Genomic DNA, 57,671 nt, shown 5'->3' with positions numbered 1-57,671 from the left:
AGAGGGAATTCGCAAAGGTGCAATTGTAGATATTGACCAGACCGTACAATCTATCCGTAATGCAGTAGAACACGCGGAACGTATGGTTGGCATTCAAATATCTGAAGTATATGTCGGCATATCAGGGAACCATATTGGACTTCAATCAAGCCACGGGGTCGTGGCAGTATCGAACGAGGACCGAGAAATTGGTGAAGAAGACATTGAAAGAGTGCTAAAAGCCGCTGAAGTTGTTGCTTTACCTCCTGACCGGGAAATTATTGATGTCGTAGCAAAGCAATACGTTGTGGATGGTCTTGAAGGAATTCAAGATCCACGAGGTATGATTGGTGTACGTTTGGAAGTAGAGGCCATTATTATTACGGGTGCCAAAACAGCCATACATAATCTTTTGCGTTGTGTAGAGAAGTCCGGTCTAAAAGTGAAAGACTTGGTTTTAATGTCACTTGGTGCAGGTCAGATGGCTCTATCCAAAGACGAGAAGACTATGGGATCTGTACTTGTTGATATTGGTGCTGGAACAACAAGTATTTCTATTTTTGAAGGCGGAACAATGGTAGCCACTTCTACGTTACCTATCGGTGGAGAGTATGTTACCAATGATATTGCCTATGGATTACGTACATTAACCGATCAAGCTGAAAAGGTTAAGCTGAAATACGGATGTGCACTAGTTGATGCTGCTGCTCCAGATGTTATTTTCAAAGTAACTAGAATTGGAAGCAACGTTGAAAAGGAATTTAGTCAACTAGACTTGGCTGCCATTGTGGAGCCACGGATTCAAGAAATATTCTATCTCCTTCATCAAGAAGTGAAGCGTTTGGGTTACACGGAACTACCTGGAGGGTATATACTAACGGGAGGGACAGTTTCGATGCCTGGTGTTCTACAGGTAGCACAAGCTGAACTTTCTGCTTCTGTGCGGATTGCCGTTCCAGATTATATCGGGGTTAGAGACCCAGGTTTTACTAGCGGTGTGGGGATCATTCATAATGTTCTACGTAACTATCGTGTCCGTAATAATACTACGGTGAACAATAAGAAGCAACCCAATCGTAATAATAAAGTGAATCCTGCAACTAATCAAGGAAAGCCCCAAAAACCGGGGATGATGGAGCGTTTGAAAAACATGTTCAGTGAATTTATATAAGGTGTTCATATAACTGTGGACGAGCCATCCATGCACAATGAGGGGGAGATGGAATAGTATGTTGGAATTTGATTTTGAAATGGAGAGCTTAGCTCAAATTAAAGTGATTGGTGTCGGTGGTGGTGGTAGTAATGCTGTTAACCGAATGATTGAGAACGGTGTGCAAGGTGTAGAATTTATCACTGTTAATACAGATGCTCAAGCACTGCATATGGCTAAATCAGAGCATAAGCTACAGATTGGTGATAAGTTGACAAGAGGTCTTGGCGCGGGTGCCAATCCTGAAGTTGGTAAGAAAGCAGCTGAAGAATCCCGAGATTTGATCTCGAATACACTGAAGGGCGCTGACATGGTGTTTGTCACTGCAGGAATGGGTGGCGGAACGGGTACTGGCGCAGCTCCAGTTATTGCTGAGATTGCTAGAGAATGTGGAGCACTGACAGTAGGGGTTGTTACACGACCTTTTACTTTTGAAGGTAGGAAACGATTCTCACAAGCTGAGCTAGGAATTGAAGCACTGAAAGAAAAAGTAGATACGTTGATTGTTATCCCTAATGATCGGCTATTGGAAATCGTAGATAAAAAGACACCGATGCTAGAAGCGTTTAGAGAGGCAGATAATGTTCTTCGCCAAGCTGTACAAGGGATATCGGATCTTATTGCTGTACCTGGTCTGATCAATCTTGACTTTGCAGACGTGAAGACCATTATGACAGAACGTGGATCAGCATTAATGGGTATTGGTATAGCTAGTGGCGAGAATCGTGCAGCTGAGGCAGCACGTAAGGCTATTATGAGCCCGTTGCTGGAAACTTCTATCGAGGGAGCTCGTGGTGTCATTATGAACATCACTGGGGGTTCAAATCTATCTCTTTATGAAGTGAACGAGGCAGCAGAGATCGTTACTTCTGCATCAGATCCAGATGTGAACATGATATTTGGTGCAATTATTGATGAAGATTTGAAAGACGATATCAAAGTTACTGTGATTGCTACTGGATTTGAGCATAAACAAGTTCTTCCACACTCTCAAATTCGCAAAGTAGGAACACCAGAGAATGAAACTGTTGAGAAAAGTAACAGTAACAACAACAATAACTTGCGTCCATTTGGTAATCAGGCAACTAGTGATCAATTGGATATACCTACATTTTTACGGAATCGTTCACGTCCGAATAACGATTAACTTACACACAGGCTACAATAGAATATGGAAAGTCCGATTTTCTTAAAATATAAGAAAGTATAAGTTTCACTTGATACTCTATTTCTTATATTTAGGCAGAGACGGATACAGTCCTTGAAAAAGGACCGTATAGCCGTTTCTGCTTGTTTAAGAAATCGGGCTTTTTTTGTTTTTTTATGTTGTATTTCGACAAAAATAAAGCCTAAATCACTACCAAGATTAGACAGACTTTGGAAAGAGACTTTTCTATACTAATCTTATCTCCCAAAAAAGAGTAGCTTTAGAAACAGCAGACTTCCTTCCTCTTAGATTACGAGTTCAAAAAGTCAGCTTTTCAGCACTAAAGTGTATGCTTACGATGTTGCGTTTCTTCGAAATGCTTCAGAAGATTGGTAGTAGCAAGGGAATGAGGAGCGGAGCTACACGTTTTCGTAGAAAACGACTTCAGAAGCATATGCTGGCAGTCCCTACGTGAGCAAAAGATGACTTTTTGAACAACCTCTGAGATTAAACGTTCAGGCAGGTGAGGGTAATTGGTTGTCTATATCGATCTTATATTTATCGTGAATCTACTTATTGATGCAACTGTTTTGTGGTTGACGGGTTGGATGCGGAAGCTGAAAGTACCTTGGTGGCGAATCATTCTATCGGCCTTATTAGGTGCTCTATATGTCATCATGATGTTCGTACCAGAACTTACGTTCATGTATACCTTTCTCATAAAGTTCGGACTTTCCTTGATGATGCTGTGGATTGCCTTCGGTTTTGGAAGTCTACAACAATATTTAAGGAATATAGGATCTTTTTATATGATTAATTTTGCTGCAGCTGGTGGAATTATTGGGGTTCATTATCTGCTACAAAACACAGGGGATATTTGGGACGGAATATGGTTTACAACATCGGGAGGGCTTGCCTTCGAATGGAAGATTGGCTTTTGGTTTACTATTATTATGTTTTTCATCGTTATTTACTGGTTTAAAATTGTCCAATCTTCAAAGCGAAAGTTCGATAGTAGACAAGTGTATTTAGCGGAAGTGAGGGTAGTCATCGCTGGTCAACAAGTGAGTTGTACAGGGCTTCTAGACACGGGTAATCAGTTGTGTGATCCTTTAACACGAGTACCTGTTATGGTAATGGAGGCATCTTTGTGGGAAGATCATCTGCCTGAATCATGGAAAGGTAAGCTTGCTGATGGAGAAGCGGACAAACTGATTATGGAGCTCGGGCATGAATCTAACTATATCTGGCAAGACCGTCTGAGGTTAGTTCCATATCGTGGAGTGAACCGTGGTGCAGCGTTCATGTTAGCATTAAAACCGGATTTAGTTGAAGTTAGTATGAATGGGATAGTAAGCAACACCTCAAGAGTGTTGATTGGGCTTGATGGGGGGACTCTTTCTTCTGAAAGAGCATATAGGGCCATTATTCATCCAGATCTTATTCAGGAAGAGAACAAAGCTACGAATCAAGCAGTTGTTCCAAATCATATCCCGCCTGCTATCTAATTTTACTAGGGAGATGAATGAAGGACTTTAGGCCTGTTCTTGCGAAAAAGATACCCTTCCAAAGGCTCAGTCTGTGCTTATGAAGAAAGTTTTCTTACAGAAAACTCAGTTAATGCTTACGAAGAAAGTTTTCTTACAGAAAACTCAGTATACGCTTACGAAGAAAGTTTTCTTACAGAAAACTCTTAGGAGGAAAGAAATGATATTAACAAAGTGGAAATTGGTTGCACAACTTCAATATTATCGCGTTCTTTTTTTATTTGGACTAAAGAGTGGGGAGATATATTACATAGGTGGTAGCGAGGCTCTTCCTCCACCTTTAACGCGTGACGAAGAGGAATATTTACTGCAAAGGCTATCCACAGGTGATGCTGCAATTCGGGCAATGCTAATTGAACGCAATTTGAGATTGGTCGTGTACATTGCTCGCAAATTCGAGAATACAGGCATTAATATTGAGGATTTGGTATCCATTGGAGCGATCGGTCTGATTAAGGCTGTGAATACGTTTGATCCTGAGAAAAAAATAAAACTTGCCACATATGCCTCACGTTGTATTGAGAATGAGATACTAATGTATTTACGGCGAAACAATAAAATACGAAGTGAAGTTTCTTTTGATGAACCGTTGAATATTGATTGGGATGGTAATGAATTATTGTTGTCAGATGTAATGGGTACGGACAATGATATTATCTATCGTAATATTGAGGAGCAAGTGGATCGTAAATTATTGCATAAAGCACTCGAGAAATTGACCGAAAGGGAACGAACCATTATGGAACTTCGATTCGGGTTACAGGATGGTGAAGAAAAGACACAAAAGGATGTAGCGGATATGTTAGGAATTTCTCAGTCCTATATCTCACGATTAGAGAAGAGAATTATTAAAAGATTACGTAAGGAATTTAATAAGATGGTGTAGTTCATTTATAGTTCGTTGTCGAATAAGGTTCTCGGTAACCTTCGTGATCAAAAGATGACTTTTTGAACTGCCTCTTATAAATTAGGAATAAAATGAGCCTCTCGGGAGATAATGTAGAGTAATGTTTCTCCTTGGGAGGTAAATCATCATGACCCGAAACAAAGTTGAAATTTGTGGGGTAGATACAGCGAAGCTTCCAGTTCTAACCAATGTGGAAATGCGGGAGTTGTTTCATGCCTTACAACAAAATAATGAACGTTCAGCTAGGGAAAAGTTGGTCAATGGAAATTTGAGATTAGTACTGAGTGTTATTCAAAGGTTTAATAATCGGGGGGAATTCGTCGACGATTTATTTCAAGTAGGCTGTATTGGACTAATGAAAGCTATTGATAATTTCGATTTGTCGCAAAATGTAAAATTCTCAACGTATGCGGTACCCATGATTATTGGGGAGATTCGACGGTATTTGCGGGATAATAATCCAATAAGAGTATCACGATCATTACGTGATATAGCATATAAGGCACTTCAAGCCCGCGATTCCTTAACGAATCAGAATTGTAGAGAACCTACGATATTTGAAATATCTGTTGCACTCAACGTACCTAAGGAAGATATAGTATTCGCATTGGATGCGATTCAGGATCCTGTTTCGTTGTTCGAACCGATTTATCACGACGGTGGTGATCCGATATATGTGATGGATCAGATTAGTGATGATAAGAACAAAGATGTTTCTTGGATTGAGGAAATTGCCTTGAGAGAAGCTATGCATAGATTAGGGCAACGAGAAAAGATGATCCTCTCGATGCGTTTCTTTGAGGGGAAAACGCAGATGGAGGTTGCAGATGAGATTGGTATTTCTCAAGCACAGGTATCTCGGTTAGAGAAATCGGCTATTCAGCAAATGCAGAAACATGTGAAATCTTAAAGTTGGATGTAATTGACGTAATTATTGTGAGGATATAAGAATACGTAGAGCGGTCCTAAGGGATCGCTTTTTATTTTATTTAGAAAGCATGGATGCTATCTCTAGGGTTTAAATCTCGATTGAAATTTAAACATAGTACAGATGAGTTGGGATTTCATGAGTTTCTACAGATTCCTTAGAGGATGTGAATGCGTTCGAGGAACCGATGCGAGTAGCTCCAAAATATTAAGACATCGCAATGAGTCCATAGAACGTAGATATTAGAACAAGCTAGCATTCCACTTTTGAGGGGTGTCAGCTTGTTTTGTCTGCAGTTGCAAGTGATTGTAGGTTATAGAGACCCAGTCTTCACATATATTAACCATATGTCTCTTTTCGTTAGGTATGAAGTTACGATTCCAGAAAAAGATATGGTGGGATGAAAAATGAAGATCTCCGATTTTCAAACGAAGGATGTTATTAACATTATTGATGGCAAACGATTGGGTCAGATCAGTGATTTGGAACTTGACCTCCGTCAGGGACGAATTGAGGCGATCGTTGTGCCAAGTTACAGTAGGTTTATGGGGCTCTTTGGTGGTCGCAGTGATCTTATTATTCCTTGGCATCAAATTGTGAAAATAGGATCAGATGTCGTATTAGTGAAAATGGATGAAATTAAGGTTATGAAAGAAGAGAAAGACACTGAGCGAATAGAACGCAATGATCGACGCTCTTACTAAGTAGGCTCTTTTGAAAAAAAATATGTTACACTAGAACAGAGGTGAGGCGTATGGAACCGTTTGTATTGAAAAGTCCTAGAGAGGATGACCCTGCGTTGTTTATGTTGGAGTCGTGGAATACGTCCCAAACAATTACTGCTGGATTTACTGGACGACAAGGAGGAGCAAGTCAGGCTCCATACAATAGTCTGAATTGTGCTTTTCATGTTTCTGATGATTCGACAGATGTGATAAATAATAGGCTTACTATGGTTGAATCGCTTGGCTATTCATTGGATGCATGGACTTGTGGTGAACAGGTTCATAGTAATCATATAGAGACAGTTTACGAAAGTGATATGGGCCGCGGGAACAGGGATAGATCGTCTGCATTTCAAAATACAGATGGTTTACTAACAGATGTTCCCGGCTTACTGCTGACTTCTTTTTACGCAGATTGCGTGCCCCTTTATTTCTATGATCATACTAAACAGGTCGTTGGGCTCGCCCATGCAGGTTGGAAGGGAACCGTGTCGGGGATAGCATCAAACATGGTGGATAGGATGAAACAAGAATATGGGAGTGACATTGCTGATATTAGAGCCGCCATTGGACCATCCATTGGTTCTTGTTGTTATGAGGTAGATGACAAGGTAATGTCTCAGGTGTATGAATTAGAAAGGGGAAGTAAGGATAGTAATCTTTATTCCCCCTCTTGGTACCAGAATAAAGATTCTGGAAAAAGTATGTTAAACTTGAAAGAAATGAATCGACACATTATGATGGAAGCAGGAATATTGCCGACTCATATCGAATGTACAACATGGTGTACAAGCTGTCGTAATGATTTATTCTTCTCTTATCGCAAAGATGGAGGAGTTACAGGACGCATGGCGAGCTGGATTGGCATAAAGTGAGGTGAGTTTTTCTTTGACAATGAAAGATCGAATGAACGACGTAGAAACTCGAATTAACGATGCTTGCATAAGAAGTGGAAGATTAAGAGAAGATGTTAATATGATTGCCGTTACCAAGTATGCCTCTTTGGAAGTGACAGCTCAGATTATGAGTCACGGACTTATCCATGTTGGTGAGAATCGTTGGCAGAATGCTGAAGCAAAGTGGAATGCATTAGGTGAAGAAGGAATTTGGCATTTCATTGGACATCTTCAAAGTAATAAAGTAAAGGATATTATCAATAAATTTCAATATATCCATTCGCTGGATAAGTTATCTCTAGCTCAAGAACTAGAGAAGAGAGCAAGTCTCTTGGGTATAGAGGTAATGGCGTTTGTCCAAGTTAATATTTCAGGGGAAGATACGAAATATGGTTTAGCACCTGAGAATGTAGCTCCTTTTCTTGAAGAGATAAAGCAACTTAACCATGTCAAAATCGTTGGATTGATGACTATGGCTCCATTTGAGGGGAATCCTGAAGATACACGGCCAATATTCAGAGGTCTAAGGAAATTGAGAGATGAACTTAACCGTCAATCCCTAACACGCGAACCTATTACTGAATTGTCTATGGGAATGTCGAATGATTTCGAAGTCGCGATTGAGGAAGGTTCTACGTTTGTACGTTTAGGATCTATTCTAATAGGGAAAGAGGAGGGGTAAATATGGGGGTTATGAATCGTTTTATGAGCTTCATGGGCTTACAGGAGGAAGAAGAGGTTATCGAGCGTGAGCCTCTTGCCGTTGATGAAGAAGACTTTGGAACGATGAATGCAGAGCCACGTAAGAACCAAAGAAGTAATGTAGTTAGCATTCACTCACAAAAAAATGTTAAAGTAGTATTATACGAGCCACGTTCATATGATGAAGCTCAGGAGATTGCCGACCATTTACGTTCCCATCGTACCGTTGTTATGAATTTGCAACGTGTACGGAATGATCAAGCATTCCGTATTATTGATTTCGTCAGTGGGACCGTGTATGCATTAAGTGGAAGTATTTCGAAAATTGGCGGTAACATATTTCTATGCACCCCAGATACAGTTGAAATCCAGGGAAACATTTCTGAGATTCTGGCTGAAGAACTAGAACATAACAGAATGAGGTGAATCAGTTTTGTACGAAGTTGATCGAATTATCACTATGTTGTTTCAAATTTACTTTTACATGATTGTGATTTACGTATTAATGTCCTGGCTTCCGAATTTACGTGAGAATTTCATTGGTGAGCTATTGACGAAGTTGGTTGAACCGTATTTATCTCCATTCCGCCGATTCATTCCGCCTATTATGGGGATGATTGATATCTCACCAATAGTTGGGTTATTCGTATTACAATTTGTTCAAGGTGGATTGAAATTTCTTATCCACACGATATTCTTTTAGGTATAACTATGGTGAAGGAAATATTAGATCATTTCCACCAAGACGAGAGAGAGTTTGTCGACAGAGCATGGGAATGGGTAGTTAACGCTGGTGACTATCATGAGCTGAAGCTTACGGATTTCTTAGATCCGAGGCAAGCTTTCATATTGCAAACGTTAGTTAACCGGCATCCTGACGTACATATCCGCCTGGATGGTGGTTACGATGGAGCCGAAAGATGCCGTGCAATCATTGCCCCTGACTATCGTAATCTCGAAGATGAAGGTATGGGTTTAGTTGTGCTCAGTATTTATTCTGGAGATCAGAAGTTTCTAGAGCTTGATCATGGTGATTACATGGGTGCGATTCTAAATTTAGGTATTAAGCGGAGTAAGATTGGTGATATTCATGTCTTGGATGATGGATGTCACTCTGTTGTTGGAGAGGATATTGCATCATATCTTCATATGCAGCTAAATCAAGTACATCGTATTCATGTGCAGAGTGAGATTTTGCCGCTAGAAGCCCTGCGGACAAGCCAGGTCTCACTTGATACCATGGATCTTACGGTGGCTTCCTTGCGTCTCGATGGGATTGCCTCAGATGTATATCGATTAAGTCGCAGCAAAATTCTAGTCCCGATCAAAGCTGGACGATGTCGCGTAAGCTGGAAGGTAGTGGAAGACCCTTCCTTTGCATTGAAAGAAGGGGACGTTGTTTCTTTGCAAGGTTTTGGGCGTTTCAAGGTGTTAGAAGTAGGCGGATTGACAAAAAAGGAACGGTATCGAGTGAGAATTGGAAAATTTGTGTGAATACTTTGCAGGAAGTGGGTACTTCTTGTCGAATTGAGTTATCCAAGAACAATATAAAAGAATAGTATATCTCGCTCTAATTTGCTCTAATTTGAATGCCGAAATTTTCAGGAGGTGCACATCCATGTCGTTAACACCATTGGATATACATAACAAAGAATTTGGCCGCCGTATCCGCGGATATGATGAAGATGAAGTTAATGAATTTTTGGATCAAGTGATTAAGGATTACGAGAGTGTTATTCGGGAGAATAAGGAATTGCACAATCAAATGTTTACACTTCAAGAGAGATTAGATCATTTCGTCAATATTGAGGAGTCTCTATCCAAGACAATCATTGTTGCACAAGAAGCGGCAGATGATGTGAAGAGTAATGCTAAGAAGGAATCCCAATTGATTCTTAAGGAAGCAGAGAAGAATGCGGATCGAATTATAAACGAGGCATTATCCAAATCACGTAAAATTGCGATGGAAATTGAAGAACTGAAGAAGCAGGCTTCCATTTATCGGACCCGCTTCCGGACACTTGTTGAGGCTCAGTTGGAATTACTAAGTATGGACGGTTGGGATACATTAGAGAGTCGTGACGAAATTCGCGAAGCATTATAAGGCCCTTATCGGTTTGACTTTTTTCTTGAAAAAAGCTATAACTAGAGTCATAATATAATTTAACTGAAATCGTTTATAATGATTTGATGATGGGATAAGTACCTTGAGGAACTGTTCAGCAGAGAGTTGGCGAGTGCTGAAAGCCAATGTTCAGACCTTATGTGGAAGATCCTCCCGGAGAAGTGAAGCTGAACCGTCTTTGACGTGTGTAAGTTGAACCGAACTGCCGAACGTTATATCGGCTCCATGCTGTTAAGATCAGCAAGGACTTGAGGTGTCGCTTATTGAGAATTTTTTTGATGAGCGAAATTAGGGTGGTAACGCGAGCTGAAGTCTCGTCCCTTTGGGGATGGGGCTTTTTTTGTGTTTGATCCCCCTAAGTCCCCCTTATGAAGGGGGATTCCAAGGGCCCTGCCCTCTGGACACCCGAAAGTTTGGTGGAGGGAGTTATTAGGCGGACGGAAGTTACGGTAGAGGTGGGAGCGGCTCTTCCTCGACTCCCCTCCGGGATCATCTTCGGTGACCTTTCATGCGAGGGGTGCCTAGCCGCTCCGCGCGTCATGCACTCACTGTCGGTGTAGGGGCAGCGATGCTCCTGAGTTACTTGAGGGTGGTGAAAGTCCCGACCTTGACTCCCCTCCGGGGACGTCCTCGGGGGTCCTTCCACCACGACGAAGTAGTTTTACTTGAGTGCAGGTCAAGGGACGAAGGCGATGGAGAGGTGCTCCTGAGTTACTTGAGGGTGGTGGAAGTCCCGACCTTGACTCCCCTTTGGGGATCGTCCATGGGGTTCTTCCACCACGACGAAGTAGTTCTACTTGAGTACAGGTCAAGGGACGAAGGAGATGGAGAGGTGCTCCTGAGTTACTTGAGGGTGGTGAAAGTCCCAACCTCGACTCCCCCTCTGGGGATCATCCTCGGGGTTCTTCCACTACAGCGAAGTAGTTACTTTGGTGCAGGTCAACAGACGATAGAGGAGCAGCGATGTTCCTGAGTTACTGAAAGCGGGCCTTTTGCTTGCAAAAGGCGGCAAGCGGGGATACGCTCCCCAATAAACTTAAAACAGACGATGTAGGAATCAAGACGAAATTTTGGGTGTCCAGAGGGCTAGCCCTTGGAATCCCCCTTACAAAGGGGGACTTAGGGGGATGGACCCTGGCCATAAATTGAAAGGAATGAGCATTCATGGATAGAGTCGATGTCAAAGAAAAGGCACGTACTAGAGAACAACGTATTTTGCAGAAATGGAATGATGAAGGAACGTTTCGTAAGTCTATAGATCGCCGTGAAGGTAAACCGAATTTTGTATTTTATGAGGGACCACCGACAGCGAACGGGAAGCCGCATATTGGGCATGTCCTAGGACGGGTAATTAAGGATTTCGTCGGTCGTTATCAGACGATGAAAGGGTATCGTGTTGTACGTAAGGCGGGTTGGGATACTCATGGTCTTCCGGTAGAGCTAGGCGTGCAAAAGCAACTTGGAATTACGCATAAGCATGAGATCGAGGAGTATGGCGTAGAAGCTTTTATTAAGAAATGTAAGGAAAGTGTGTTTGTATATGAGGAGCAATGGCGTGAATTGACAGAAGCGATTGGCTACTGGACGGATCTTGATGATCCATATATCACGTTGGATAACAATTACATTGAGAGTGTATGGAATATCCTGGCTACTGTGCATGACAAAGATTTGCTATATCGAGGTCATCGTGTCAGTCCATATTGTCCGGATTGTCAGACATCACTCAGTTCGCATGAGGTTGCGCAAGGTTATAAGGATATAAAAGATCTAAGTGCTACGGCTAAGTTTAAGCTGCATGATAGTGGAGAATTTGTTCTAGCTTGGACGACTACTCCTTGGACATTACCTGCACACGTAGCTCTTGCTGTGAATCCAGATATGGAATATGCGCGTGTGAAGCAGGATGATGGCGTATATATCGTCGCTAAGAAATTAGTGGAAGATGTCATGCATGGTGATCACGAGGTGATCGGCACTTTGAAAGGTTCGGAGTTGGTTGGCAAGACGTATGATCCACCATTTAAGTACACTCAATTAGAGAAAGCGAATGTCATCTTGGGTGCGAAGTTTGTAACAGATGCTAGTGGTACAGGTATCGTTCATTTAGCTCCAGCTCACGGTGAAGATGACTATAGAGTATGTAAAGAAAATGACATTAGTTTTGTGAATGTAGTGAACCTACAAGGTTGCTATGTTGATGAAGTGACGGACTTGGCTGGAAAGTTTGTAAAAGACTGTGATGTGGATATTGTTAAAATGCTCTCTGAACGGGGCTTGCTGTACAGTAAAGAGAAGTATGAGCATAGCTATCCGTTCTGTTGGCGTTGTGATACTCCGTTACTTTATTATGCAATGGATAGTTGGTTCATTAAGACAACGGCGATCAAGGATCAACTGATTGCGAACAATAACGAGGTTGATTGGTATCCAGGTCATGTGCGTGAAGGACGTTTCGGTAAATTTCTAGAAGATCTGGTGGATTGGAATATTAGCCGTGATCGTTATTGGGGTACACCGCTGAATGTGTGGATCTGTGACACATGTGGTGAGGAGCATGCCCCTCATAGTCGTGCAGAGCTGAAAGAGAAGGCAATCGGCGATATCGGTGATGATCTAGAACTGCATAAGCCGTATGTGGATGCAATCAAGCTTCGTTGCAGCTGTGGTGGTGAGATGAGTCGTACACCAGAAGTGATTGATGTGTGGTTTGACAGTGGTTCCATGCCGTTTGCACAGCAACATTATCCATTTGAGAATCAAGAAACATTCGAGCAACAGTATCCTGCTGATATGATCTGTGAAGGGATTGATCAGACACGTGGGTGGTTCTATAGCCTATTGGCGGTATCCACGCTACTAACAGGGAAAGCTCCTTATAAAGCGGTTATGGCGACAGGGCATGTGCTGGATGAACAAGGACAGAAGATGTCTAAGTCAAAAGGGAATGTTATCGACCCATGGGAGATCATTGAAGAGTATGGTACGGATGCATTCCGTTGGGCGCTACTGTCAGATAGTGCACCTTGGAACAGTAAACGGTTCTCTAAAGGAATTGTTGGAGAAGCGAAATCCAAGCTGGTAGATACGCTCGTCAATACGCATGCATTCTTAACCCTATATGCGAGCATTGATGGTTATAAACCGACTGAACATCCGTTCCAACCATCCAATCACAAGCTTGATCGATGGATATTGTCACGTCTGAACAGTTTGATCAAGACAGTGGACAAAGGATTAGCTGTGAATGATTTCTTGAATGCATCAAAAGCTATTGAGGCGTTCGTTGATGAGCTTAGTAACTGGTATATCCGTCGTTCACGTGATCGGTTCTGGGGAAGTGGGCTTACCGAAAACAAGTTGGATGCTTACCGCACGTTGACAGAAGTTATGATCACGACGGCAAAACTGATTGCGCCATTCACACCTATGTTAGCTGAAGACATATACCTTAATCTTAGTGGTGGAGAGAGTGTCCATCTTGATGATTATCCACAAGCGAACGAAGCTCTAATTGATGAGGCACTAGAACGTGATATGGAGACAGCACGTCGTATTGTGGAACTTGCACGTAACGTACGTAATGAGACGGGGCTTAAAACACGTCAGCCGTTGTCCGAATTAATAGTATCGATTGATCGTGGGTTTGATCTTCCTGGCTACGAGGATATTATCAAAGAAGAGATTAATGTGAAAGCAATCCTTACAGAGACTGATGATAGTGGGTTTGTTGATCTCACACTCAAGCTTAACTTAAAAGTTGGCGGTAAAAAATATGGTAAAAACGTTGGTTTCCTGCAAAACCACTTCAAAGGAATGTCATCAGAAGATACGCGTAAAGCTGTAGAAAGTGGCATTCTTCATGTTACTTCACCTGAAGGAGAAGAGTTTCAAATCACTCCAGATGAATTGTTGATTGATAAGCAGGCTAAATCTGGTTTTGCCTCAGCCTCAGGGTATGGGATTACAGTTGCATTGAATACTGAGATAACTCCTGAGTTAGTACAAGAAGGTTGGGTTCGCGAGGTGATTCGAGCAGTTCAAGATTACCGCAAGAAGCTTGATCTACCGATTGAGAAGCGTGTTGTCTTGACGCTGGATGTCGATGATGAGCTGAAAGAAGCGATTACAGCATTCGATCATGTATTACGTGAAAATGTATTGGTAAATGAATTGTTGTTCGGTTCAAAAGAATCGATGGAACAAGTTGAGCTCGCTGGAAAGCCAGTTGGTATCTATATTGCAGATTAATACATTGCCTTTTGGAACATAATAGATTTAATTAAAGAAAACGAGCCTTAAGGCCCAAGATTCGGGAAGATCTATTCCCGAACGGGCTTAAGGCTCGTTTCTTCTTAAAATGAGTTAAGTTCAAAAGGAGCAGAAAAAATGGTGGAAGGAAATAAAGATTCTTCTTTGAAGCAGGATCGTTCAGAAGATACTTATAATCTGATGGTGAAAATGGCGAACCAGTTGGAGAAATCACGTATTGCACAATACACGGAACTCTTACATCGACCATGGCGTTTAATTTGGCTTAATATATTGTCAGGTACTGCGCGTGGCGTAGGAATCGCTATTGGTTTTACTTTTTTTGCAGCGACTATTATTTATTTCCTACAAGTGCTTGGAGCTTTGAACTTGCCGATTATTGGTGATTATATTGCAGATATTGTACGCATTGTGCAACGACAATTGGAATTAGATTATTAATCTCTGCTCCAAGATCTTAATGATCATCTTGGAGGGCGGTATCTTGTTCGCTAAATGAATCAACACCTTCTCCAGTTTCCATATATTTGAGGTAGTGACGATTGCGGATAATACCTATAGGATACCCTTCAATATCTGCTGCTATAAAGCTTTCTAGGGACTCAACACAACCTTCTATTTCGTCATCTGCTTCAATAGCCATTTCATTATAACTTTCGATCTGATTGCCTTCTGCCATTGCCGGTGAATTGGATGTACCCCATTGCTCTACTATTTGCCAAGCATCTTCTCCATCGAACCCGTTCTGATCATCACGTTCATCTAAGCTGGTTCGACCAAAAGGAGGCATAAGGAGCTGTTCTTCAACTGGGCGATCGTTCGAAACATTCTGCCTGGGAGAGTGCTCCTTACAGTACCGCGTTGCTGGGACAGCGACTAGACGATCATAGGCAATAGCTTCGCCACAAATATTACAGCTTCCATATGTTCCTTCATTGATCTGAGTCAGAGCGGCTTCAATTCGTTCCAATTGTAAGTTGTCATGTTCTAGGAGAGAAATATCCATACTTCGATAATAAAGATCTGTAGCCACGTCACCTGGGTGATTGTCAATGCTAGACAGTTCACCGGTCTGAAACCGCAAAGATTGCTCAAGACCATGATGATCATTTTCTTCAATGCGATGAGTAATATCCTTTTTTTCAAGTTCAAGCATTCGACGTAAATGGTTTATTTCTGTGGATGTAAGTGATTGTGTCATTGGAGGCTCCTTTCTAAACTGTTGGGAGAAGGGTAGGTTACTCTCTTGTTATATAGTGTGCGCAATTGCGTAGTTTTACGTGAGGGAAATGTTCTCGGCATTGGTCCTTTATGGACGGGTTTAGACCGCCTGTGCTACAATGAACAAGTCTGTAATTCGTAGTTATTACCATACACTAATGATTAGTGAGAGTGGTGGTAACCATAAGATTGGAGTGACTTGTTCTATGGTATATTACATAATCGCGGTGGTTGCTTTTCTGGTGGATCAAGGAACGAAATATTTGATTGCAAGTCGAATGGAATTGACTGAACAGATACCTGTGATTGGGAACTTTTTTCTGATCACATCGCATCGTAATCGTGGTGCGGCTTTTGGCATCCTTGAGGATCAGCGATGGTTCTTCATCGTCATTACGACTATAGTGGTTGTCGCGATTATTTGGTATTTACAAAAAGTGATGAAAACGAGTAATAAACTGCTACCACTCGCACTTGGTTTAGTGTTAGGTGGGGCGTTAGGTAATTTTATTGACCGTGTCATAGCAGGTGAAGTGGTGGATTTCTTGCAGTTCAACTTCGGAAGCTATACTTTTCCGATTTTTAATGTTGCGGATTCCTGTATTGTTGTTGGTGTGGGATTGATTATCCTGGACTCTTTCCTTGATATGAAAAGACAACCATCCAATCCGAATATGGAAGGAAATGAAGAAGCGTGAATGACAGCAAGATATACGAAGATGAGTTGTTTGAATCTGATTCAGAAACACGAGATTTTACAGTTGAAGAGGGCTCTGCTAAAGAGCGAGTTGATAAATATATTACCGAAATGTGGGGAGAAGAGGTTTCCCGTTCTCAGGTCCAATTATGGATTACGGGTGAACACGTTAAGGTGAATGGAAGTACGGTTAAAGCAAATTATAAGCTTTCCGAAGGAGATCGAATTGAGGTTATCGTTCCCGCACCAATAACAGTGGAGATCGTAGCTCAGGATATTCCTCTGGAAGTTGTTTATGAGGATCATGATCTTATCGTAGTGAACAAGCCAAGAGGGATGGTCGTACATCCAGCACCGGGTCATTCCTCAGGAACACTAGTTAATGCTTTAATGTACCATTGTAAAGATTTATCAGGTATTAATGGTGAATTACGTCCTGGAATTGTACATCGTATTGATAAAGATACCTCAGGGTTGATTATGGCTGCAAAAAATGATAAGTCGCACGCCTCTCTTGCAGGACAGTTGAAGGAGCATACGGTGACTCGGCGCTATATCGCACTCGTTCATGGTAGCGTAGCTCATGATCAAGGAACGGTGGATGCTCCGATTGGACGAGATCCGATGGATCGCAAGATGTATACGGTTAAGGAAAAGAACAGCAAGAATGCTGTGACACATTTTACAGTACAGGGACGTTTAGGTGATTACACATTACTTGAACTTAAATTAGAGACAGGTCGTACTCACCAGATTCGTGTTCATATGAAGTTTATTGGACATCCGTTAGTTGGTGACCCCATCTATGGCCGTGGTAGAGGTGTCAAATTTGCTGGGCAGGCGTTACATGCTGCTGTGTTGGGATTTGTACATCCATCAAGTGGTGAGTATATGGAATTCAATGCCGAAATACCTCCGGATCTACAAGATTTAATTACCAGTTTGCGTAGTCGCTAAAATTATAAATGACAAGAAGATGGGTTCATGGAATGAACTCTTTCACTTGATACTCTATTGCTTATATTTCGGCAGAGACGGATACCTCAAAGTGATACGAAGTATCACTAGCATCGGAAGCATAAACTCCTTGAAAAAGGACGGTGTCGCCGTTTCTGCTTGAGCGTTTGATGTCAAATGATGTTAATTGATGTCGGTTGACATCATTCCGTAGGTCTGTCATAATATTTTTAGATGAATAGCACCTTTAATTCAGTCCCGTGAGACTGGCAAGGTTACGTGAACCGAGGTTCACCGCATAACACTCGTATAGTTATATACGAGTTGTTAATGGGCGTCCTCTTATTCAATCCGATGAATGTCGGTTGAATGACGAAGTAAACTCCTTGCCTTCTAGGCAAGGAGTTTTTTGTATGTCACGGGAGAATTGAAGGAATTCCTGTAGAGGAGCAATGACTAATGGTTAAAGAAGTGCGTGTGATTATGGATGAAACAGCTATACGCCGGGCCTTAACGAGAATTGCACATGAGATTCTGGAGAAGAACAAAGGGATTGAGAATTGTATTCTTATCGGAATTCGGACGCGAGGGATTTATATAGCACAAAGAATCGCTGAACGAATTCAGGAAATTGAAGGAATGCCCATCCATTGTGGTGAGTTGGACGTGACGGCTTATCGGGATGATCGATTAGAAGAACTTGCCCTAGTTCCGCAAGATGGAGATTTCGCGGTGAATCAATTGAAGAAGAGCTTGGGTAATGTGAGTATACAAGATAAGACAATTATATTGTTCGATGATGTTCTTTACACGGGACGTACGATTCGTGCAGCAATGGACGCTTTAATGGATTGTGGGCGTCCTCGGATGATTCAATTGGCGGTGTTGGCAGATCGTGGACATCGGGAACTCCCTATAAGACCAGACTATATTGGCAAGAACGTTCCGACCTCTAATCAGGAAGAAATTGAAGTAACACTGTCTGAAATTGATGGTAAAGATCAGGTTACGATCTTACAGAACAGAGAGGAGCGGCAGTCATGATGACCACGACTAACCTCAAGGATCACAGTTTGCTGGGACTAAAGGATATCAGTCGAAATGAAATCGAGTCGATATTGGATAGAGCAGCGTACTGGGAAGCACAGCAAGAGAAGGTTGTTCCTATCTTAAGTTCACACTTTGTTGCCAATATGTTTTTTGAGAATAGTACAAGAACAAGATTTTCATTTGAAATGGCTGAGAAACGTCTCGGGGCACAGGTACTGAACTTTACAGCAGCAGCTTCTAGTGTGGAAAAGGGCGAATCCATCTATGACACGGTGCGAACGCTCGAATCAATGGGGATCGACGTAGGAGTCATTCGATTGAAACCAGATGGTGTTCTACAGGATTTAGCTGAGACAGTAAAGGTTCCATTGATTAATGCGGGGGACGGAAATAATGAACACCCCACACAAGCGCTGCTTGATTTATACACGATGCGTAAAAAGTTTGGTGAATTAAAAGGTTTAAAGGTGTCTATTATCGGTGATATACGACATAGTCGTGTTGCGCGTTCGAATCTCTGGGCATTACAAAAATTTGGGGCACAGGTTAACTTCTGCGCACCTAAGAGTATGATTGCGAAAGAGTTAGAACAGCATGCACCTTATGTAACGATGGATGAAGCAATGAATTCTGATGTAGTGATGATGCTAAGAGTGCAGTTGGAGCGTCATGCTACAGGGTTGTTAATGTCATCGGAAGATTACAGAGAACGGTATGGTCTGACGGAAGCAAGAGCAGCGAAGCTATCTAAGGATACAATTATTATGCATCCGGCACCGGTGAATCGTAATGTAGAGATTGATGATGCTGTTGTGGAAAGTTCTCAGTCGATGATATTCCCTCAAATGAGCAACGGCGTACCGATTAGAATGGCGGTTATGGAGCGTGCATTAAGATATTAGACTAAAAGACATCATCATTCTTAGTTAATAAATATACACAAACATGAATTTTTATTATACAATAGATTGAAGCCAAAGTGCGCAATCAAGAAGCGGAGGTAGTCATGTTAACGATTATTGCAAATGCGAGTGTTCTTGATAAGCAGGGGAAGTTAGCGAAGAAGCATATTCTACTAGAGGATGGCACCATTAAGTCTTTAGTAGATGCTCAGGTAGACCTTTCAACTATTCAACAAGAGGCGTCGGAAATTGTCGATGCAGAAGGAAAATTAGTGACTCCAGGTTTTATTGACATGCATGTGCATTTACGTGAGCCAGGTTTCGAACATAAAGAAACGATTGAAAGTGGAAGCCGTTCCGCAGCCAAAGGTGGTTTTACTACGATTGCCTGCATGCCGAACACGCGACCTATAACGGATAACCCCGATGTGATTAAGCTGATTCTTGAGAAAGCAAGTCAAGCGGGAATCGTAAAAGTGCTACCATATGCAGCTATTACTATGAATGAACTCGGACGTGAACTAACGGATTTCGCAGCGCTGAAAGAAGCAGGAGCCATCGGTTTCACTGATGATGGAGTCGGTGTGCAGAATGCACAAATGATGAAAGATGCTATGAAAATCGCGGCAGAGCTTCATATGCCTGTGATTGCTCATTGTGAAGATAACTCACTAGTCGTTGGAGCGTGTGTTGCAGAAGGTGAATTTGCGAAAAAACACGGCCTAAAGGGTATTCCGAATGAATCGGAAGCTATTCATGTAGGACGGGATATTCTGCTGGCAGAGGCAACGGGTGTGCATTATCATGTCTGCCATGTGAGTACAGAACAATCTGTTCGATTGATTCGTCAAGCGAAAGCGATTGGAATTCATGTCACCGCCGAAGTATGTCCGCATCATTTGGTTCTTTCGGAAGAAGATATTCCGGGTCTTGATGCGAATTGGAAGATGAATCCTCCCCTTCGTTCGAAACGGGATGTTGAAGCTTGTATTGAAGGTTTACTTGATGGAACACTAGATATGATCGTTACAGATCATGCGCCACATAGTGCTGACGAGAAAGCGAAAGGGATGGAACTTGCTCCTTTCGGCATCGTAGGGTTCGAGACGGCATTTCCACTTCTATACACTAAATTTGTAGAGACAGGGCTTTGGGATCTGTCCTTCCTGGTACAGCGGATGACTGCTGACCCAGCTAAAGTATTCGGTCTGAATTCGGGACAACTTGAAGCAGGAAGACCAGCTGATCTTACGATGATCGATCTAGAAACTGAGAAGAGCGTCGATCCAGAGCAATTCCTATCCAAAGGTCGGAATACGCCATTTACAGGTTGGAAGCTAAAAGGATGGCCAGTTAAGACTTGGGTTGACGGAAGACTAGTCTGGTCGGAATAAGGTTAACGAGAATCACTGGTACACAACATGAATGGATAAAAAGCAGGCGAAATATAGAGTGCAAGAGTAAATGACAGAGGGAGTGGAATGGAATGCAGGCAAGATTATTATTAGAGAATGGCACACTGTTTACGGGATTGGCATTTGGTGCGGAAGGTGAATCAACAGGAGAAGTTGTATTTAACACGGGAATTACAGGGTATCAAGAGGTATTGTCTGATCCGTCTTACTGTGGTCAGATTGTAACGATGACTCAACCTTTGATGGGTAACTACGGTATTACACGTGATGATTTCGAGTCCTATGTACCATTTATTCACGGATTTGTTGTTCGTCGTCATGAGCCAGTTCCAAGTAACTGGCGTGCGGAGTACAGTCTTGATGAACTTCTGAAGGAACATGGCATTGTAGGGATTAGTGAGATTGACACACGTATGTTGACTCGAATGATTCGTAGCCATGGTACGATGAAAGGGATTCTTACGACCTCAGCAGCATCGGTAGAAGAGTTGCAAGAACGATTAACGGGTAGTGAAATTCTGAGAGATCAGGTGGCTCGTACTTCTACGAATAATATTTATACTAGCCCAGGATCGAAGGAACGGATCGTATTGATGGATTTTGGGTCGAAAAATGGGATTCTACGTGAACTTAATGAACGTAACTGCGATGTTGTTATCGTTCCTCATGACACTACAGCTGAGCAAATCCGTCATATGCGTCCTGACGGAATTCTGTTATCCAATGGTCCTGGGGATCCGAAGGATGTTCCAGAAGCCATTCGTACGGTGTCAGAATTGATAGGTGAAATTCCGATCTTCGGAATTTGTCTTGGACACCAACTATTCGCTTTAGCTAGTGGCGCGGATACGGAGAAATTAAAGTTTGGGCATCGTGGAGGTAATCATCCTGTGAAGGATCTGGCGACGAATCGTTGTTATATAACTTCACAGAATCATGGTTATGCTGTAACTGAGAAATCTGTTCAAGGTACAGAGTTAGAAATTACTCATATTAACAATAATGATAAGACTGTTGAAGGGTTGAAGCATAGTATTCACCCAGCATTTTCTGTGCAATATCATCCGGAGGCGGCACCTGGACCACAGGAAAGCAACTATTTATTCGATGAATTTCTACAAATGATCGCGGATCATAAAGTTAAACATCCTGTTAGATCACGTCAAGCCGAATTAGCCGCAAGTGCGAGAGGAGCTCAATAAGATGCCTAAAAATAATGAACTAAAGAAAATACTCGTTATCGGATCAGGTCCGATCGTTATCGGTCAAGCAGCTGAATTTGACTATGCAGGTACGCAAGCCTGTCAGGCTTTGAAAGAAGAAGGTATAGAGGTCATACTCATTAACAGTAACCCCGCTACAATTATGACAGATACTAATATGGCGGATAAAGTATATATTGAACCGATTACTTTGGAATTTGTTACGCAAATTATTCGTCAGGAGCGTCCAGATGGTTTACTACCAACACTTGGTGGTCAGACGGGTCTGAATATGGCTGTAGAACTTGCACGCGCTGGAGTTCTCGAGCAGGAGAATGTAAAGTTACTCGGAACACAGCTTAGTTCTATTGAAAAAGCGGAAGATCGTGATTTGTTCAGAGAATTAATGCGTGAGCTTGAACAGCCTGTACCTGAAAGTGCTATTGTTACTACGCTAGAAGGAGCTCTTGATTTCGCCGGCGAAATTGGATATCCGTTAATCGTACGTCCTGCCTATACCCTTGGTGGAACGGGCGGAGGAATTTGCGCAACAGAAGAGGAACTTCGTGAGACGGTTGTCTCCGGAATTCGTTATAGCCCGATTGGACAATGTCTGATTGAGAAGAGTATTGCAGGAATGAAGGAAATTGAGTACGAAGTTATGCGTGATGCGAACGATAACTGTATTGTTGTATGTAACATGGAAAACTTCGATCCTGTTGGCGTACATACAGGTGATAGCATCGTAGTAGCTCCAAGCCAGACATTATCAGACCGTGAGTATCAAATGCTTAGAACGGCTTCTGTAAGAATTATCCGGGCACTGAATATTGAAGGTGGTTGTAATGTGCAATTTGCACTGGACCCACAAAGTTTTCAATATTATGTTATTGAAGTAAACCCACGTGTGAGTCGTTCATCAGCACTTGCATCCAAAGCGACAGGTTATCCTATTGCCAAAATGGCAGCAAAAATCGCTATGGGTTACACTCTAGATGAAATTATTAACCCTGTAACAGGGCAGACATATGCTTGTTTTGAACCAACATTGGATTACATCGTAAGTAAGATTCCGCGCTGGCCTTTTGATAAGTTCGTTAATGCTAATCGTAAGCTTGGAACTCAAATGAAGGCGACTGGCGAAATCATGGCTATTGGTCGTACCTTTGAAGAGTCTATTCATAAAGCTATTCGTTCGTTAGAGATTGGTGTTCATCGCTTTAATCTCGAAGGGGCAGAACTATTAAGTGAAGAGGTTCTTAACGAACGTCTTGAGAGACCGGATGACGAGCGTATCTTCCTAATCGCTGAAGCTTTCCGTCGCGGTTATACACTGCAACAAATCCAAGACCTAACGCAAGTGGACTGGTGGTTCCTTGACAAGCTCGAGGGGATTATCAAGTTTGAGACGCGTATCCAAGAAGAAGAAACACTTTCTTATGATATGTTGTATCAAGCCAAAAGACTTGGATTTACAGATAAATCCATTGCTGAAATTCGTAAGCTGAACGTATCAACCAACAGCAATACGTCTGAAGCAGAAGTTCGTGAATTCAGACTAAGTCATAATCTTCGTCCAGTGTTCAAAATGGTTGATACATGCGCAGCTGAATTTGAAGCTTCCACACCATACTATTACTCTACTTATGAGACTGAGAATGAAGTTATTCAGTCATCGAAGGAGAAGATCCTTGTCCTAGGTTCAGGTCCAATTCGAATCGGACAAGGGATCGAGTTTGACTACTCGACAGTTCATGCTGTGTGGGCTATTCAGAAGGCAGGCTATGAGGCTGTCATCATCAATAACAATCCTGAGACGGTATCTACGGATTTCAATACATCGGATCGACTGTATTTTGAACCTTTATTCTTCGAAGATGTTATGAACGTGATTGAACAAGAGAATCCAATTGGAGTTATTGTTCAATTTGGAGGTCAGACCGCTATTAACTTAGCAGCACCATTGAGTGCAGCAGGTGTGAAAATATTGGGTACGAGCTTAGAAAGCATTGATGAAGCTGAAGATCGTAAGAAATTTGAAGCTTTGCTAACTCGTTTGAATGTGGCTCAACCGAATGGGAAAACGGTTATTTCTGTAGATGAAGCAGTTGCAACAGCTGAGAAAATTGGTTACCCTGTGCTAGTTCGTCCTTCTTATGTCTTGGGTGGACGTGCGATGGAGATTGTCTACTCTGATGAGGAATTGCTGAGTTACATGGAGCATGCTGTGAAGATCAATCCAGAGCATCCTGTACTTATTGATAGCTATATGCTCGGTAAGGAAGTAGAAGTGGATGCAATCTGTGATGGTGAAACGGTATTAATTCCAGGGATTATGGAGCATATTGAGCGTGCTGGTGTTCACTCAGGGGATTCGATTGCTGTCTATCCACCGCAGCATCTGGAAGCTCATCTTCAAGAGAAGATCGTGAATATTACGATCAAAGTAGCTAAGGAACTGAAGACGATTGGTCTGGTAAATATTCAGTTTGTTATCTATCAAGATGAAGTGTACGTTATCGAAGTGAACCCACGTTCATCTCGTACCGTTCCATTCTTGAGTAAAGTAACAACAATCCCAATGGCGAATCTTGCCATGCAAGCGATTCTAGGTACGAAGTTGAAAGACTTAGGCTACCAAGAGGGACTATGGCCTGAGAGCAAATATATATCAGTGAAAGTACCTGTGTTCTCTTTTGCTAAACTACGTAGAGTAGATACTACGCTTGGACCTGAGATGAAATCAACAGGTGAAGTTATGGGGCGCGATCTTCAATATGCTAAGGCGCTATATAAAGGCTTGATTGGAGCAGGTATGAAAATACCATCTACAGGTTCAATCATTGTAACTGTGGCTGATAAAGATAAAGATGAAGCGGTAGAACTTATGGCTGGATTCAAGAGATTAGGTTATAAAATATATGCAACAGGCGGCACAGCAGACGCTCTAAATAAAGCAGGACTTGATGTGACTACCGTTCATAAGTTGAGCGAAGGAACACCGAACATCCTTGATCTGATCCGTACAGGTGAAGCTCAGTATGTATTTAATACCCTTACTAAGGGTAAATTACCGCAGCGTGACGGATTCAGAATTCGTCGTGAAGCTGTAGAGAATGGTGTCGTATGTATGACGTCACTTGATACAGTAAGAGCATTGCTCATCATGTTAGACACCATTAATTTCTCATCTCAAGCTATGCCATCATTTATTGGGCAATAGGAGGCAGGGAGTTATGAATACGGAATATAAGAATATGGCAGGTCGTCTGATCGTGGCACTGGATTATCCAGATGCCACACAGGCATCCGCCTTAGTGGATCGATTACAAGGAATACCTTGTTATATGAAGGTCGGGATGCAGCTTTTCTATGCTGCAGGCCCGAGCTTTGTGCGCGAACTGAAGGCTAAAGGTTATTCTGTCTTCTTGGATTTGAAAATGCATGATATTCCTAACACCGTTAAGGGTGGTGCTGAGAGCATCACACGGCTTGGTGTGGATATGTTCAATGTTCACGCGGCGGGCGGAATTCAGATGATGCAGGCAGCCTATGAAGGCATGACAACTGCATTAGCAAGTGATGCTTCTTTATCAAAGCCATTGATCATTGCCGTCACACATTTAACAAGCACAAGTCAATTGGTGTTAAATGAACAGATTGGTGTGGAAGGTAACATACAAGACGCTGTTGTAAGATACGCTAAACTTGCGGCTTCAGCGGGTCTGAGTGGTGTCGTGGCGTCTGCCCAGGAGGTACCCTCGATTGGTGAGGCATGTGGTAGAGACTTTATTACAGTAACGCCAGGTATCCGTCCTGCAGGGAGTGACATAGGAGATCAATCCAGAGTATTAACACCTGGGGAAGCGATACGGCAGGGAAGCCACTATATTGTCGTTGGTCGACCTATCACAGCGGCTAACAATCCCCGTGAAGCAGCAGAACTAATTATTGAGGAGATGATGAAGTCGTGAGTAAACTGATTGAAATTCCTGGAACCATTGCAGGTTATTTACTAAATATTGAAGCTGTAGCTTTAAGCCCGAAACAACCTTTCACATGGACATCAGGCATTAAATCTCCGATATATTGTGATAATCGCTTAACGATGTCATATCCTGAGATTCGTGAATATATTGCGGAATCGTTCGCAGCGGTCATTCGTGAGCAGTATCCCGATGCGGAAGTTATCGCAGGGACAGCAACAGCTGGTATCCCACATGCTGCTTGGGTAGCTCAGAAGCTAAATCTTCCGATGGCCTATATTCGTGATAAGGCTAAAGGACATGGTAAACAGAATCAGATCGAAGGATTAATCAAGCCGAACCAGAAAGTGGTTGTCATTGAGGATTTGATCTCTACTGGAGGAAGTTCATTGAAGGCTGCCTTAGCTGTTAAGGAAGCAGGAGCGCTGCCATTGGCGGTTCTTGCGATATTCAGCTATCAGCTGGACCAAGCTGTTAATGCATTCGCAGAGGCTGGCATTCCACTTCAGAGCTTGTCTAACTACGGAGTATTGATGGATGTTGCTCTTGAACAAGGGAAGATTGAAGCGGGAGATGTAGCCGCATTGAAAGCTTGGAGAGAAGATCCCTCAACCTTCGGAGTATAAGAAATATTGATTCATATCATTTTTGTAGAACCGGCTGTGCCATCCTTCAATAAGGACGGTGCAGCCGGTTTTTCTATCAATAATAAAGTGTATCATTTCGGGATTAATACGAAGATAAGGGTTTGACAGAAATACGTGTAGGATCGGGCCCCCGATGTTTTGACGGTATACCTGTTCATAAACCGTTGAAATAGGATGAAGACGTCACTGACTGACTCACAACCAACCAACCAATCAACCAACCAATCAAGTTAGATTGGAGCGAGATTACTGCAAAAGTGAAGGCTTTTCCTTCAAAAAGAATATTAGTGGAGATGGCTACAACGCCTCCTAGGCCCTCAAACCATTGGAATGTACATAGAGATAGAGAGGAGCGGTTACACACACGAAAGGGTGTTAACCCGATGGTGGAGGCGGAAGTGGGTGGAATAGCAACATAAAAGGATAATAAGGATGGAAAAGATGTAGAAAGTGCACTTAATTAGCAGGAAAGGTAGGGTGAGGGAGGATTAGGTGTAAAACATACAGTTAAAAGGGGTGATAATGATGGAAAGTGCATGTTTCGAGAAATCTAGATGTAGTATTTGCAACTAAAGTTAGTGTTAGAGGAAGTCGGCCCAATCTAAGTGTACTTTATACAACTGTTGATCATTCAAGGAACATGACTTTAACAGTGAATGTAGTCCATCATCGGATAGATGATTTTCTTATTCATGGGACATAACTCTGCGAAAGTGCCAGTAATCGTCCACCATAAGGTCATTCTAAATATTGCGAATCGGGTTGTATGTATAGAGAGCAACTAGGCAACAATACGATCGACATCTTATTTTACTCATGATGAGAAAGAGGGAAGAGGTATGCAGTGGGTATATTTCGGTAAACTTTATACAAGCAAATATCAAGCAGATTGTCTTGCCAAAAGACTAGAGCAGGATGGCTGGATTTATGGGTATGATGATCCTTATTCTGTGGAAATATTTCGTTCCCGCAGAGGGCGTTATGGTGTTCGATTTATTCCTTGAATAAAAAAGGCTTGACGTATAGGGTGTTAATGTTGTATATTAATTCTTGTCGCTATTTGAATAACTAACTGACGCGGGGTGGAGCAGCACGGTAGCTCGTCGGGCTCATAACCCGAAGGTCGCAGGTTCAAATCCTGCCCCCGCAACCAATTAAATTGCCATTATTTATTGTGGATTACATATTATTTAGGGCCTTTAGCTCAGTTGGTTAGAGCGGTCGGCTCATAACCGATTGGTCGGGGGTTCGAGTCCCTCAAGGCCCATATCGCGCGAAACCCTTACCTAGTAAGGGTTTTTTTCTTGTTTATAGAGATGTTTAACTTGTTCAAAAGAAGGCATAAATGGGAGGGTGAGTTGGGTTTGCTAATGGCGATCTAGTTATCCACAGTTTCAGGCTGTTTTTTAGTGGATTTATTGAGTTCTGAATTGATCCGACCGATAGCTTCATCTTGCATGGAAACCAATTTTCTTTACGCTAGACTTCCGGATGAAGACGAGGAGACCTTCTGTACCTGCTCAAATCGCTCCTGTAAGTCGTTCGGGATGAACTTGAATAGTTTTGTGCTACGGATCGAATCGTTCGTCTTAGGACGTTGTATTAGCGATTCGGAGCGTGTTCAATTTACCGTTTGGATTACATGTAACTCTTAGAGCTTAAAAACGATATCTCTCCAGAGTAGTCCAAGAACCGAAGCTAATACGTAGAAGTGAACAAGAAGTTAAAGGATTAACTGGATGTGAGATCAAGAGACCCTTTGTCCCCCACAACTATAAGGTTAAGGGAGATTTTTGTGTTCGGGTAAGAAGAAGTTTCAATTAGGAACAAAAATCACCGCAGAGCATGTTCAAGGCTGGATTTTTCTTGCCATTAAATCCAATCCTCAAATAATATTTGCACATATAGTAAGCTGTACTCAGTTGAAAAGGAGGAATTAATATGGGCGAAGTTGTTGGAGGATATGGAGCAGTTGGCGGTGTTGGTGGATTTGATGGAGGTTGCGGTGTTGGTGGAATTGGTGGAATTGGTGGTGCTGGTGGTGTAGGGGCGATATTAGTATTGTTCATTTTGCTTGTTATAATCAGCAAAGCGTTCTGTATATAAACTAATATATATTTCATTGATTCATTTCAAGCCAAACAAAAAGACCACATTGGCTTATGCCTTAGTGGTCTTTTTGTCAAACATATTTATTACCCGCGACAATAGTTCTACATCCTCATAGGGAACCCACACTGGACCATCACACATCCGCTACTCCGTTTACCATTTCGCAGCTATGGAGCTTTAAGGTGGATCACTGATTACTGGATGCAGCTAAATATAATTTTTCTTTGAGTTTATTTTATTTTTTTCCATGTTGCCCCACCAGAGAACCCACTTAGACGAGCCCAATAAGATCCAGAACCATCACTCTTATATGTACCTGGTTCTATGTCTTTACCAACAATGTAGGTCCCATCGGAAAATTCGCTTAATTTTTCAGGATTATAGTCATCAGTGATCATAGTCCAAATTACGCTTCCCATAGATTGAAATCCAATGTCACTCTTTTTTATTTCAACTATTGAGGCTCCCCACGAACATTTCTCCTGGATAAATTAGCTGGGAAGATAAAGCAGAGTAGACAGTATTATCATCCTAGGAGCCTGGGGTAGTTATTAATGTAGCTAGGGATGATGAGGAGTGACAGTAGATTGACTTCAATGATATAATTCTTTAGAAAGCAACGAGGATGGAAGGCCCATTGGCTATTTGCTAACATAAATTTTGAAACAGAGCAAGCGTATTGATGTTAATTCTTTATTTATAGAAGGAATATGAACTCTTAAAAACATGCAAAAACGATTGCACTAGTTCAGTTAGTTATAGCGGTCGGGGGTTCGAGTCCCTCAAGGTCCACTTTCTCAGAAATCCTTGCTTTGTAAGGATTTTTTTATTTGTATTTTTATCTATTAATAAATATAGAAATAGGAGGAGTAAGATATTGACAGCTATACAATTGAACAACTCTACTTGGTTTGGTAATACTCGAAAAGATGTGTTATCCGGTATCACGGTTGCTTTAGCTCTGATTCCAGAAGCAATCGCATTCTCTATTATTGCAGGCGTTAGCCCGATGGTAGGTCTGTATGCTTCGTTCTGTATGGCTGTTGTCATTTCCTTTGTAGGTGGAAGACCTGCGATGATCTCAGCAGCTACGGGAGCTATGGCACTACTTATGGTGACTCTAGTCAAAGAGCACGGGATTGAGTATCTTTTTGCAGCAACGATACTTACAGGTGTCATTCAATACGTCATGGGTAAATTGAAAATTGGCCATTTGGTTAGTTTTGTACCCCATTCGGTTATGAATGGATTCGTGAATGCATTAGCGATTCTGATTTTTATAGCCCAACTGACGCAATTCAAAGGACAGAGCTGGGTCATGTATGCGTTGGTTGCTCTAACACTTGCCATTATTTATATAGTACCTCTTTTCACCAAAGCCATTCCCTCTGCGCTTGTTGCTATTATTGTCGTATCCATTATATCAATAAGTATGGGACTGAATATTAATACGGTCGGTGATATGGGGGCTATTACTAGCACATTACCATTCCTTCATATTCCACAGGTTATTTTTTCACTAGATACTTTACTTATTGTCTTGCCTTATTCCTTCTCATTGGCAATTGTGGGCATTCTTGAGTCACTACTAACAGCGACGATCTTAGATGAGATGACGGACACATCCAGTGATAAGAACAAGGAAGTAAGAGGACAAGGGATAGCTAATGTCGTTACTGGATTCTTCGGAGGAATGGCGGGTTGTGCCATGATTGGACAATCTGTTATTAATGTAAAATCTGGTGGTCGCAAGCGATTATCCACACTCATTGCAGGTGTATTCTTGTTGTTCCTTATTATAGTGTTGGGACCCGTGGTTACCAAAATTCCTATGGCCGCACTTGTGGGTGTGATGATCATGGTCTGTATAGGTACATTCAACTGGAACTCATTGAGAGAATTAAACCGAATTCCACGCACGGATGCATTGGTCATGATCGTTACGGTAGCGATTGTCGTCGTGACTCACAATTTATCTTATGGAGTTATTGCAGGCGTGTTATTGAGTGCTTTATTTTTCGCTTGGAAAATGGGGAAGGTCAGATTGGAACAATCCATCGGTCAGGATGGGCATAAGGAATATAAGGTTCGAGGTCAAATGTTCTTTGGAACGATGACTCAGTTTATTAGCCTTTTTCAATATATAGAGGATCCTGACCATGTTAAAATTGATTTCAGTGGCTCGCATGTATGGGATCAATCTGCTGTTACAGCCATATCGAAAGTCATCTCGAAATATGAGCAGCTTGGTAAGAAGGTTCAAATTGTAGGACTGAATGAGGAAAGTCAGACCTTAATAGATAAGATTGGTGCTCCGTAAATTGCAAACCACTGGTTCTGCAACGTCCACCCGTTATTCTGCCATTTCAAATTATTCTCAACATAACCAAATCGATCAGCATGATACAGTCCGCTTACGCCTTGGAATGCCATTAACTCATAAACCCCATCTCGGTCGAAGTCAACTGGATATAATCCGCTGAGAGGGTCTACCCAACCCTCAATAGGTGCCTTCAACGTTCCGTTAGGATGATAGATTTCATTCAAATAAGCTTTACCGCGAGATGTGATGTCCAGTGTATATACTTGTTCTGTATTGCTATTAATCAATTGCAGTCGATAACCATCTAGATAGGTTACTGTGTATTTCCAATAGTCGTTATACGCTTCAGAGCTGAATATAAGTTGTGTCTTGCCCTGAGTAAAGGTGTACAAATAGTCATACGTTGTCGCCCCTGATCCGCCGCTATCGATCGTTACTAATAGATCTGCAATTCGATCTCCAGTGAAGTCGCCCACAAAGAGACGTGGATTATATCCAGAATTCTGATTGGGCTTGATCCGATAACGTCTTGTGGAGGCACCATCCTGAATGACAATAGAAATGTCGGTTATAAATGGACTTGTAGCATCTTGTTTAACCCCTGTGAGCCATATTTGGTCAGGGACGCGATCTCCTGTTACATCCGCGGATGCATGATCTAGAATTATCTCACTGTTTGCAGTCTGATCTGGCTGTCTTACATCATATTGGGGGATGTCATACATGGGTTGCATCATGATAATTGCTCCTTCATATAGGTAATTACCTACAATCTATGATGGGGAGGGCAAAGATGTGAGGTGTATCATCTCCTCCATAACGAATGTGTTATCTGTCATGTGCAAACAATTAATTTGCGCTGTAAAAAAGTTATTTATGAAATAGCTTGAAATTGTTTAGAATATATCATATAATAAAAAAGTTGAATTCACGCATTACCGTTATAGAAATCAGAGGATTCATACCTGTTTATGCCGGGGTGGCGGAATTGGCAGACGCACAGGACTTAAAATCCTGCGGTAGGTGACTACTGTACCGGTTCGATCCCGGTTCTCGGCATCATGATTGAAGATTTAGATGGAAATGAGTCGGCTCTGAGTTATGGAGTCGGCTTTTTTTTGTAATAAATATGAAAATGAAAGGGGAGATGAGGATGTTCGGTAATGATTGGGATGAACAATTACAAGCTGAAATGGTGAAGCCTTATTTTATAGAGTTACAGCAAAAGATAACGGATGAATACGCGCATAAGACGATACTTCCTCCCAAGGAATATTTATACGAAGCGCTTAAGCTTACATCATACAGCACAACCAAAGCAGTTATATTAGGGCAAGATCCATACCATGGTGTTGGACAAGCTCATGGACTAAGCTTCTCGGTCGTGCCTGGAGTACGAATTCCACCATCGTTAAGAAATATTTATAAGGAACTAGGAACAGATCTATCGGTGGAAGCCCCAAACCACGGCTCTCTTGAGCATTGGGCGAAGGAAGGGGTCCTTATGCTGAATACCGTACTCACGGTGCAGGAGGGACAACCTGCTTCTCATCAAGCGATGGGGTGGGAGAATTTCACGGATACGATCATACAGAAATTAAACGAACGAGATCATCCTTTGGTATTTATTCTTTGGGGGAGTCACGCGCAGAAGAAAACATCGCTAATAGATATGAGTAAACATAAGGTCATTCAATCGAGTCATCCAAGTCCGTTGGCAGCGTACCGTGGATTTTTTGGTAGTAAACCCTTCTCTCAGACGAATGATTTTTTAGAATATGTAGGAGCAGGGCCGATTAACTGGAGCATTCCTAATCTTTAGACATTATTCGGGAGTAGGGAGAAGCTGAAGGATGAATCGCTGAATCACTCCGCTTATTCAATAAAGTCTTCGATTTTATCAGAGAGAAATATTTTATAGATATGAACGAGGATAATCTTAATAATCATGTAAGCTGGTATGGCAAGGATGACACCCATAATCCCGAAAAATTTGGCACCGATTAATAATAGAATAACTGTTGTTAATGGATGAATATCAAGTTGTTTACCATATATAATGGGTGACAATATATTATCTTGAATTTGCTGGGCAATGATAATGATAACTACTGACCAGATGGCCATAGAAGGTGAGACCGTAAGTGCAACAATAACAACTGGAACAGTTGCTAACAGGGCACCGACATATGGAATGAGATTAACAACAGCAGAAATCACAGCTAGAAGTAGAGCATAGGGAAGACCGATAATTAAGAATCCAATATACAACATGACACCCAATATAAGATTGAGCAGCACACGACCCACAATAAATTGACTTAAGGCATTGTCAATCTCCTTAAATATCTCTTTCCCCTCTCTTTGGTAGCGACGTGGAATGAAATGAAGAAGCTTGGAGGGAAGTTTACTACCTTCTTTAAGCATATAGTACAGAATGATAGGTATCGTAGCAAAGATGATGATTACGTTAGATATAACAGCTACAAAGTTTGATGCGGAGTTGGTAATCAAGGATATCAGGCTGTTTAAGGAGTCTGTTAAACGAGAATAAAGCTCCGATTCTGAAGGAATTACTTTGGACCAAACGGGAGTTTGCTGATAATGCTGTAATTGACTTTGCAGATCTGTTACTAAATGTGGAGCATTATCAATGAATGTTAATAGTTGATTGCGAAGTGTTGGCCACACGATAATTGAGAAAAGAACTAGTAGTCCAGAAAATGCTAAATATATAAGGATGACGGATACGCTTCTATTGATTTTCTTCCTTTGTAAATAATTAACGATGGGCCGTAATAAATAGAACATAAAGCCAGAGAGTATAAGAGGAGCAAGTAATAGATTAAAGACGTATAGTAAGGGTAGTAAAATAAAACTTAATTCGAAACCCAAATAAATGATAAGCATTGTAGCTATGATACTCAAACAGGTACGTAAGTATTTACTCAGATTCACTGAAATCCCTCCAACTTATTATTATTCCCAAACCATTTTTCAAAGAGATAGTGAACGTCCGATTTAATGAATGCTCTGAGGACCCTATCTGTATTCACCACGTATGACCCTGCTTGACTCAAAAAGTGGCTAAACTCAATAAAATACATAATTAGTATTTGGGGAATTGGGTTGTTCCCGTAGCAACAAATTTAATAATATGGTATATTTCAAAGTCACACAGAAGCTTTTTTTACATGAGGGGAGTACATAGCTTGAAGAAAACAAAAAAATCTATTGTTCGTCTTATTTTTGCAGTGGTAGTCATGCTAGGGTTGTATTATTTCGATCTTATTGATATACCCGAGAAGAAGATGGTTGTTGAAGTTACTACAGATGCAGACTACTACTTAGAGTTTCCATTGGATCGTTATCCAGCGACAGGAGCACACATTAAGGATGCTATAGAATCTGGATATTCTGCTATATGTACCATTGACCGAGCGGGAGCAGAGAGTAATCGTGCTGACTCATTAAGGGGAATTCCAACAAAGAAAGGATTCGACCGAGATGAGTGGCCCATGGCCATGTGTAAGGAAGGCGGAGCGGGTGCCGATATCGAATACATATCTCCGAGTGATAACAGAGGTGCAGGCAGTTGGGTAGGGAACCAGCTTGAGGGTTATCCGGATGGAAGCCGAGTGGAATTCATATTTCCTTAAGCAACTTTGAAAACGAGGTTTTAAAACAGTCTCAAATCATTTAAATAAATGTATTGAGTTTCTGCTGACGATCTTATATTCACGACGTCGGTCCCCTTAGATTGCTCCTATTGTAGGGGACTGAGTGTCGAATGACAGATGTGTATTTCAAAATTAAGCTTTTATTGTGATTAGATATTCTTTTAATGGATTCATATGATGTTGGTCATGCCATATAAAATCTTTAAGATATTGCGGAATGTTAAATATATTGCCATCCTCATCTATATAATTCCGTTCGATCTCCTCATCTGACAATGCTCTAATATCCTCAATGATCTTCTTTCGATACCATAGCGCTTGTTCAATTAATTCGCATGTTGTTATGGTACTCCCATATATTATTGCCTTGCCATTAAAATCATCAAAATTTAAGTGTTTAAGAGTTACTTGTTTACCAGATGCAATCTTTTCAATGGCCTCTTCATAAAAATACTTATCCCATAACATGATATGACTGATAATGGATCGAATGGTCCACTTTCCTTGTTCAATGCTTGAATCCCAAACCTCTTCATTTAAATCCTTCAAATTACTACTGAATAAAACCCATTCTTCGAATGATCTGATTAAATCTTCCATCTCAATTGACATAGTCTAATCACTCCTTTGTCCTTTTATGGTCTTTCAAACTGCAATTATTTCAGCTCATCACTAGTCCGCGCGCAAAAGTCCCTCTCATACAGCTAGATAAGTGAATTGGTATTAGCTCCCTTCCTTAGGGTTATAAGCTATGCCATTAATCATCATGAGATAATCTGGATCAATAAACTGCGTTGTGATTCGTTTCACCATAGAAACGTCTCCTTAAACATATTAGTTTGCTATTTATAAGAAGAGTATAGAACATGCGTTCCATTTATTCAAGAGATTTACTTAAAGTGGATTATAACCTTGAATTAAAACTGCTTTTCAGTTAACCGCAATCGCTGTGTGTAAGGTTCTTATCGTTGTACGTTTTAAGCATGATCAGGAGGGAAACGGGGATAAAGAGCTTATTCCTCTGACAAATAGAATATGTCGTTAGTATGTTGAATATAGTAGTACAAGTCCTCCGTAGGAAGTGTACTTACTTGCCAAGTTCTACCGTAATCGCTTGTGGTTATTTAAGAACTTGTCAGAAGCGGTCATTATTACTCCTTGGTTGCACGTTGGAATACAACAGGAAATTCTACAACTTTTTGAACATCACTTTTTCTAGCATTCTTTTCTTTATCAAAATAAAAGATTCCTTCTCAGCACATAACACAAAGAGCTTTCATGACTTCCGGTCACAATCTAGTAGGAAAAAGTTTATACTATAGTGAATTATAGTGGGTTAGTAGCTCATCCCGTCAGCCAATACAACTAATACCGCTATTTATTGGTTCGTAACAATTCGAATGATAGGCGGTATTTGTTGTGATCAAGATGAATATGGATGAAAATAGTTTTATCTCAAAGTTAACAATATGCTTTGCTAGATTTAATCTTACCATTACATTTCATAGTTAGAATGAACTCTATGATGTTGTCTAATATCAGATAATTAAGAGGACAGCTACGAGGGGGATATCAGCAAAGTGAAAAAGTATTTACGTCAAATGAATGTAGCCGTTATTGTAGTTCTTCTTATTTCGTTATTCCAACCTGGAGCATTTGTTCATGCATCCATATCTAATCTGCCTTTAACGGACTATGGTTCCGTGATTGATGTGCGTAAGACAGAGCTTGCACCTGGGGCAATGTATACGTGGATGGATTTTCAGAATGATCGTGGTTTACAGAAAATACATACAGTGGAGTTTGACCCGCACAATCCAAATCTAGAGTTGCGGGCTGGTACGAAGGATGGCAAAGTTTACGGTATGAAAAGTGTAACGGAGATGGCTGCTTATACAGACTCGCCAGGAAATCGTGTTATCGCTGGGATTAACGGTGATTTCTATGAGATCTCGGGCTTTGCGACGGGGGTTCCTAGTGGTCTGTTTGTGGATGACGGAGTGATATTGAACAGCTCTATTTCATCTTTTACTTTCGGATTAAAACCCGATGGTAGTTCCATTTATGGTGTGCCGAAGCTGAGCAAAACGGTGACTATTAACGGAAAGACTACCAATTTAACTAGCATCAACCGTTATCGGAATACGGATGAGCTCGTTTTGTACACGACAGATTATAGCACGTCTACTAGGTCGACCGATGAGGGCGATGAGGTTGTACTGGATATCCTCGAAGGTGAAGTGATGAGTGGGCAGACCATCAAAATGAAAGTGTCCGAGATTCGCAACAATCAGGGGGATTCGCCGCTTGTTAAGAGTAAAGTCGTACTCTCTGCTCAGGGTGCATCACGTGCTGTGTTGCAAGGGCTATCGGTGGGAGATGAGGTTACCGCAACCTTTACGCTCGATGGGGAATGGAATGATGTACAGGTTGCCATTGGAGGATCGGGGGCACTTGTAAAGGATGGGGTGGTTCAACAAGGCGTTGGACCTTTAGGGATACACCCACGCACGGCGATTGGCACTAAAGCGGACGGTAGCGTCGTCCTGATTGAAATTGATGGGAGATCACCTGGTTTCAGTGAGGGTGTCGATACGGACGAGTTAGGCAATATTCTGAAGGATATGGACGTTGTTAACGCCATGAACCTCGATGGTGGTGGCTCTTCCACCTTTGTAGCAAGAATGCCAGGAACAACGGGTGTGAAAATGATGAATCAGGGATCGGATGGGTACGAACGGAAAACGGGCAACAGCTTGCTGCTCGTCAACACAGCGCCAGAGAAGTCTGCAGCCTCTAAGTTGGTGGTACAGCCGAATGCGGAACGTATTTTACAAGGATCAAGCTTTACATTCAAGGCTGCAGGGGTGGATGAGAATGGCCATTCAGCTCCGTATTCTGGAACACTGAATTGGCAGGTGGATCCGAATCTCGGAACCCTTGATGCAAACGGAGTCTTCACTGCTGGGACATCTGCTGGGACAGGGAATATTACTGCTGTTGCGGGGGCTGTCAATGGCAGCGGTGAAATTGAAGTGGTCGAACAACTGACTGAACTTAAGTTTCCTGATGAGATCAAAACGTATTCTTCAGGCGCAACTGCACAACTGACGGTGAAGGCACTACGAAGTGGACAGGTCATTCAGGCGGATAACCATAGCTTTGAGTGGCGAGTCGAAGGTGAGATCGGAACGGTAGATAAAAACGGTTTTTTTCAGGCGACAAGCGAAAACGGACAAAATGGTAAGATTTTTGCTAAGTACGGCAATGTGGAAACCTCCTTTGAGGTGAATGTAGGCTTAGTTCCAGTAATTTTGCAGGATTTTGAAAATGGAATTGGTAAATATACAGCATCAAACGCAGCTGCTAACAGTGTCTCGATCATGGAAGTGACGGATCAGGACTTTGTACGTAGTGGGGATAAATCCTTGAAGTTGGAATATGATTTCACTAATAAAACCGGTACATCCGGTGCATATGTGTCCGCTAGTTCGATAGATAATCGTATCCAGATCCCTGGATATCCCGAGAAGATAAGCATGTGGATTTACGGGGATGGCAAAAAGCACTGGCTACGTGGACAGATTCGTGATGGTAACAACGCGGCTGTGGCTGTAGATTTTACAAATCCGGGTGATGGTGTGGACTGGACGGGGTGGAAATACGTCGAAGTATCCGTTCCCAAGGGAAAAGCAACACCTCTGACGATGGATATGCCCGTTCGGTATATGGAGACGAGCAATCTCAATAAAAGTGCAGGTGCGATCTACGTCGATGATATTCGTGCCGTCTACGGTCCTTTAGATGAGGATATAACACCTCCGGTCATTAAGGATGCATATCCTGCGGCCAACGAAATGATCAAAACAGCAACACCGACACTCTCGGTTAATGGAGAAGATGCTGGATACGATCCGGTTGTTCATCCGGGTACAACTTTAATTGATCCGGCGAAAACACGCGTGTATGTAGACGATCAATTAGTAGAGCATGGATTTTATCCTCCAAAGGGGCAGATCACTTATATACCTAAGGTTCCTCTAGCAGAGGGGCGCCATAAGGTGAAAGTTGCGATCAGGGACATGAGTGGCAACCAGACGATAAAAGAATGGTACTTTATAGTGAATTTAGGATCACCTTTCTATAAATATACAACACCTGAAGTACTGTATGCCGGAAATACGTATACATTAGATGTTACTGCGGAGAAGGCAAGTAAGTTGAAGGAAGGACATATCATCTTTACGTTTAATCCAGATGCAGTGAAAGACCTGAAAGTGATTAGAGGAAGTAAGGTATCAGAACAGGAAATGGAATCGGTCATTAATTCGGCTGTGGGAACGGTTCGCCTGAACCTGAGTGATATAAATAAATCTAACTTAAGTGACGATGATATGATCGGTCAAATTCAATATACGGTCCGTAATGATTATGTTGGTCCTTATACGTTGGAACAGGCTGCAGGAGACATAACTAAGACGTTCGTGATTGAGAACTCATCTGGTTCTGTAACTTCAACGGAAGGGACTGGAGTGCCGATTAGCTTCATAGGAGCTCCTACGGAATCTATTGTACAAACACAGTTAGCACTCTCCTGGAATCATTACAATATCGCCAAGGGCTTAGAAGCTTCCTTTACTGTCAAGGAGAGTCTTGGTGGGGGTGCTGTAGAAGATGCGAAGCTGTTGATTGATGGAATTGAGGCAGGGGCTTCTTCCAGTTCGAACGGAATGTTAACAACCGGATCTGCGACTTCGTCAGAAGGAACATTCAAGATTCAAGCGGTGAAGGGCAATAGCTATAGTCCTGTCATGACGTTCAAGGTTGCTCCTTATGACGGTACTGCTGAACCGCGTAATACTAATGTTACGATGGGATTGGAAGCAGCAACATCTCGTCAGTTTACATGGCAAACAGAGCCATTAACGACAGATACAATGGTTGAACTCGTTGAGAAATCGGACTTCACTAGTTTTCAAGACACGAATGTGCTGAGAATTTCCGGAGGAAGTTCGATCTACAACACGAACAATGATGGAACGATGCGAGTCCATAAAGTGGAGGCGGTCGGTCTCACTTCTGGGACTGAATATGTATACCGTGTAGGTGATGGGAAGACGAACGTTAGTGAGCAGGGATCGTTTGTTACGAGTGGGGATCAGAATGACTCCACGAAGTTCCTTTTCATCGGTGATTCCCAGGCAGATTCTAAAGCAGGGTTTAGTTTATGGGGTAACACCATTCAGGCGGCCTTTGATTACATGCCGGATGCAGAAATGCTCGTACACGCAGGGGATATGGTCGACAAAGGATTCGAGCAAGAACAGTGGAACTGGTGGTTCGAAGCTGCGAAGAAACAGTTGGTGAACACAACGCTTGTCCCAATAATAGGGAACCACGAAGTGATGGGTACGAATGGCGATGGTGATTATTTGGCGCAATTCAACAACCCACAGAATGGTGCTGCAAGTGTGAAGGGGAGTAACTATTCTTTTGATATGAAGGATACCCACTTTGTTGTCATGAATACAGAGCATTCTGGTAGCCAGTTTGCAGATCAGACACAGTGGCTAGAGCAGGATCTTTCGGCTACCGATAAGAAATGGAAGGTCGTATTCTTCCACCAGGGACCTTATGGTAGCATCTACTCGAATGAGAAAGTGCAGTCAGCTTGGGTGCCGGTGTTCGATAAGTATAACGTTGATCTTGTTATGAACGGTCATGACCATATTTACTTGCGAACCTTTCCGATGAAGGATGGCAAGCAAGTAGCTGAAGGAGAAGGAACGAGATATGTTATCGGTGGTTCCTCTGGTCCTAAATTCTATGCACTAACTCCTCGGGTATGGCAGGAGAAAATATATGATGAAGATGAACAAATCTACACTGCTGTTGAGATTGAAGGAAATGAGATAACGGTTATCGCAAGAACACTCGATGGCACTGAAATAGATCGGTTGGTAATCGGTAAATATATACCGGATTCTATTACACTAGATCATACCGAGGTAGAACTTGAGCCAGGTCAAAGCATTCAGCTACACGCTCAGGTGGATTCGAGCATTGCTAATAGTACAAAGGTGAATTGGTCAGTCCTTAGTGATGCGGCAAAAGTTGCAGTAACCGTGGATAAGAACGGGTTGGTAACGGCTGTGAACCCTGGTACTGCTAAAGTAAGAGCAACTATCGAAGGCTACCCGAATATGTATGCGGAAAGTACGATTACAGTGGACCTCCTACAATCCATTTCATTACAAGGAACCAGACAGCTTAAACCGGATGATGTTGACCAAACGGTAACAGAAGCTGTATACGCATCAGGAAAACGGGCTACAATCGTTGATGGGCTTCATTATTATAGTTCAAATGAGGATGTAGCTACGATCAATGAACAGGGACTTATTGAAGCTCGGATGGAAGGATCTACAGTTATATCCGTAACTTACAGAGCGCTTTCCGCTGATTACAATCTTATCGTCACGAATGACGAGACTCCTGTTCTAATAGATATAGCGATCAATGGACCAGACTCGTTGGAACGAGGAAGTAAAGGAATAGTTGTCACACAGGCGGTATACAGTGACGGAAGCATGCAGGAGTTGTTCGAAGGTGTTGTATACGACACTTCTGATCATACAATAGCTGTGATAAATGGAGATGGTGAGATTAGTGCTCTTAGTCCAGGGAAAACTACCATTCATGCAGTTTACAATGGATTAAGTACTGAATCCTCGTTGACTGTAACCAATGGCACGTCGGAACCGACACCTGAGCCAACTCCGACACCAGATCCGGTACCAACACCTGGACCAACAACAACCCCGTCACCTTCGCCAGGTGCTATAGTTAAACCGGGTGTTGTGAAGATAACAGCAGCGCAGTTATCCGCAAAACCAAATGCCCAAGGTGAGGTTATTGTTTCTGTTGACGAAGCCCTTACTGAACTGATTATGCAGGGGAATGTTGTTGAACTACTTGGTGGTGCTTCGCTAAGAGTTAATACGACTGATCTGTCCGTTACGATCCCCGCCAAAGTGCTGGCTGAAATAAGTGGTTTGGTACCTGCTGGTGCCGCTGCCAACAGTACGATCTCACTCCGATTGGATGTAATATCTAGAGACATTACATCGGAACTGATAGATCGTGCAAGCAGAGCTACGGGAGCGAAATTGAAGGCATTCAGTGATCTAAGGGATTGGTCGCTTAGCATCACGACAGAACAAGGAGATAATTTCTCGTTAAGACAGTTTGCAGAGCCAATTACGATTTCTTATCATATAGCTTCGAATGCGGATAGAAGTTTACTCGGCATATATTATATTAATGATGCTGGAAAGTTAGAATATATTAAGGGCGAATGGTTGGAGGGCAATCTATCTGCACCGATCAGTCATTTCAGTAAATTCATTGTTTTAGAATATGACAAAGCCTTCAGTGATCTGTTGCCGACTCATTGGGCATATAATGCCGTGAAACAACTGGCGGCGAAACAACTTGTGCAAGGCGTAGCAGCGGATCAGTTTGATCCAAACCGAGCGGTTACGCGTGCAGAATTCACGGCTATGCTGGTGCGTGCACTCGGTCTGAGTGGTCAATCAGTACCCATGTTTACAGATGTAGCATCTGACAAATGGTATGCGGAAGCCGTTGGGTTGGCAAGAGAAGCTGGCATTGTTAATGGTCAGACATCTTCACAATTTGAACCGGATGCAAAAGTTTCACGTCAGGAGATGGCAGCTATGCTTGTTCGTGCTTATGGCTACGAAATGAGTAGTCCATCGACAGTGAGTAAGAAGATTACAGCGTTTACCGACATTGACGTTGCTCCACAGTGGGCGCAAGAGGCCGTTAGCGAGGCGAATGGACTTGAACTCATGCAAGGACGTGCTGAAGGACGGTTTGAACCGAAACAAAACGGCACTCGCGCCGAAAGCGCGCAGATGATCATCAACCTGTTGAGTGTTATGAAGAAATAAATAATGAGGTAACAGACCGCTGTCTTTGGATGGGCGGTCTGTTTTTTGTATTTTAAGTTTAAGAGGAGGGCTAGTTCAGCAGATAAATCCAAGATTGGACTTCACATGAATCAGGGGAAGTTAAACATTATATAGTGGATAGAGACGTTGTAAGATACCCGATATATAGTATGAGAGAAAGTGCGTTGTTTGAGTAGTATCTTAACCGGTGCTATTCATTTTTGTACATAAATGCGATAATCCAATAAGACTATTATTTGGAGGTTGTACAATGGAAACTGAGGAAGAGCAAAGTGAACAAGTAATACCAGTAGAAGATGATGAAGGTAATTTTAAACTATTGATTGCAGAGAAAATACTTTATATTAAAGCCGAAGTTGAAGATGATCTTGATAGTGATGCGATATTCTACTACGAAGATGGCAAGAAATATAAAGGTGTCCATACCGAAAAAGCGGTGGCACAATTTAATGAATGGATTAAGAGTGAAGAAAACAAGAGTTAACATTTCGAGCAATCAGTCGCCACTAGGCGACTTTTTTATTGTGAATACAAAGTTGGAATGCTCACTTACTTGTTCTTCCGAAGTGCGTTGGATAGTTTATCAATTATATTGTTAGTATTCAATATTTCATGTAAGGTTTGGGTAATTGGAAATAAGTGGTAGTAATGAGTGCCTGACAATCATGTTTAAGCCGAGAAAGATTACATGGATGGTCTGAAATATAAAGAGAATTCCGAAAAGTATGGCGTATTCAGTAATACGGTAAAGAGTTGGAAACAACATTATGCGTGGGAATGTAAAAAGGGTGCACCCTTCCGATAATCAAAGTGGTCTACGTGAAGGGGAACTAACCGACAAACAGAAAAGAATACCTGATTGATCACAATACCACACAGACAGTAATCAGGGCTATTATTGAATATATAAAGTAGGATTCATCTATGGAACTAACGGAACACGATAGTGAAAAAGAGAGACCGCAGAGGCATGAGGCCAAAGTGGTCTTTCGCTTAGTGAAACATATCTATTACCCGAGACACCCTTTCTATCTCCCCATATGGTACCCACAATGGACCCTCTAACGTCCTAACCTTGGCACGATCGGCATCGTTTGATACTTCTGCTACTCCAGTTATCTTTTCACCGTTATTGAGCTTTACGGTCACCCTTTGATTACTAGCTGCAGCTATATGTAGTTCTTTTTTGACGTCCATCAAATCCCGCCTTATTTAAACATTTTCTTTACCAACGTGAGGAGTTTCTAATTTCATATCAGATCTTTTGAAAGTACCAAACTCTGTAACAATATTACTGAGTGATTGTTGAAGTTCTATTTTTTCTGAGATAGAAATTATTCTTTCATTTGTAAAATCAGGATTAGGATTGAATTTTTCATTATCAGAAATTTTAGTAGTATACATACCCGCAGATAAAAGCGCTACTCCTAATAATGAAGCTACTACTAATCTAGACTTCTTAAGCAATTAATTCACCCCCCTTCAGAGGTTATTGGACATACCTGTTACCAGCTACATCAGTAACCATATAGTAGACCTCTGCGCCAGCAAATCCAATTACATTCAACCCCGATTGAACTAAAGTTAGAGTTGCAGCTCGTGAGCTAATCAATTCATTTGATTTAATTGGAGTTGCAAAAGTCGCTCTCTTAATTGCTTCCGAAAGATCAGGTGTAATTGCTTTGGGAGCAGTAAAACCTGTGTTAATGTTTTCACTGGTAATAATGGAACTGACCTCTACAGCTTGAGCTCCTACAGAAGGTACTAACGCAGAGAAAATGAAAAGAGAAACTAGTAATACCTTAAATGTCTTTTTCATAGATGAATCTTCCTGAAATATAATTTGAAATTCCTTAGGTGAGATAACAATATATTCTAAAATATGTAAATACATATATTCACATAGTGGTTTAGTGATAGTTAATAATTGTATTTAATATAATAAACACTAGAGAATTATAAAAGTTTGATATTTTTATCATTTATTTTATTTAGTCGTATTCTCTAAGTGTCCATAGAATGAGTTGCGCACTTTTACGATATAAGAATCAGGGTATCGAAATCAGGTTCGCGTCCTTCAGTTTCATACCCAGCATATGTAGATCGACTGCATCCTCTTCACCAAGTATTCAAGAATCTCCGACACCGAAAGGCACGGTCAGTGAAATTACCGTACCAACAGGGAGTGTTACTGACATTATAATAGAGCTACGATTACTTGATCCTTTATTTGATACTAGTCTTGGCGGTACAAACGCTATCTCTGTTTTTACTGTTCAGTCGGGTTATGGTCATGTGAAAGTTTATATAAAAAACAGCGGAACTACAACTAAGACCGCTAGTATGCAGCATAGAAGTACAGGTAAAATATATTTTAGTGAAAGCATAGCTCCAGGTGGTTATTTGGATTGGAGAAGTTTCACTAATACCCCTCAAAGGTGATTTTGGATACTCGATCTAAAGCCACTAGGTCACACGGTTTCTATAAAAAGGTTGGATTTAAGACTTAAATCTTCATTGCCATTAAACCCAATCTTCATTTAATAATTCCCCATATAGTATGGTGTACTCAATTAAAAGGAGGAATTACTATGGGTTATGGAATTGATGGAGTTGGCGGAATTGGTGCGGGTTGTGGTATTGGTGGTATGGGTTCAGCAGGGATATTAGTATTGTTCATTTTGCTTGTTATAATCGCTAAGACGTTCTGTATCTAAATTAATACTTCTTCATAATGTAGACGCTGCATACCATGATAGGGTTATTGTTGCTTTGATGCACCTCATGTTAATCAAAAGTCCACTTTGGCTTATGCCTCAGTGGTCTTTTGATTAAACATATCTATTACTCGTGAGACATGCTTAATATCCACGTAAGGAAGCCAAACAGGACCATCAGCAGTGCGTACCTTCACACGACTGGAATCGTTAGATACTCTTCTGCCACTCCGATTACTTGTTCTATATTCAATTTAAAATTTAGAACGCATTTCCTCAAAAGATTTTTTCATTCCCTCATTTGTTTCTGTTGAGATAAATCCCCATCCGAACTTATCATCCATTATTAGAGCAATAAACTCCTTATCTCCATCACCTTCCACAAGAGTTAATGTCCCTTTCTTTCCAGCGTTTTCAAAGTCTGTTGTTTCGACAACTCTTGGGTTTAAAAACCTTTTATCTTCAGCAGTAACTACCGAGACAGCAAGTTCTAATACCTGTTTGGTTTCAGGGTGAACTTGTTCATCGACAAATTTCTTCTTTGCTTCAATATCGGTTCCATTAAGATACACATTCACATATTGAATAGCTAATTGTTCCTCTAACGAGAGTTTCTTTTCTTTTTTGACTTCGATTTCCGGTTTCACCTCAGGGGTTTCTATCTCTTCAGCTTGTGGGTTCGCAGTAACTTCAGTCGCTGGTGCATCACTTGAGTTATTACTGCATCCTGTCAAAATTACGAACGCTAATATCACGGTAAATATAATAGACCTCTTCAATTAATTTCCTCCTCTGATAATTCTATAGTTAGTCTATCAGAACTAGGTAAATTATACCAATATCCTATAATGGTATTTTATCTACACTTGAATAAAGAACATTCGCTCGCATATTATAAGAACAAATGTTCTGAATGGAGTGAATGTCATGCCAATAAAAAATGTCGGTCAAGTAGTAGAGATTATCTATATGGATCGATCAGGAAAGATCACACAGCGTCGTATTGAGGTGAATGCTATTCGCAATGGTCTGATTAAAGCGATCTGTCTTAAGACTGGATCACCGCGAACATTTCGCTTAGACAATGTGCTGGCATGGCAACCAATCACAAGAACAGCATAGGAGGTTACTTATAATGGGGAAGAAGCTAGAAGGGAACGGTTTGTATGAGTCTTCACGCATGATCATCCCCCAACACAGGGAAGCCATCTTGAGACAAGAGCGCGAGTCGAAAAGGCGAGTAAAGCCGATACTAAACGAGCAGCAATGGGAGATGATAGAACAAGCGCTTAGAGAATCACTCAGGGATCACGCATCTGTTACGCTTCAATTGTTTGGTCCATTCGAATATCGGGAGTTACGAGGTATTGTGAATACGATCAATACATTTCACAAAGAAATCAGACTGTATTTTAGAAATGGTGAATGGGAGTTGATCAAATTCGAGGATATTATAGCGGCTGAAGTGTGAATTTAAGGCACTCCGAAAACATAAGAAAACACCACGCAAACCTTTATTGGTCGGCAGGGTGTTTATTTATCATCGCTAAGGAAACTTATCCTTACCTTGTCAGACGCTCTCATATCCCCTAGGCATCTTTATTCCTAGATGATGGACGATCTGACGCTTGATACTTGTACGAGCTGCTATGCGTTTTTTGAGACTGGGTTTCCGCATTCCAAATTTCATAATATGACCCATAACGACTCAACTTTACTTACCCTAATAGTTTTTTCTTCTGTTCGCCGAACTCTTCATCGGTTATAAGGTTCTGCTCTTTAAGTTTCCCTAGTCTTTCTAGCTGGGACAACACGTCATTGTTGGTTGGAGCCGCTTGATTGGATTCAGGCGTCTTGGCTGAGATAACTTTATTCCTAATAAAGTCAGAGATAACTTGAGCGTGTTTATTATCCATATTGTCTATAACAGCTGTATTTCCAAATCCGAGTATCGTGATTTCTCCTAATTTTAGAAATGACTTCTTTTCATATTGAACCGAAGTGATCTTTTCGTAAGGGAAGTCCTCTATTTTTGAGTTAAATAATATTTTGAATATCAGTATTACTCGTTTGTCAGTCGCTATAATAAGACCAGGCTGTTTGCTGTATCTTCCTTTAGCTATTGCTTCTATGCGTTCGCCTGCAGTTAAAACATTCGGAAGTTCTTTGATTTCTTTATTTTTTAGAAAGTTGGTTCCGCCATCAATTGCTTGTAACTGATTAAATATCTCTTCTAGGTTAGGCATATTATCACCCCTGATATTCCTCATCGGTTGAGGTATTCGCTACTAAAATATGACTTGAATACAGTCTATCAGAGCTAGGGAAATGTTTCCATACTATATTAGGATAAACTTTGTTTTAGCCAAGGTAAGGATTATTAATGTTGTTAATATTTATGTTGTGATGCAAACACACGTTTGTTATACTCCGTTTACTATCACAAAGGAGGCAATAGATTATGAGCTCAATCCTAAACCACCAGGAAAAGCAAAGTATCACGACCTACGAGGGACGAATCCGATTTGCAGGAGTTACATGTGAAATTAGGGCAGTCCATAGAGGACTCCACACAGCTTATGTTCACGATTTGGAAGGCTAGCGAAACAGTAACAGTCATGAAAATGGATACAGCAACGCAGAGAGTACATATACAAACGAGGTATGAGGGACTGCTAAAGATTCCGTTTATCGATATCTTGCAATCGAATCTAAAACGGATGAAATGGTAGATCTCTGTGAAGACCATACAGAAGGTTTATATCTTGAATTGATTGATTATCTTAACATAATAAAAAATACCTCACCGACCCAAAAAGGTCGGCGAGGTATTTTTTTAGCTGTTTTGGCGCTATCGTGCGATAACACTCTTAAAATTTCGTCCCCAATCCGTCCCCAAATTCAAAATAAGGGGTATTTCACCAATATGATTAAGTCCTATAAAAAAGAAAAAAACCTTATAGAATAAGGGTTTAATAAGTGAGATATGGATGATCTGTACTGGATTCGAACCAGTGACCCCTACCCTGTCAAAGTGAGTTTGGTCTTATTCTTGAATAGAATAAAACCTTGTGAAGCCTTATAAATAAAGGGTTTTTATATTATTGTTATGTTCTTCTACAATGATTTATTTTACTTTTACGGCAAATTTAACGGCAGATTAACGGCACATGATGAGACGGTATTCCTTTTGATTATTTAACCAGTTTCAATTGTCGTGGTTCTGGTTGATTCACATGTTCAATGGGAACTGCATCTTTACGAGCAAATTTATCGAACTTCCCAGATGTCCGTTTCTTAACCTTCTTCGTTAAGTGAACATAAATATCAGCAGACGTTGAAAGTCTAGAATGACCTAGCCTTTTCTGAATAGCGATTAGTATATTGTCAATCTGTGATTCGTCTTCATCCTCAATGAGTAGTGTGCCCATACTGTGGCGTAGTCCATGGAACTTGATGTACCTTAAGCTATGACGTTCACAGAAGCGTTCCCACCAACGAGAAGGGTGTTTGTAGTAGTACGGCTTTCCAGTGCCGTTATGAAAGACGAATTGACGATCTTCACCCAACCACTTATCCCTTAGGTTTTCCTTCTCTTCTTCCCACTCCTGATAGAACAACTGCAATTCTGCCATATACCACTCAGGCATATCAACGTTACGGATGGAACTTAATGATTTCGGATCCTTCTCAATGGCTTTACCACCCTTGGTCATTGGGATATTGTTTTCTATAGACATACTATTATCGTTAAAAAATACGAATGGCCATTCAAGAGCTACAAGTTCACCACGACGAAAACCGCCAATCATTGACCCTAGTATGAACAGTCGCCACTTCATAGACTCTTTATAGAGAGCATCCACTACAGCCTGTGCTTCATCTTCATTGTAGTATTGTGGATTAGTCTTCTGTTCCAGTTGTTTTCGTTTCTTTGTTTCGATATCAGGTGTTGGCTTCTTGATCCCGCTCATGGGATTTGATGCGATCATCTTCCATTCCACAGCCCGAGTAAGTATATTTTTAAGCACTCTATATATGTAACCGATAGTACCGAAGTCTAAGGGCTTTTGTTTAGGATCATTAAGATCAATTTCGCTTAGCTGCTGATCTGAATCGTCAGGTGTATCTGAGAGTTCTATTGGTGTTTGCAACCTATGGTTGCCTAATCGGGCTCCAGGCTTCTCTAGGGCTTTCAGGAAGTCGAGTATTAGACCGGGCTTGACCTGTTCGAGGTATAAGTGTCCAAAGGTGGGGATCAGCCGTGATTCAATATGGCTTTCGTAAACATCAAGCGTTGTAGGAGAAAGTTTAGAAGTTGCATAATTATCTCTCCACATAGGAATGAATTCTTCGAATGTCTTCTTCCCAGGTGTAATGTACTCCCCAGTTTCTAACGCCTGTTTAAACTTTGCATATTCAAATTCTAAATGTTCTTGGAGCTTCTTAGGAGTCATCTTTTCGGTGACTTCAATATTTTTGAATTTTCTTATATATTTGTTGTTTGGTCCTCTTCCCATGTTTACACAAAACTCCCATGTGTTTAAACCGCGTTGCCTAATATTAGCCATTCCTTCACACTCCTTTCATTTATGTATACCTACGCATTAAGAAGATTAACGAATTAATTCAAACAAATCCTTATGCATCAATGGTTTACAGTGTTTTCGAATCTACGTGTTAAGTCGAGTGTCACTAATTTATTCTCTATTAGTGAACAGCGCGTCTAAGAAATTGGTAATTAGCTTGCGGTCTTGATCGGTTATTGTGTGCCCTTTATACATAAGTGAATGCGAATTAGCAAGAAGATCATTTAACTCTGGGCTTGACAATTCTCTTTTTAAACCTAATTGATCGAGTTTGTCAAGAATTTCACCGTACGAAAAGCCTTCTATGTTTATCACTGTAGTCCAATCATTATTATTTTCTATTTTTTCTAATTCATCGAATAAATTATCAGTTGTAATTGAAGTTATTTTGTTTGCTTTTAGAAAAGATTCAATATTAATCTTTGCGTCAGGATTGAGTTCTCCATCTTTTGTTAACTGATTCTTAGCTCGGATAAGTATTTCTCTTGCGTCATGTCTCAAATTATCAGATCCCGCGATAACTTTACTAACATGCCCTGCCTTTACTATTAAATTGAGTGGCGATTCCCTTAGTGGCCCGGCTAGCTTAACTAGAATATCAGTAGATGGCTTGAATTTGCCATTTTCTATTTGGGATAGATACGAATTAGAAACACCGGACAGAGTTTCTAATTCCATTAATGTCATTCCCCTTTTTTTTCGCAACATTTTAATGTGGCTTCCTAATTCGTTTAGTTCCATGCGTTTTCACTCCTTTGAATATTATAATATACGCAAATTCTCGATATATCAAATGTTTCTTGACATACCAAGATACCGCATGGTAATCTTTGTTTATCAAGAATACTTGGTGTATCAAGAAAGTGTTCTTTTATATTCTTTTGGAAAGTAAAGCGGAGGTGAACAAAACAATGGACAATCTGCAATACACAACAACTAAGAAACGCATTGAACTAGAAAAGAGGCATTTTCCCAAAGGCGTAGCAATTGAAATGATTTGTTTGCTGGATGAGGTGGAGCTTCTATTAAGTAAGGCATACCAATCAGGTTATCAAGTAGCAGAGCGCATGGTATCACAGGAATGGAATAATAACAGCTGTCTGGGCTATGCCGTGTTAGCTGCTGAAATGATGGGCTTAGATGAGACATTTACCAGTAAGCTAGTCCGCAGCATGAATAACCGGTTCGACTCTAAGACACTGGAAGAAGCTAATCAAGCGTACTGCAATTCAGATTATTAATACTAAGCATGGCAGGTGTGAAGCATGTACTGTGTAATCCAGAAGATTACAAACAAGAAGCCCAATCCATACGGAGCTTACAAAGAATTGATTGTGGACACGTTCTCCTATTCAATGAATGGAAAGCTATCAGATACTAAATACACCTTCCACTATAGAGGTGAACGCTTCTACAGGCCCATCCTAGACGCTTTTAAGATTTCTATACACGAGAGTTATAGAGAAGATGGGAAGGTCAAGAAGAAGCAATGGGTTATCTGTACGATGGGCTATTACAGCTTGATAGATTCGTGGGTTGGAGATCACTATATGTCGAGTGTGCTTCAGGATAAGCTCCAAGCTATGGATATTACAGAAGAACAATTACAAGATATGATCTATGAAAAGTTACAGCCAATCATTGACCAGGTAGCTGCTGAATTTGAATCCACAGAGGAATTCAAGACTGATCAGAAACACAAAGAGATCATTGAGATCTATCACCAAGCTAAGAAAGACTTCGATCAGCTATACGGTAACGATACTTATGAATATTGCTTTGATGTCTTTGGAGAATTGCGGTGTCCTGAATATTTGGAACGGCTAAAGGCACAAAAGAAAGCACAACAGGAATATCAAGAACGTAGTTATCAAAGCAGTAATCAAAGTAACTACAACTATGAAGATTATAGTAGTTACTACGCTAATGTTCCTAGTACCTACGGTGAGGAAGATAAGGCGCGGTTGAAGTTAATCTATCGAACGCTATCTAAGAAGTTTCATCCGGATGTTACAAAGGATGATGGCGAGATAATGAAGCTGATAAACAAACTTAAAGATCAATGGGGAATATGAAAGAGGGGTGAGCAGACAATGGTACATGGTGAAAAAAGGGATGCGGTTCTGTACAGTGTCACGTTCGTTGTCGGTATATTGCTTGGATCGGTGTTTACTAACTGGCTATTGTTATAAATTCATTCACTAGATTGATATAAAGAGAGAATTGATCATTGTACTGAGCCAATCACAGAACATCAATTTCAATTTATGGAGGCGAAAGGATATGTATCAAATAACTTTACGCATGGCAAGGGAAAATTGCCATTTAACAATTGAAGAAGCCGCAGAGAAAGCTGAAATCTCTTCAGGAACGTTAAGACGATGGGAACGTAATAGCGAATGCGCAAAGCTGTCTCCTTCTCTTCGGCTCTTGAAAGTATATGGCGTATCATTGAATCATGTATTTTTCGGTAGGGAAGTAGATGCTTTAGAACGAATCAGGATGATGTTTGATAATGACTTCAAGGAGGTGATATAAATGCAAAAAATAACTCTAACAGTGATCGAGGTTAGTGAGTTGATTTCCGTGTCCACCACAACCATCTATGCTATGGCAAGAGAGGGGCAGATTCCACATATCAGGATTCGAGGACGTATTTTATTTCATAGGGAAGTAATCGAGGATTGGTTACGTGGTGAGAAATCACAAGTAAAACTGGCCTAGGGCGGCGTAGATTAATGATAATTGAAATGATAAGAGAGCGTCCAAAAAAAGTGGAATCGCCTTAACAATACCTTGGCGGGGAGTTAAGGCGAACATAAATCAAATATAGGATTCCTTGCGCACATTATACATAAAGGTATCAATTTGCACAAGGGCTCCTATCGAATAAGGGAGTGCTAGAAATGAAGAGACTATCATCCAAAGTATGGTCTATCAGAAGCTATTTCATACAAAACAAGTACCTTTTTGCATATAAGTTCCACTTGGAAAAATCAATCGAATTAGAGCGTATCAAGGCTACTGAGGCAGAACATAAGGCTGCTATAGCTCTAGACGAACTTAAAGATACCAAGGTCAAGAAGAATGACTTTTTTGAGCATTTGAGAAATGTTAGTTCGCTACAGACTAAGTTTATTGAATCACAAGGATTGTATGAATCATATTTGGAATTTGTTCGATCTAATCAGACAAATGGTGATGCCTGATGAAAAATAGCTGTCGGGATATCAGAGCGAGTGAATTGTGGATCCAGAAGGAGATCGAGTTTTGTCTGGATTTTCGGACGCAGCCTTTGGAAAGTTTACAGAATATTAATAAGTAGGTGGTGAAATGGACGGATGGATAAGTATTCATCGAAAGATCATCGAAAGCGAAATATGGGAAAAGCCTCCTTTATACATCAAGGTGTGGGTTTATCTCCTTGTTTCAGCGCAACATTCGACTTACAAAGGACTTAAACGCGGTCAGGTAAGGACGTCCATTCCAGAAATCATAAACGCTTGTAAATGGCGTGTTGGTGCTAGGATTGAACGTCCAACTAAAGACCAAGTTTATCAAATTTTAGAGTGGCTACGAAAACCCAACGAAGGGGTATACGAAAGCAACGCGAAAGCAACGATGATCACGACGACGAAAGCAACGCAAGGAATGTTGATTAACATCAATAACTACGCTGTTTATCAGGATACCGATAGAGACGAAAGCAACGACGAAGGCAACGACGAAAACCTAACGAACCCTCGCCGAAAGCAACGACGACCCGACAATATAAACAATAATGATAATAATGTTAATAATAACAATAAAAAAGACTATACATCTGATTTTGAATTATTTTGGAATTCATACCCTAGAAAGGTAGCAAAGAAAGAAGCTGCTAAGACATTTGAAAAGGTAATCAAAGCAGGCGAGGACCCAAACGTCATTATTCAATGTGCTACTAACTATCAAACTCAATGCAATCTATTAAAAACGGAATCACAGTTTATCAAGCATCCTAAAACCTTTTTAAATGAAGAAAGATACAAAGATTATTTGGAAAATAGTGAATTTGGTAGTTCGGGGTCTACGGAAGCTCAAGGACGATTAGATTTCATGAATGATATATAGGAGGCAGAATATGAACAGAGATGAGGCAAAACTAATATTTGAGAAATTGGCTTCAAGCTATCCTAACTGGAAGGTCGATAAGGTTGTCGCTAAAAATTGGGTTGATGAACTGGAAGCTGAGAATGCAGAGAACGCATGGGCTAATACCAAGGAGTATATTCGTAAAGAGAAGTATGCCCCAACACTTTCAGACATCGTGAAACCAAACGTTAGGTTGGAAGCTGAGAGAGAAAAGGAACGAACTAGAAGATCCTTTCAGGAGCAGGAAAAATTACGTGAGAACATTCCAAGAGAAGTACCTTGGGTGAGAGAAGGCATCAGTCGTGATGCGTGGATGAAGAAGGTGGTGGAGGAAAGAAGGGTTAAATAATGAGTTACTACAGCATTGAAGCTGAACAAGCCGCTATAGGTTCGGTTATTCTCAACCCTGATTTAATATTCGAAACCACCTTAGTTCCAAATGACTTTTACCACGAGGATAACAGCATTATATTTGAAAGCATGCTCCAACTTAGAGAACAAGGGAAAAAGATAGATGTTGTATCGTTGGCTTCAAGATTGGGACAAGAGATACAGAATGTTGGCGGGACAGCATACCTTCTGGACCTGAGCAGATCCGTTCCGAGTGTTTCGGATTTCGCATCATATGAGCGAATTGTGAAAGAAAAGTTCATCATTCGGCACGGCATGGAATCTATCAAGAAAATATATAGCAGTGGGTATGAGGATCCTAAAGAGTTTGTTGCTGAATTAGTTGGAGTCACCGAAGAGCTTAGTGATCGGGCCCGAATCGAAAATGGCTTTAAGCACATTGGTGACGGTCTAATTACACATTTTGAATTACTGCAAGATAAGAAGTACGGTAACAAACCACTTGGAGCTAGCACGGTCGGTACTGACCTGGACCGTATAACAGGTAAGTGGCAAAAGCAAACGTTCAATGTAGTTGCTGCAAGACCCTCAGTAGGGAAGACAGCGTTCATGCTCAATAATGTATCCAAGAATGCTAAAGAGGGTATGACGGTTGCTATATTCAGCTTAGAACAACCTGAACAGCAATTATATGACCGCATGATCTCAGCAGAGTGCAACATTGATGGAATGCGTATAAAAAACGGTCAGTTGCATGATGATGAATGGGTTAAATATACGATCGGTCTATCAATTTTAACAGAACTTAATATCTTCATTGACGATAGACCCGGTCTCAGCATTCAAGAGATTAGGGCAGCGGTAAGAAAGCTGAAAAAGAAGAATCCCGATCTTATTGTCTATATCGATTATATCCAACTTATCAAAGGTGGGAAAAAATACAGTGACCGTAACAGGAACGAGGAAGTAGGCTACGTAAGCTCCAGCTTGAAGCAGATGGCTCGAGAGAACGATTGCCCTGTTATTGGGTTGGCTCAACTTAGTAGGGGCGTAGAGCAACGTCAGGACAAGCGACCGATGATGGGCGATCTAAGGGAGTCGGGCAACATTGAGCAGGATGCAGATACAATATCATTTCTCTACCGTGATGATTATTACAATGCGGAAACAGATAAGAAAAATATTATTGAGATTATTGTTGCTAAGAATCGCGAAGGACAAACTGGAACAGCGGAAATGGTCAATTTAAGAAATTACGGAAAGTTCATAGATTATGACTACAGACCAACTCGTTAAAATTTATACAAGTTTATGAGAAAATTTTATTTATACAGTACAGATCTTTGAAATCATCTATGAAGGAAGGTTGCTAAGTAATATCAGAATAGGGGTGATCGGCTTGAAAAAGGAAGAGAAACGTTTTGAAATTCATCTTGGTGAGAGCGCAATGACGATTACCACAACTAAGACTAGTGATACAAGGATCAGAATGTTAGAAAAAGTGATTGAGATATTACTTCATGAGTATGAAAGGAAGAAATCAGAAGAGCTTGATGGGTTTATGTCAATGCTGAACCTTCGGCACGAAAACATTAAAGATCAAAGGACGCATTCATTTATTAAATAACTCAATTAGCTTTAATCGGCTCTTTCGGCTTCCTTAAAAAGGGGTGCTCCTTTATACAAAATAACTCAATTAACCTTATCCGGACTAATCGGACACCTAAAAAAGAGTGCATCTTTCACAAAACAAACTCAATCAGTTTTTGTAGTACAACCTAAGAAAACCTAAGGTTGAACCTGTCTAAACTTGTCTTTCAAATAAAAAGGAGTGATATGAATGTCCTTATGGAATGATTCACCACGTCTCAAATCTCCGCCGCAGACGGAAGATATATCTGTAATATTAAATTACGTTAAGAACCTAGCGAACACGGTAGCCATGATGGCCAAGGATTTAGAGTTCATATTAAACGGTAATGTAGCCTTTGATAATATAAGAACAAATGGTATAGAAGCTAAGAATATTAAAGCGGAATCAATCACTACAGATAAGATACAGGCAGGCGCTGTGATCGCTGAGAAGATCGATGTGGGGGAATTATCTGCTATTAGTGCTAACATGGGTAAGCTTACTTCCGGGGAGATCTATGGGGCATATATAGCCACTAAGGAAAATGCGTATCCAAGGGCTGAGATGAGTAACTTGGAGAACCTGTTCGCTGCATTTCTTGATGCTCGTAACTATATTAGCGTAGAAGCTAACTACTCAGGCTCACCTTCATTGAATTTTATTCAAGACGGAGCTATTAAAGGTAGATTGCAGACACTGATGGGGTCACTCGGGATAGATTCGATTGGGTCGCTAGACCTCGGAGCTACAGGTAGCATAAACATTTCCCCAGGTGGAACCAACACCTTAACCATACCCTCATTCGGCAGGGTTATGAGCAGTACTGGGCAGAATTTAGGGTTAGAACTTGATCGTAAGGCAAGCGCATCAGAAAGTGGATACAACTTAGCATTCGATAATGCAACAAGGAATTTAAAAATGTTTAGTAGAACGGGAGATCTATTGGCTCAAGTGAACATTCCGTAAAAAAGGCTGTAAATATTTCCTTGTTTGGACGATAATAGAGTTATAAGAAAACTACCAAAGGAGTGATAGAGTTGAAGAAATTAAAATCAACATCTCTTATACTGTTAGGTGTGATCCTAGGACTCGGATTATCGTTCTCTCCACAAATATACGCAGCAACTAGTGGATTATTAGGATCTACGGTGTCAGGAATATTCACGATTGAACAAAACGGCAAAAAGATAGCTGATAGTGCAATTATAAACGGATCAGCTTATGTTCCAGTGCGGTTAATGGCAGAAGCTACAGGAACACTATTAACAGTAGAGGGGAAGGTGATTACTTTGGGTAAAAGCGGCATGACTCAGCTTACATCAGAGGAATTTGAGATAGAAACAGCTAAAGTGAATAAATTAAATGCGGATAAAAGGACACTGGAAATAAAGATAAAGAATAAAAAAGAAGAGATTGCATCTGCTGAGTATAATATTCAGAATGCACAAAAAAGAATTGATGTTTATAATGAAGTGCCATTACAAAATGGTGAAATAAGAGGAGATGTCCAAACTGAAATTGATCGTTACCAAGCTGAAATTAACTCAGATAATGATAGGCTTGTGATAGCTAACAAGGAACTCGTTGATCTAGAAACTCAATTAGCTGAACTGATTAAAT

General features: G+C 41.1%; 55 protein-coding genes, 3 tRNA genes and 2 pseudogenes (2 of these 60 running past the window's edge). 49 read left to right on the top strand and 11 right to left on the bottom strand.

What is annotated here, in order from left to right:
- The 14 genes from ftsA to ACP8HI_RS13780 form a co-directional block, all read left to right on the top strand.
- On the top strand, positions 1–1,150 hold the 3' portion of the coding sequence (gene ftsA / locus ACP8HI_RS13845; protein ID WP_438351615.1) for a cell division protein FtsA. 116 nt of this gene lie to the left of the window's left edge; only the last 1,150 of its 1,266 coding nucleotides appear in the window; the start codon falls outside the window, past its left edge; its stop codon occupies positions 1,148–1,150.
- A gap of 58 nt (positions 1,151–1,208) precedes the next feature.
- Complete coding sequence (gene ftsZ, locus ACP8HI_RS13840; protein ID WP_438351614.1) at positions 1,209–2,336, top strand: cell division protein FtsZ; 1,128 nt, start codon at positions 1,209–1,211, stop codon at positions 2,334–2,336.
- A gap of 533 nt (positions 2,337–2,869) precedes the next feature.
- Entirely contained in the window at positions 2,870–3,844 is a 975-nt protein-coding gene (gene spoIIGA, locus ACP8HI_RS13835) for a sigma-E processing peptidase SpoIIGA (RefSeq protein WP_438351613.1), read from the top strand.
- Positions 3,845–4,043: 199 nt separating this feature from the next.
- Positions 4,044–4,769, top strand: coding sequence for an RNA polymerase sporulation sigma factor SigE (gene sigE / locus ACP8HI_RS13830; RefSeq protein ID WP_438351612.1), 726 nt, complete (start codon positions 4,044–4,046; stop codon positions 4,767–4,769).
- 148 nt (positions 4,770–4,917) lie between these two features.
- Positions 4,918–5,700, top strand: a complete 783-nt coding sequence (gene sigG / locus ACP8HI_RS13825; RefSeq protein ID WP_438351611.1) for an RNA polymerase sporulation sigma factor SigG — start codon at positions 4,918–4,920, stop codon at positions 5,698–5,700.
- A 425-nt stretch (positions 5,701–6,125) separates the two neighbouring features.
- Positions 6,126–6,422 (top strand): YlmC/YmxH family sporulation protein, encoded by a 297-nt coding sequence (locus ACP8HI_RS13820; RefSeq protein ID WP_438351610.1) that lies wholly within the window; start codon positions 6,126–6,128, stop codon positions 6,420–6,422.
- 50 nt (positions 6,423–6,472) lie between these two features.
- The gene (pgeF, locus tag ACP8HI_RS13815) at positions 6,473–7,318 is read left to right on the top strand and encodes a peptidoglycan editing factor PgeF (RefSeq protein WP_438351609.1); all 846 of its coding nucleotides are present in this window, start codon (positions 6,473–6,475) and stop codon (positions 7,316–7,318) included.
- 19 nt (positions 7,319–7,337) lie between these two features.
- Positions 7,338–8,021, top strand: coding sequence for a YggS family pyridoxal phosphate-dependent enzyme (locus ACP8HI_RS13810; RefSeq protein ID WP_438351831.1), 684 nt, complete (start codon positions 7,338–7,340; stop codon positions 8,019–8,021).
- A 2-nt stretch (positions 8,022–8,023) separates the two neighbouring features.
- The gene (locus ACP8HI_RS13805; RefSeq protein WP_438351608.1) at positions 8,024–8,467 is read left to right on the top strand and encodes a cell division protein SepF; all 444 of its coding nucleotides are present in this window, start codon (positions 8,024–8,026) and stop codon (positions 8,465–8,467) included.
- A 34-nt stretch (positions 8,468–8,501) separates the two neighbouring features.
- A complete protein-coding gene (locus tag ACP8HI_RS13800) occupies positions 8,502–8,744 on the top strand; it encodes a YggT family protein (RefSeq protein WP_438351830.1) in 243 nt (80 codons plus the stop codon).
- A gap of 8 nt (positions 8,745–8,752) precedes the next feature.
- Complete coding sequence (locus tag ACP8HI_RS13795; protein WP_438351607.1) at positions 8,753–9,535, top strand: RNA-binding protein; 783 nt, start codon at positions 8,753–8,755, stop codon at positions 9,533–9,535.
- Between the two features lie 124 nt (positions 9,536–9,659).
- Complete coding sequence (locus ACP8HI_RS13790; protein ID WP_438351606.1) at positions 9,660–10,145, top strand: DivIVA domain-containing protein; 486 nt, start codon at positions 9,660–9,662, stop codon at positions 10,143–10,145.
- Between the two features lie 1,185 nt (positions 10,146–11,330).
- On the top strand, positions 11,331–14,417 hold the full coding sequence (gene ileS, locus ACP8HI_RS13785; protein WP_438351605.1) for an isoleucine--tRNA ligase: 3,087 nt from the start codon (positions 11,331–11,333) through the stop codon (positions 14,415–14,417).
- A gap of 138 nt (positions 14,418–14,555) precedes the next feature.
- Complete coding sequence (locus ACP8HI_RS13780) at positions 14,556–14,879, top strand: DUF5665 domain-containing protein (RefSeq protein ID WP_438351604.1); 324 nt, start codon at positions 14,556–14,558, stop codon at positions 14,877–14,879.
- A gap of 16 nt (positions 14,880–14,895) precedes the next feature.
- On the opposite strand, the gene ACP8HI_RS13775 is transcribed toward ACP8HI_RS13780, so the two are convergent.
- On the bottom strand, positions 14,896–15,639 hold the full coding sequence (locus ACP8HI_RS13775; RefSeq protein ID WP_438351603.1) for a TraR/DksA C4-type zinc finger protein: 744 nt from the start codon (positions 15,637–15,639) through the stop codon (positions 14,896–14,898).
- A gap of 226 nt (positions 15,640–15,865) precedes the next feature.
- Between ACP8HI_RS13775 and lspA the strand changes: the two genes are divergently transcribed.
- The 13 genes from lspA to ACP8HI_RS13710 all read left to right on the top strand — a co-directional run bounded on the left by lspA (position 15,866) and on the right by ACP8HI_RS13710 (position 28,621).
- Positions 15,866–16,357 carry a signal peptidase II gene (lspA, locus tag ACP8HI_RS13770; RefSeq protein ID WP_438351829.1) on the top strand — a complete coding sequence of 164 codons (492 nt, stop codon included), beginning with the start codon at positions 15,866–15,868 and terminating at the stop codon, positions 16,355–16,357.
- Complete coding sequence (locus ACP8HI_RS13765; protein WP_438351602.1) at positions 16,354–17,313, top strand: RluA family pseudouridine synthase; 960 nt, start codon at positions 16,354–16,356, stop codon at positions 17,311–17,313. Before lspA ends, ACP8HI_RS13765 begins: the two co-directional genes overlap by 4 nt.
- A 459-nt stretch (positions 17,314–17,772) precedes the next feature.
- Entirely contained in the window at positions 17,773–18,357 is a 585-nt protein-coding gene (gene pyrR, locus ACP8HI_RS13760) for a bifunctional pyr operon transcriptional regulator/uracil phosphoribosyltransferase PyrR (protein WP_438351601.1), read from the top strand.
- A complete protein-coding gene (locus ACP8HI_RS13755) occupies positions 18,354–19,265 on the top strand; it encodes an aspartate carbamoyltransferase catalytic subunit (RefSeq protein WP_438351600.1) in 912 nt (303 codons plus the stop codon). Before pyrR ends, ACP8HI_RS13755 begins: the two co-directional genes overlap by 4 nt.
- Positions 19,266–19,369: 104 nt before the next feature.
- Positions 19,370–20,659, top strand: coding sequence for a dihydroorotase (locus ACP8HI_RS13750; protein ID WP_438351599.1), 1,290 nt, complete (start codon positions 19,370–19,372; stop codon positions 20,657–20,659).
- A gap of 92 nt (positions 20,660–20,751) precedes the next feature.
- Entirely contained in the window at positions 20,752–21,882 is a 1,131-nt protein-coding gene (gene carA, locus ACP8HI_RS13745; protein ID WP_438351598.1) for a glutamine-hydrolyzing carbamoyl-phosphate synthase small subunit, read from the top strand.
- A 1-nt stretch (position 21,883) separates the two neighbouring features.
- On the top strand, positions 21,884–25,105 hold the full coding sequence (carB, locus tag ACP8HI_RS13740) for a carbamoyl-phosphate synthase large subunit (protein ID WP_438351597.1): 3,222 nt from the start codon (positions 21,884–21,886) through the stop codon (positions 25,103–25,105).
- Positions 25,106–25,118: 13 nt separating this feature from the next.
- Complete coding sequence (gene pyrF, locus ACP8HI_RS13735) at positions 25,119–25,856, top strand: orotidine-5'-phosphate decarboxylase (protein WP_438351596.1); 738 nt, start codon at positions 25,119–25,121, stop codon at positions 25,854–25,856.
- Positions 25,853–26,494 (top strand): orotate phosphoribosyltransferase, encoded by a 642-nt coding sequence (pyrE, locus tag ACP8HI_RS13730; RefSeq protein WP_438351595.1) that lies wholly within the window; start codon positions 25,853–25,855, stop codon positions 26,492–26,494. The genes pyrF and pyrE overlap by 4 nt, the downstream gene beginning before the upstream one ends.
- Positions 26,495–27,354: 860 nt before the next feature.
- Complete coding sequence (locus ACP8HI_RS13725) at positions 27,355–27,519, top strand: hypothetical protein (RefSeq protein WP_438351594.1); 165 nt, start codon at positions 27,355–27,357, stop codon at positions 27,517–27,519.
- Between the two features lie 72 nt (positions 27,520–27,591).
- Positions 27,592–27,668, top strand: a tRNA-Met gene (locus ACP8HI_RS13720).
- 40 nt (positions 27,669–27,708) lie between these two features.
- A tRNA-Ile gene (locus ACP8HI_RS13715) sits at positions 27,709–27,782 on the top strand.
- Between the two features lie 749 nt (positions 27,783–28,531).
- Positions 28,532–28,621, top strand: a complete 90-nt coding sequence (locus tag ACP8HI_RS13710) for a YjcZ family sporulation protein (RefSeq protein ID WP_438351828.1) — start codon at positions 28,532–28,534, stop codon at positions 28,619–28,621.
- Between the two features lie 236 nt (positions 28,622–28,857).
- Here ACP8HI_RS13710 and ACP8HI_RS13705 read toward each other — a convergent pair whose 3' ends face one another.
- Positions 28,858–29,046, bottom strand: coding sequence for a hypothetical protein (locus ACP8HI_RS13705; protein WP_438351593.1), 189 nt, complete (start codon positions 29,044–29,046; stop codon positions 28,858–28,860).
- 458 nt (positions 29,047–29,504) lie between these two features.
- Here ACP8HI_RS13705 and ACP8HI_RS13700 point away from each other — a divergent pair, with 458 nt between their 5' ends.
- Complete coding sequence (locus ACP8HI_RS13700) at positions 29,505–30,947, top strand: SulP family inorganic anion transporter (RefSeq protein ID WP_438351592.1); 1,443 nt, start codon at positions 29,505–29,507, stop codon at positions 30,945–30,947.
- Here ACP8HI_RS13700 and ACP8HI_RS13695 read toward each other — a convergent pair.
- Complete coding sequence (locus ACP8HI_RS13695) at positions 30,914–31,687, bottom strand: VCBS repeat-containing protein (protein ID WP_438351591.1); 774 nt, start codon at positions 31,685–31,687, stop codon at positions 30,914–30,916. The genes ACP8HI_RS13700 and ACP8HI_RS13695 overlap by 34 nt on opposite strands.
- A 236-nt stretch (positions 31,688–31,923) precedes the next feature.
- On the opposite strand from ACP8HI_RS13695, the gene ACP8HI_RS13690 reads away from it, so the two are divergent.
- A tRNA-Leu gene (locus ACP8HI_RS13690) sits at positions 31,924–32,009 on the top strand.
- Positions 32,010–32,103: 94 nt separating this feature from the next.
- Positions 32,104–32,772 (top strand): uracil-DNA glycosylase, encoded by a 669-nt coding sequence (locus ACP8HI_RS13685; RefSeq protein WP_438351827.1) that lies wholly within the window; start codon positions 32,104–32,106, stop codon positions 32,770–32,772.
- A gap of 53 nt (positions 32,773–32,825) precedes the next feature.
- Here ACP8HI_RS13685 and ACP8HI_RS13680 read toward each other — a convergent pair whose 3' ends face one another.
- Entirely contained in the window at positions 32,826–33,908 is a 1,083-nt protein-coding gene (locus tag ACP8HI_RS13680; protein WP_438351590.1) for an AI-2E family transporter, read from the bottom strand.
- Between the two features lie 305 nt (positions 33,909–34,213).
- On the opposite strand from ACP8HI_RS13680, the gene ACP8HI_RS13675 reads away from it, so the two are divergent.
- Positions 34,214–34,609 carry a hypothetical protein gene (locus ACP8HI_RS13675; protein WP_438351826.1) on the top strand — a complete coding sequence of 132 codons (396 nt, stop codon included), beginning with the start codon at positions 34,214–34,216 and terminating at the stop codon, positions 34,607–34,609.
- Positions 34,610–34,762: 153 nt separating this feature from the next.
- Here the strand turns inward: ACP8HI_RS13675 and ACP8HI_RS13670 are convergent, their stop codons facing one another.
- Positions 34,763–35,242 (bottom strand): DinB family protein, encoded by a 480-nt coding sequence (locus ACP8HI_RS13670; RefSeq protein WP_438351589.1) that lies wholly within the window; start codon positions 35,240–35,242, stop codon positions 34,763–34,765.
- A 968-nt stretch (positions 35,243–36,210) separates the two neighbouring features.
- Between ACP8HI_RS13670 and ACP8HI_RS13665 the strand changes: the two genes are divergently transcribed.
- From ACP8HI_RS13665 to ACP8HI_RS13655, 3 genes and pseudogenes are all read left to right on the top strand, one after another.
- A complete protein-coding gene (locus ACP8HI_RS13665; protein ID WP_438351588.1) occupies positions 36,211–42,606 on the top strand; it encodes a phosphodiester glycosidase family protein in 6,396 nt (2,131 codons plus the stop codon).
- A 271-nt stretch (positions 42,607–42,877) separates the two neighbouring features.
- Positions 42,878–43,111 carry a hypothetical protein gene (locus tag ACP8HI_RS13660; protein WP_438351587.1) on the top strand — a complete coding sequence of 78 codons (234 nt, stop codon included), beginning with the start codon at positions 42,878–42,880 and terminating at the stop codon, positions 43,109–43,111.
- Positions 43,112–43,315: 204 nt separating this feature from the next.
- Positions 43,316–43,423: pseudogene (locus ACP8HI_RS13655) on the top strand (phage terminase small subunit); the annotation flags it as partial.
- Between the two features lie 416 nt (positions 43,424–43,839).
- Here ACP8HI_RS13655 and ACP8HI_RS13650 read toward each other — a convergent pair.
- The gene (locus ACP8HI_RS13650; protein ID WP_438351586.1) at positions 43,840–44,094 is read right to left on the bottom strand and encodes a hypothetical protein; all 255 of its coding nucleotides are present in this window, start codon (positions 44,092–44,094) and stop codon (positions 43,840–43,842) included.
- A 22-nt stretch (positions 44,095–44,116) separates the two neighbouring features.
- Positions 44,117–44,446 (bottom strand): hypothetical protein, encoded by a 330-nt coding sequence (locus tag ACP8HI_RS13645; protein ID WP_438351585.1) that lies wholly within the window; start codon positions 44,444–44,446, stop codon positions 44,117–44,119.
- A gap of 772 nt (positions 44,447–45,218) precedes the next feature.
- Here ACP8HI_RS13645 and ACP8HI_RS13640 point away from each other — a divergent pair.
- Positions 45,219–45,344, top strand: coding sequence for a YjcZ family sporulation protein (locus tag ACP8HI_RS13640; RefSeq protein WP_438351584.1), 126 nt, complete (start codon positions 45,219–45,221; stop codon positions 45,342–45,344).
- 254 nt (positions 45,345–45,598) lie between these two features.
- Here the strand turns inward: ACP8HI_RS13640 and ACP8HI_RS13635 are convergent, their stop codons facing one another.
- Positions 45,599–46,123, bottom strand: coding sequence for a hypothetical protein (locus ACP8HI_RS13635; protein WP_438351583.1), 525 nt, complete (start codon positions 46,121–46,123; stop codon positions 45,599–45,601).
- 148 nt (positions 46,124–46,271) lie between these two features.
- Between ACP8HI_RS13635 and ACP8HI_RS13630 the strand changes: the two genes are divergently transcribed.
- Entirely contained in the window at positions 46,272–46,466 is a 195-nt protein-coding gene (locus tag ACP8HI_RS13630) for a hypothetical protein (RefSeq protein ID WP_438351582.1), read from the top strand.
- A 13-nt stretch (positions 46,467–46,479) separates the two neighbouring features.
- Complete coding sequence (locus ACP8HI_RS13625) at positions 46,480–46,815, top strand: YolD-like family protein (RefSeq protein WP_438351581.1); 336 nt, start codon at positions 46,480–46,482, stop codon at positions 46,813–46,815.
- A 247-nt stretch (positions 46,816–47,062) separates the two neighbouring features.
- On the opposite strand, the gene ACP8HI_RS13620 is transcribed toward ACP8HI_RS13625, so the two are convergent.
- A complete protein-coding gene (locus ACP8HI_RS13620; RefSeq protein WP_438351580.1) occupies positions 47,063–47,590 on the bottom strand; it encodes a PH domain-containing protein in 528 nt (175 codons plus the stop codon).
- A gap of 252 nt (positions 47,591–47,842) precedes the next feature.
- Between ACP8HI_RS13620 and ACP8HI_RS13615 the strand changes: the two are divergent.
- Positions 47,843–48,076: pseudogene (locus ACP8HI_RS13615) on the top strand (YolD-like family protein); the annotation flags it as partial.
- Positions 48,077–48,538: 462 nt separating this feature from the next.
- Here the strand turns inward: ACP8HI_RS13615 and ACP8HI_RS13610 are convergent.
- Entirely contained in the window at positions 48,539–49,915 is a 1,377-nt protein-coding gene (locus ACP8HI_RS13610; protein WP_438351579.1) for a site-specific integrase, read from the bottom strand.
- A 129-nt stretch (positions 49,916–50,044) separates the two neighbouring features.
- Positions 50,045–50,674, bottom strand: coding sequence for a helix-turn-helix domain-containing protein (locus tag ACP8HI_RS13605; protein ID WP_438351578.1), 630 nt, complete (start codon positions 50,672–50,674; stop codon positions 50,045–50,047).
- A gap of 170 nt (positions 50,675–50,844) precedes the next feature.
- Between ACP8HI_RS13605 and ACP8HI_RS13600 the strand changes: the two genes are divergently transcribed.
- The 11 genes from ACP8HI_RS13600 to ACP8HI_RS13550 all read left to right on the top strand — a co-directional run.
- Positions 50,845–51,174, top strand: a complete 330-nt coding sequence (locus ACP8HI_RS13600) for a hypothetical protein (protein WP_438351577.1) — start codon at positions 50,845–50,847, stop codon at positions 51,172–51,174.
- Positions 51,175–51,198: 24 nt separating this feature from the next.
- Complete coding sequence (locus tag ACP8HI_RS13595) at positions 51,199–52,008, top strand: hypothetical protein (RefSeq protein WP_438351576.1); 810 nt, start codon at positions 51,199–51,201, stop codon at positions 52,006–52,008.
- 208 nt (positions 52,009–52,216) lie between these two features.
- On the top strand, positions 52,217–52,471 hold the full coding sequence (locus ACP8HI_RS13590; protein ID WP_438351575.1) for a helix-turn-helix transcriptional regulator: 255 nt from the start codon (positions 52,217–52,219) through the stop codon (positions 52,469–52,471).
- Positions 52,472–52,657, top strand: a complete 186-nt coding sequence (locus ACP8HI_RS13585) for a helix-turn-helix domain-containing protein (protein ID WP_438351574.1) — start codon at positions 52,472–52,474, stop codon at positions 52,655–52,657.
- Between the two features lie 182 nt (positions 52,658–52,839).
- Complete coding sequence (locus tag ACP8HI_RS13580) at positions 52,840–53,142, top strand: hypothetical protein (protein ID WP_438351573.1); 303 nt, start codon at positions 52,840–52,842, stop codon at positions 53,140–53,142.
- A gap of 124 nt (positions 53,143–53,266) precedes the next feature.
- Positions 53,267–54,046, top strand: a complete 780-nt coding sequence (locus ACP8HI_RS13575; protein WP_438351572.1) for a hypothetical protein — start codon at positions 53,267–53,269, stop codon at positions 54,044–54,046.
- 10 nt (positions 54,047–54,056) lie between these two features.
- Positions 54,057–54,416: a hypothetical protein gene (locus ACP8HI_RS13570; protein ID WP_438351571.1), complete on the top strand. Its 360-nt coding sequence runs from the start codon at positions 54,057–54,059 to the stop codon at positions 54,414–54,416.
- Positions 54,416–55,714: a replicative DNA helicase gene (gene dnaB / locus ACP8HI_RS13565; RefSeq protein WP_438351570.1), complete on the top strand. Its 1,299-nt coding sequence runs from the start codon at positions 54,416–54,418 to the stop codon at positions 55,712–55,714. The genes ACP8HI_RS13570 and dnaB overlap by 1 nt, the downstream gene beginning before the upstream one ends.
- 103 nt (positions 55,715–55,817) lie before the next feature.
- The gene (locus ACP8HI_RS13560; protein WP_438351569.1) at positions 55,818–56,045 is read left to right on the top strand and encodes a hypothetical protein; all 228 of its coding nucleotides are present in this window, start codon (positions 55,818–55,820) and stop codon (positions 56,043–56,045) included.
- A gap of 213 nt (positions 56,046–56,258) precedes the next feature.
- Positions 56,259–57,017, top strand: coding sequence for a hypothetical protein (locus ACP8HI_RS13555; protein ID WP_438351568.1), 759 nt, complete (start codon positions 56,259–56,261; stop codon positions 57,015–57,017).
- A 71-nt stretch (positions 57,018–57,088) separates the two neighbouring features.
- Positions 57,089–57,671, top strand: the 5' portion of a protein-coding gene (locus tag ACP8HI_RS13550) for a hypothetical protein (protein WP_438351567.1). It continues 2 nt past the right edge of the window; 583 of the gene's 585 nt are visible here — the first part of the coding sequence; it begins with the start codon at positions 57,089–57,091; the stop codon is cut by the window's right edge — 1 of its three bases falls inside, at position 57,671.

It is taken from the genome of Paenibacillus sp. FA6 (assembly GCF_051550225.1).
Taxonomy (GTDB): domain Bacteria; phylum Bacillota; class Bacilli; order Paenibacillales; family Paenibacillaceae; genus Paenibacillus_AQ.
The sequence above is the reverse complement of the archived record's forward strand: the minus strand, read 5'-3'. Positions and strand labels throughout refer to the sequence as shown.

What these genes read in the sequence shown, in the direction of transcription:
- ACP8HI_RS13585 (WP_438351574.1), top strand. Translation starts at nt 52,472, where the DNA reads ATGCAAAAAATAACTCTAACAGTGATCGAGGTTAGTGAGTTGATTTCC.
- ACP8HI_RS13580 (WP_438351573.1), top strand. Translation starts at nt 52,840, where the DNA reads ATGAAGAGACTATCATCCAAAGTATGGTCTATCAGAAGCTATTTCATA.
- ACP8HI_RS13705 (WP_438351593.1), bottom strand. Translation starts at nt 29,046, where the DNA reads ATGGGAAGCGTAATTTGGACTATGATCACTGATGACTATAATCCTGAA.
- ACP8HI_RS13790 (WP_438351606.1), top strand. Translation starts at nt 9,660, where the DNA reads ATGTCGTTAACACCATTGGATATACATAACAAAGAATTTGGCCGCCGT.
- sigE (WP_438351612.1), top strand. Translation starts at nt 4,044, where the DNA reads ATGATATTAACAAAGTGGAAATTGGTTGCACAACTTCAATATTATCGC.
- carB (WP_438351597.1), top strand. Translation starts at nt 21,884, where the DNA reads ATGCCTAAAAATAATGAACTAAAGAAAATACTCGTTATCGGATCAGGT.
- pyrR (WP_438351601.1), top strand. Translation starts at nt 17,773, where the DNA reads ATGGTTAAAGAAGTGCGTGTGATTATGGATGAAACAGCTATACGCCGG.
- ftsZ (WP_438351614.1), top strand. Translation starts at nt 1,209, where the DNA reads ATGTTGGAATTTGATTTTGAAATGGAGAGCTTAGCTCAAATTAAAGTG.
- ileS (WP_438351605.1), top strand. Translation starts at nt 11,331, where the DNA reads ATGGATAGAGTCGATGTCAAAGAAAAGGCACGTACTAGAGAACAACGT.
- ACP8HI_RS13595 (WP_438351576.1), top strand. Translation starts at nt 51,199, where the DNA reads ATGTACTGTGTAATCCAGAAGATTACAAACAAGAAGCCCAATCCATAC.
- ACP8HI_RS13660 (WP_438351587.1), top strand. Translation starts at nt 42,878, where the DNA reads ATGGAAACTGAGGAAGAGCAAAGTGAACAAGTAATACCAGTAGAAGAT.
- ACP8HI_RS13610 (WP_438351579.1), bottom strand. Translation starts at nt 49,915, where the DNA reads ATGGCTAATATTAGGCAACGCGGTTTAAACACATGGGAGTTTTGTGTA.
- ACP8HI_RS13625 (WP_438351581.1), top strand. Translation starts at nt 46,480, where the DNA reads ATGGGGAAGAAGCTAGAAGGGAACGGTTTGTATGAGTCTTCACGCATG.
- ACP8HI_RS13810 (WP_438351831.1), top strand. Translation starts at nt 7,338, where the DNA reads ATGAAAGATCGAATGAACGACGTAGAAACTCGAATTAACGATGCTTGC.
- ACP8HI_RS13675 (WP_438351826.1), top strand. Translation starts at nt 34,214, where the DNA reads ATGCTAGGGTTGTATTATTTCGATCTTATTGATATACCCGAGAAGAAG.
- ACP8HI_RS13755 (WP_438351600.1), top strand. Translation starts at nt 18,354, where the DNA reads ATGATGACCACGACTAACCTCAAGGATCACAGTTTGCTGGGACTAAAG.
- pgeF (WP_438351609.1), top strand. Translation starts at nt 6,473, where the DNA reads ATGGAACCGTTTGTATTGAAAAGTCCTAGAGAGGATGACCCTGCGTTG.
- ACP8HI_RS13640 (WP_438351584.1), top strand. Translation starts at nt 45,219, where the DNA reads ATGGGTTATGGAATTGATGGAGTTGGCGGAATTGGTGCGGGTTGTGGT.
- ACP8HI_RS13575 (WP_438351572.1), top strand. Translation starts at nt 53,267, where the DNA reads ATGGACGGATGGATAAGTATTCATCGAAAGATCATCGAAAGCGAAATA.
- ACP8HI_RS13620 (WP_438351580.1), bottom strand. Translation starts at nt 47,590, where the DNA reads ATGCCTAACCTAGAAGAGATATTTAATCAGTTACAAGCAATTGATGGC.
- ACP8HI_RS13600 (WP_438351577.1), top strand. Translation starts at nt 50,845, where the DNA reads ATGGACAATCTGCAATACACAACAACTAAGAAACGCATTGAACTAGAA.
- ACP8HI_RS13670 (WP_438351589.1), bottom strand. Translation starts at nt 35,242, where the DNA reads ATGTCAATTGAGATGGAAGATTTAATCAGATCATTCGAAGAATGGGTT.
- ACP8HI_RS13645 (WP_438351585.1), bottom strand. Translation starts at nt 44,446, where the DNA reads ATGAAAAAGACATTTAAGGTATTACTAGTTTCTCTTTTCATTTTCTCT.
- ACP8HI_RS13725 (WP_438351594.1), top strand. Translation starts at nt 27,355, where the DNA reads ATGCAGTGGGTATATTTCGGTAAACTTTATACAAGCAAATATCAAGCA.
- ACP8HI_RS13695 (WP_438351591.1), bottom strand. Translation starts at nt 31,687, where the DNA reads ATGATGCAACCCATGTATGACATCCCCCAATATGATGTAAGACAGCCA.
- carA (WP_438351598.1), top strand. Translation starts at nt 20,752, where the DNA reads ATGCAGGCAAGATTATTATTAGAGAATGGCACACTGTTTACGGGATTG.
- ACP8HI_RS13820 (WP_438351610.1), top strand. Translation starts at nt 6,126, where the DNA reads ATGAAGATCTCCGATTTTCAAACGAAGGATGTTATTAACATTATTGAT.
- pyrF (WP_438351596.1), top strand. Translation starts at nt 25,119, where the DNA reads ATGAATACGGAATATAAGAATATGGCAGGTCGTCTGATCGTGGCACTG.
- ACP8HI_RS13630 (WP_438351582.1), top strand. Translation starts at nt 46,272, where the DNA reads ATGCCAATAAAAAATGTCGGTCAAGTAGTAGAGATTATCTATATGGAT.
- ACP8HI_RS13800 (WP_438351830.1), top strand. Translation starts at nt 8,502, where the DNA reads ATGTTGTTTCAAATTTACTTTTACATGATTGTGATTTACGTATTAATG.
- sigG (WP_438351611.1), top strand. Translation starts at nt 4,918, where the DNA reads ATGACCCGAAACAAAGTTGAAATTTGTGGGGTAGATACAGCGAAGCTT.
- ACP8HI_RS13805 (WP_438351608.1), top strand. Translation starts at nt 8,024, where the DNA reads ATGGGGGTTATGAATCGTTTTATGAGCTTCATGGGCTTACAGGAGGAA.
- lspA (WP_438351829.1), top strand. Translation starts at nt 15,866, where the DNA reads ATGGTATATTACATAATCGCGGTGGTTGCTTTTCTGGTGGATCAAGGA.
- dnaB (WP_438351570.1), top strand. Translation starts at nt 54,416, where the DNA reads ATGAGTTACTACAGCATTGAAGCTGAACAAGCCGCTATAGGTTCGGTT.
- ACP8HI_RS13605 (WP_438351578.1), bottom strand. Translation starts at nt 50,674, where the DNA reads ATGGAACTAAACGAATTAGGAAGCCACATTAAAATGTTGCGAAAAAAA.
- ACP8HI_RS13590 (WP_438351575.1), top strand. Translation starts at nt 52,217, where the DNA reads ATGTATCAAATAACTTTACGCATGGCAAGGGAAAATTGCCATTTAACA.
- ACP8HI_RS13795 (WP_438351607.1), top strand. Translation starts at nt 8,753, where the DNA reads ATGGTGAAGGAAATATTAGATCATTTCCACCAAGACGAGAGAGAGTTT.
- ACP8HI_RS13750 (WP_438351599.1), top strand. Translation starts at nt 19,370, where the DNA reads ATGTTAACGATTATTGCAAATGCGAGTGTTCTTGATAAGCAGGGGAAG.
- ACP8HI_RS13780 (WP_438351604.1), top strand. Translation starts at nt 14,556, where the DNA reads ATGGTGGAAGGAAATAAAGATTCTTCTTTGAAGCAGGATCGTTCAGAA.
- ACP8HI_RS13685 (WP_438351827.1), top strand. Translation starts at nt 32,104, where the DNA reads ATGTTCGGTAATGATTGGGATGAACAATTACAAGCTGAAATGGTGAAG.
- ACP8HI_RS13570 (WP_438351571.1), top strand. Translation starts at nt 54,057, where the DNA reads ATGAACAGAGATGAGGCAAAACTAATATTTGAGAAATTGGCTTCAAGC.
- ACP8HI_RS13775 (WP_438351603.1), bottom strand. Translation starts at nt 15,639, where the DNA reads ATGACACAATCACTTACATCCACAGAAATAAACCATTTACGTCGAATG.
- ACP8HI_RS13555 (WP_438351568.1), top strand. Translation starts at nt 56,259, where the DNA reads ATGTCCTTATGGAATGATTCACCACGTCTCAAATCTCCGCCGCAGACG.